Raw genomic sequence first — 55,205 nt, 5'->3', positions numbered from 1 at the left:
GCAACGGGTTGCAGGCGCGCGGGTCAAACACCTCCAGGAACGGGTGGGTTTCATACATCACCAAGGTGCCGCCCGGCTTCAAGGTACTCGCGACATGGCGCATAAACAGCGCCACATCCGGCATCCAGCCCAGTACACCGATGGTGACCAAGGCAACATCGAAACGCCCGTGCAACCGCTCGGGCAGATGATGGATGTCGGCTTCGATGAACTCAGGATTGTGGGGTGAGAACGCGGCCAGTTCCTGCGCCTGCTGCAAGAACGCTCGGGATTGATCGACCCCTACGACTGACTGCGCGCCCAGGCTGAACAACGACAAACTCTCTCGCCCGTTGTTGCAACACAGTTGCACCACATTGCCGGCGACGCCGACATCTTGCAGCAAAGCGGTGATGGTCGGGTCCAGGCACGAAAAGCCTGGATCGGCGACTGAGCGCAGCAGGGTTTTCCAGTTATCCGTGTCTTTGTGCAACTGGGCGGATTCATCCCAGGCGCGCTTGTTGCTGGTGATAGCCTCTTGGGCTGAGGGCATGTCCATTGCGTCTCCAGAACTTCGTAACAATCGGCCTCAGAAAATAAGCCAAGCGCCCGCCCAATAAAACCCTGGCAACACCGCGAAACTTAACGCAAACCCCGCAGGTCATTAACGCAATGGGTGTTCAGCCTTTGAATGCCGCTCCTGAAGCCTGCGCCGTGACCCCACACTCAGACCTGCGTAACACCCTGTCCCTCGACAGCCTGAACTTCTTCCTGGCCGACGTGCGTGACGGCCTCGGCCCCTACCTGGCGATTTACCTGCTGGCGGTTCACCAATGGGACCCGGCCAGTATTGGCGTGGTCATGACCCTGGCCGGTATCGCTGCGCTGATCAGCCAAGGGCCGGCGGGCGCGCTGATCGATCGCACCCGGCGTAAACGCGCGGTGGTCGCGATTGCCGCCGTGCTGGTCACCGCCAGCTGCCTGCTGCTGCCTTTCGTCAGCTCATTCAGTCTGGTGGCCTTGACCCAGGCGGCCAGTGCAGTCGCTGCGTCGGTGTTCGCCCCGGCGATTTCAGCGATTTCCCTGGGCATCACCGGGCCCCGCGCGTTTACCCGGCGCACCGGGCGCAACGAGACCTTCAACCACGCCGGCAACGCCGCCGCTGCGTTGCTGGCCGGCGGCCTGGCGTATCTGTACGGACCGGTGGTGGTGTTCTACCTGATGGCGGCCATGGCGCTGGCCAGTGTGGTGGCGATCAGTTGCGTGTCGGCCAACGCCATCGACCATGACGTCGCCCGCGGCTTCGACCCCGACCACGTCACCGACCATGCGCAACCCTCCGGCATGGGCGTATTGCTCGCTAATCGCCCCCTGCTGGTATTCGCCGTCTGCTGCGCACTGTTCCACCTGGCCAATGCCGCGATGCTGCCGCTGGTCAGCCAGAAACTGGCGCAAATCAACCTGCACCTGGCCACACCGCTGACCTCGGCGTGCATCGTCGCCGCGCAACTGGTGATGGTGCCAGTGGCCTGGCTGGTGGGCATCAAGGCGGATAGCTGGGGGCGCAAACCGCTGTTGCTCGCAGGTTTCATGATCCTGCCGTTGCGTGGCGTGCTGTATACCCTGTCCAACGACCCCTACTGGCTGGTTGCGGTGCAAATGCTCGACGGCATCGGTGCGGGTATCTTCAGCGCACTGTTCCCGGTGATCGTCAAAGACCTGACCCAAGGCACCGGCCGCTTCAATGTCAGCCTGGGCGCCCTCTCCACCGCCTTTGGCCTGGGCGCGGCACTGAGCAGCAGCCTGGCAGGGTTTGTCGTGCAACAGGCTGGATATGACGCGGCGTTCCTGACGTTGGCGGGTGTGGCAGCCGTGGCATTGGCGCTGTTGGCGTTGGCGATGCCGGAGACGCTGGCAAAAGTGCCGCTCGCACGTCAAACAGCGGTGGCCTGATAACTGGCGGAGGCGATTGCAAGCTTGTTCTGATAATTGGAGCGCCTGCTTAACATCGTGCTGGCTTACTAGCGTCATGATTCAGGGATCAAGCTGCGTCTTAGAAACAAATTCGTAGCGTCCTTCAGCGCTGTCTTCAAGTACCGCTTTCAGCGCCCTGGCCCGTCGTTCCAGGCAAGCATTGAAGCCAGGACTTTGAGGAGCGCCGTAATCCAGGCAAGGATCACGGTTATCCAGCGGTTTTCGTGGGCTGGAGCAGCCAATCAGGAGCAACGCCGCCGCTACCGCTGCTATCAAAATTCGCACGTCGTTCCTTCTTTGCTTTGCTGGGGCTATGGCGTGGACGCAAAAAATTATTTCGCAAGTTGGTGCATCCGATTGGGTTCCTGGCCCGTAGATTCAATACCCTCACCTGGAGGGCATAAGAGCCAAGGAGATACATCATGCACGCTTTTTACAGAAAACTTGCTGCAGCAGCCTGCTTCACGATTCTCTCCGTCACCGCCACGCTCAGCTTTGCCGCCGATACAGTGATGGTCGGAGGTGCCGCGATGTACCCCAGCAAAACCATCGTCGAGAACGCGGTCAACTCGAAGGACCACACCACACTCGTAGCAGCAGTCAAAGCTGCCGGGCTGGTTGATACGCTCAATAGCAAAGGCCCTTTCACCGTATTCGCTCCCACCAATGAAGCCTTTGCCAAGTTGCCCGCAGGGACCGTCGATGCTCTGGTCAAGCCTGAGCACAAAGCCGACCTGACTAAAATCCTGACCTACCATGTTGTCCCTGGCACTCACACATCGGCACAACTAATGTCCGACGCCAAAAAGAACGGCGGCACTGTTGTGTTGAAAACAGTTCAAGGTGAGTCGCTGAATATCAAGCTGCATGACGGCAAGCTTTGGGTGGTAGATGCCAAAGGCGGCAAGGCTGGCATCAGCATCGCAGACGTGATGCAGTCCAACGGCGTGATCCACGTTGTAGATTCGGTCTTGATGCCTTAAACGCTCTTTACTCCCGGCAGGCGCAGAGTTTGCCGGGGTGTCACTGCGCCTTTGTCGATTTCCTGATCAGCAAGACGCCAATCAAAATAAACACCGCAGACTTTGCAGCAGAGAAAAGAGCATCTTTTCCAACAATCAACTCGACGGCCGAAATGAGCAGTGCAACCGTGCCAACTACCGCCAAACCATAGCCAACCGGCCGCATAGACCTATGAAACATTTTTTCGCCTCCCTGAAAAAACTGGAATTGTGAATTTTCTCGCCCTGCGACGCTATCAATCTTTCCGTGACCATCCGAGATCACGAAGGGCGAAGCCTATCGTTTTCCATTCGTAACGGGGATGAAGCTGCCTACAAAAAAAACGCTCGCAGGCCCTATAAGCCAACTGACGGATGTTCCTGGGCTGGCAAGTGGCACAGCGAAAGCAATTGCAAACAAGCCTAATCCTGCCCATAGCCGTCTACGCGGCGTGAGCCACTCTTGAATCCCTTCCAACCTCTTGCCCATTAGGTTTTCCCTGTTTTATAAGCGGCAAAGCATATCACTGGGTATTACGAATCACGCCAGCCGGTGAGTCGCGCAGGAGGGCAAAGATTCGAGCCTGCAAAAAGCAAAGAGGCCGTCAGATGCAAAAATCCCAGCGCGGGAATTCGACGACGATAGCTATGTGTTCCCTCCCGGCTAGGTAGACGTGCTCCGCTGCGCCTTGAACACCAAACTCGGCGCTTTACCTGGGACATCATCCAACTGTCCATAGGGTTGCATGCCGATCTTCTCTAACACCCGGATAGAAGCCATATGATCTGGTCTGACTAGCCCGTACACTTCGGACAAGTAAAGCTGTTCAAATGCATATGTAAGCGCATCTCGTCCTAACTGGGTTGCGTAACCCTGACCCCACGCTTCGACCGCGAAGCGATAACCCAGATTGACGCGCTGTTCAGTCAAGTAATCGTGCAGGGAAATGCCGCCGAACCCTATGACGTGCTCCGGCGCATCGCTCCTTGCAATAGCCCACACGCCGTATAGATGCTTGTTCCAATGCTCGATCCAGCGACCCAGCAAATCCTGTGCGCTGACAAGATCAGTCATTGGGCCTGCCGGGTTGAACAGGTTGGTTTGGGGGTCGCTGTAAATAGTGAATAGCCGTTGTACATCAAATGGTTGCGGCGCTCTATAAATCAGGCGATCCATCATGCTGAAACTCTCCAATGCCGACCAAATCTACGCAGCCTTAATCGCCTACTGTGGCGCGGGACTGTAGCACTGAGGGGCCAGATGCAAAAAGCCCAGCGCGGGGCTGGGTGTTTCAACCGCGAACTACACGAGCAGTAACTTCGCCCGCATCCAGATAGGGCTAGAGTGTCGATGTCAGATCGCAAAAAGGCGCCCCGAACTTAGTACCTACCCTCTGGATCAGTTTCGTAAAAAAACGAAAGCATTTGCCAAGGAAACGCTTGGTAAACTTTTCGCCAACCTCCTTTCTCTTCTCTGGGTCGCTCTCAACAGGAATGGTGCTCGCCTCAGAAATCATGTTCGCACGCGCCCGCTTTATGATCCCTCATGCAAAGGCGCAGAGGTTTTCACTGGCCTGTGCGGCCATCCAGCGTGGATGGAATGCCAGTAACCGAGACAGAACTCGGCGTAGTAGCTTTGTGCCTCCTCTATCAGCCACAGGGGGCGACAAAATACGCATCAGCAAAAACAACCCCAACCGCCTAATGCATATCCCACTCACGAAAGCCCATCAAACCAGCCCAACACCCTTATCGTCTTCGCAAACTGTTTTTCATTCGCCAGCAACACCAGCAGCACCAAACCGCTCCCCATCACGATGCAAAGCCCACCTCCCGTTCCATCAATGACAATCAGAAACACCCCCAGCACCAGGAGCGCAACGCCAAACGCCCCTACCCACTTTCGGGCCTGCTTTTGCTCGGGATACTTATCGAACATCCATTTTCTCTCCACCGAGTAACGTCTCGATCAACTGTAGACCAACCGCGGCTACTCATCATCGGAGCCAGGACACCCCATGACGCGCTGGAATGCGGTAAACAAAGCTAAGCAGGCTACCCAGATGTTTCGCGCAGCCCCCCACACCCAAACCACTGAACATCCATCATCGCCTGCCATACAACTGTCGCCTCACATATGCGACAATGCGCGCCAAATTCCAACACACATCCCCCATTTTCTGCTCAGCGACCGGGTTTCGCGCCCTGATGTCGCTGTTGATGCACGCCTGAAGGCTCCTGCCGCCACGCTCGCAACCCATTGATAGGTAAAGTAATTGATCTCCACAGCTAACATCACCATGCGGTCTGAAACGCATTCTGGTGATTAGCTGTGATCAGTGTTTATTGGGCAAAGTCGTCGTGAGTAATCACTCGTAACGTACCGAAATGCACCCGTTGGTCCCAGAAGTGGTCCCAACGGGGAAATTTCAGCCCATGCCGGAAATGCATAACCCTCCCCCTTCGGCGTCCTGCCGACCTATATCAAATCCCAAGCTTCCGCCGGCTGCTAAGCTGTTCACTCATAAGAGGAACAAGCATGCCGAATTCAGACCTTCTACCTTCACTGCTCTCCAAGCTTTATGAGAATCAGCTGGCCCTTGAGGCATCCATCATGGAGTTAACAAACTGGGTGGAGCAGCGCGGCTCCACTGAAGTCGCCGAGAACATCCGGGGCGCTCTGCACACCATCGACCAGAACGAAGAGTTCATCAAGCTGACCCTTGCCGTCCTGATAGTGCCTGACTGATCATCGGGCAAAACTGCATTTTCCAGTGGGCGCTACACTGACAGGCCAAGCTGGCTGATGCGAGTTGCGGAACTACATTTATGCACCTCATTGATTCCCCACCACCTCTAAGATGCATACTCAAGGACAGATCGTTCTGCCTAAAAAAAGACGTGGCCGTCCTACGGACGCGGTCGCATCCGCCGGTTTTCAAGATCGACAGTCAAATTCAGGTGGGGTAGCCTCATAAGCTATCGGCTTTCCACAATTCAGATACAACAGCAGGCCTGCAGCACTCACTCTATAGGGGTTCGGCCTTAGTTATGGTACCGCCCCCCCCCGGAGCTCTGCCGCGCCGAGTGCGATCAACGCGACGGATGCGGTCATCGCAGATACCAATCTAAGAATTGTCTTATTTTCTCAGTAGCACGAGATCGATAGGGTATCCCGCCTACTCACTCGCATCCCGGCTCTCAAAGAAATGTGCATTTCAAAAAAAACATATTGGCAACACTTTTTGATGACTGCGGCAGTAACGATTTCCTTCACCTATTCATCTACTTCATCCGCAGCGATATGCGTGTTCACCACAGGGAAAGAGTTCATAGCTAACTACGCCAGTGCTCCAGTCGCTTTGACGATCCCTCGAGATGCTCCAGTAGGTACAGTGGTCTATGAAGAATCAGTCAGCGTTCCGCCCCAAGGTTTCAGCTGCCCGTCGTCGTCGCCCTTCATCTTCGCATTGAACCCAACGTTAGGTAGCGTTACCACGGGCAACACCTTTCCTCTAGGTAAAACTGGGCTATCCATTAAAGTTAAGAACTCCCTCAACGGTTACTTAACTGCAGAGAGAATGCTAAAAGGCAGCTATTTGGATGTCGCTAGGACCTACACTCTTGAAATCATCAAATCAAGTGAAATTGCATCACAACAAAAGGTTGCTGCGGGCAATTTAGGATCGCACCGATACGGTGATCTTGATCTGGTTAAAATCAACCTAGTCAACCCACTTATCTTGAACGCTTCATCTTGCCAGACCCCGGACGTGTCAGTTCAAATGGGAGATGATTATTATATGTATGAGTTTAGCAACTCTGGTGACGCACCTCGCACTATAAAATTTAATATAGGCCTTCACCAGTGTCAGACAGGCATCCAGAAGGTCACGTATTCCCTTAAAGCCACCTCTCAAGTCATTGATCAGCAGCAGGGCATCGTAGCGTTGAATGCCAGTTCGACCGCCAAAGGCATAGGACTGAAGCTAATGAACGACGCAGGACAACCTATCGTACTGGGCGAAACTTACCAATTTACCGGTTTCAACACCACCAGCACCAATTTTAACATACCGCTATCTGCTGCTTACCAGCGCCTGACCGACAGCACATTAGAGGCGGGCTCCGCTAATGTTTCAGTAACCTTCATAGTCAGTTATCTGTGATAAAACCGAGCTCAAAAACCACATGTGAGTGGTTTGAATCATGGGCCGAAGGTGGTCGCCCGCACAGTGTAAAACAGATCCCCCCTGCTTTTTTGAAATAAGTGCGTATAAATTTTCTCTCCCAGCTTCGTTTTTTCAGGCGGCCAAATTGCATAGCGACACAACGGAGCTGGAGCCTGTTGCGCAATCCGGATTCTCCACAAAGTAACGCGTTGGCTCCATGCTGATGGTGCGCCATTTGGAATACCTTGGTACTACACCCACACAGCAGCCTACGCAGGCCACGCCAACCAACAACTCTAGGCTTCGAAAAAATGAAAAACATAAAAAAACTTATCCCACTAATACTATCCTTAACGACAATTAACTCATGGGCCGAATGCAGGTTCACAGCCGCCCCAGAAAACGGCCAGGGATACATATATATAAATATCGACACTGATCTATCCAACGTCCAAAGCAGGCCAAATTACTCTACCTTATTCGAATCACCCACCCAAACCTATCTAGGACGAAGCAACTATGCATGCACAACCTTTAGTTACTGGGGAATCAAAAATAATGTAGGGACAGACTCACCGAGCTCGGATATTTTCCCTATAGGAGACACTGGATTTGCCTGGCGGTGGACATATAACAGAATTATACGAAAAGGAACTACCGCATACCCAATCGCAGAAGTGAATGGAAGCATCGGCTTTACTCGATCCACACACTCCATGCAGCTACTGAAAATAGGCACCATAAAAAACGGCGCAAAAATACCAGCTGGGATTTTGGGTTATATCCAAGTAGAAGGTTTTGTACAGCCAATGGCGATGGTATTAACCAAAGAGATTTCGATAGCGTCCCCCGCGTGCCAAGCCTCAGCATCACCTGTCCGAATGGGCACCGACTACCGACTAGATGAGTTCGACAAGGCTGGCGCCACCCCTCGGATCATCAAATTCAACATTAATCTCAGTCAGTGCGAAAGCGGGATTAACAAAGTAACCTACTCGCTACAATCCACATCAAGCTCCCAAGCTATCGACTGGCAAAAGGGGATTGTGGGATTAAGCAGCAATCCGAAGTCAGCGAAAGGCGTAGCCTTACAACTAATGAATGAGGTAGGCCAACCCATCGCACTGAACACCACCTATCCATTTAACGGATTCACGCCAAATGGCAAAAGCTTCAACATACCGCTATCAGCTGCATACTACCGCTTGCCCAATGGCAAGCTAGAAGCTGGTATCGCAGACGCGTCAGTAACGTTTATAGTGAATTATTTGTAGCATTGCTCAATACCAATAGCGACTAACGCGATTTTATTTCCGAGTTCAAATATAAAACGCTGATCAACTGCTAACCTGTTCACTCCAATGAGGAACAGCCATGCCAAACTCAGACCTACTACCGTCCCTACTCTCAAAACGCTACGAGAACCAACTGGCCCTTGAAGCATCCATAATGGAGTTATCTGGTTGGATCGAGCAGCGAGACTCTGCTGAGGTAGCTGATAACATCCGTGGCGCCCTACACACGCTCGACGAAAATGAAGAGTTCATCGAGCTATCTTTGGCAGTGCTAATAGCCCCGGACTAAATCCCCTCGGGCTGAAATCAGTGGAGTCGGGGCTTGGACTTGGGCTGAGGCGGTAGCGTTGGTTGCTTATCGCAACTGCTCGTAAAATCTGCGGCTCGATTTTTCATTCGCTGCCCAGTTACTACGTAAAGAACGTCGACGCCGACCTTAGCTATCGATGCTAGATAGTCAGCACGGGGGACTCTAACCCCTGCCTCATATCGACCTTGTGCATTCACTTCCACTCCCCCTACGGCGCCAAGGCTTGTCTGGGTTAAGCCGAGTCGCAGCCTCTCGGATTTCAACCTTGCTCCAATATCCATCGTAACCCTCCGGACTATCTCGCCAGCCAGACATACCCATCGACCATTTTATTACGCATGATGAGTATTTATTCAAGGGGGATGAGAGCAGGGCTAGAATAGCTGTTTCATAAATTCCTGAGTCGTTACATCCAGCCCATGATCCTCACCGAATGCAACTTTAACCCCATCATTTGCCCTTAGCAGCATCTCACTGTGCATACCGAGAGCGGCCGCTTGATGGAAATACTCACGCCGCTCTTGCAGGTACTTATCCTTGTAGGCTTGCAGGCGTTCAGATGCCAGGTTCTTGAGATTCAGATCCGTCTCTTGGGCTAGAGCGCGCTGATCTTTTAGCAGTCGCCGCTCAGTCATACCGACCCGCAAATTTGCTATACGAAAGCGCGTGTAGGTGCGTATGACGTTCAAGGCACGAGATGTGAACTCTATTGCCGCATCTCGTTTCATCTCGGCGCCCGACCAATCGGCAGATTGCATCTCAAGAAGGTCCGCCGCCAGCTCCTTCTCAGCATCCTCACCGCGCGCCAAGTAGCTGGACAGGTCTAGTCTCGGCTCCCGGTTAAAAGCAAGCAGATGCCTAGACACCAGTGATGATGTTTTTGCCACGTTATCCCGGTTATACCAGTCGCTCCATCTATAACCAGCTACTCCAAGTCCGAGAATGAACAGTAAAAGCATGATGATAGTTTTTTTCATGGATCCCTCCAAAATCATCTGTAAAGGCTATCACGGAGGGCACCAGAAGAAGGAATTGAGCCTCCTGGCGTCGTGACAATCTCGTTGAATAATTCCTCTCCAAGCGTCCTGCCAACTAGCACCTCCCCCGTCATTGCCGCATCGAATCAAAGCTCCGCTCACACACAAGTCCAGCTATTCGGGCGCGGTCATACGCATCCCCCGCCAGAAACTGCGCCTGATCGCCTGCAGCAGGCGCAGGAACTATGCCGGATCTGCCGACCGCGCTCGCGGTAGCCCCGAACATGGCGGGCAGTTGCGTGGCGTCCAGCACCGTCTTGCCGGTCGGATAAAGAACTAAGTAATCATCAGCACGGATGTTTTTGCCACTGGAGCGCCTGACCGCGACGGCGCTGGAGGTCCGATCAAACAGCATCATGGCCCAGTGGTATTCGTCGGTGTCGTCGGCGTACCCGATCTTGTACCCAGAAGATCCCGCATCAAATCTGGTGGTAGTGCTACCAAGCTTGTACGGGGAGTTGGCTGTATTTACGCCCGTGGTAAAGCTTTTGCTGATGCCGAGATCCATGGAGTTCAAGTCTGCTGGTGAGGTTTTGAACCCAGGCACTCCCCAGCCGCTAACGGTGTTTTGGGTCTGCAGCTTTCCGATAGCAGTCAGAATTGAATCGGCTACAAGAACAACCGCCGAATTGGTGACCACCATACCAGCAAGGGTGCTCGCAATAGTTCGCGCATTCGTCCACCACCGGTTCGTGGTCCCTTCTGTGATTTTGTCGGTCGTTGGCAGTTGCGCTGTGGGTACGACACCTGCGGCGTCCAATGAAGCGAGGCCGCCAGGCTGCGACTTCTGCCCAACAAGCTGCCACGCCGCGCTGGAGGCTTGTCGAAGCGCGTCCGCACTGTCCTTCACGTAGCCTTGCACCGGCATGATGGCGTAGGCGCCGGCAGCAACCGTTGCCCCCAGGTACCCAGGCGCAATGGAAAGGGTCGTGTTGCTGACGATGTTGTCTACTTCGTACCACGCACCATCGGGACCACGGAAACCATCGCCGACCCGCGCATTCGCGAGGAACGCGGTGCCCGTGCCGACAACGGCGGTCGAGTTCTTCGTAACGGAAACAGTGCCCGTCTTGTACCAGCCCATAGTTTTCTCCAGGCAATAAAAAACCGCACAAGGCGGCTATCGGTTTCTACTCGCGATAAAAACTATGAAGCAGGCTTCGCAAAAACCACTGGGGTGTAAAGTGTCTTTTGTATGTCGATTCCGACCACTTGCATCACTAGCCTGTCATTTTCATACTGCCAAAGTGCGTACATGTTTCCTTGCCTTGAAGTGCTCCCAGCAACATCCATAGCAATATTATTAAGCAACATAAAATCTCCGGTACTTAGAGGAGTATAAGCAGTCCAACTTAGCCTATACACACCCTGACCTGTTTGTTCGCTGCCAATATGCGACCACCCGGAAATCGCTCTTGTGAACTGGGCACAAGCTGTTCCGTTATCGAACAAAAGCCTGGTACTGCCATCCCAAAGCCTTAGGCCGAACTGAGCTTTCTCTTGCGATTGAAACGCGGCACAGAACCAGGTGCCTGATGTGTACGTGCCGACCGTTCCGCGAAATGAAAACCCGGTCCACGCTCCGGGCGCCCCCAATATTTTGCAAAAACAAAACATATTTGACTGTGCGGGCCTTACAAAAACCAAGGGCGGCTCTGCCGACGTGATCGTATTAGGAAAACCAACCCCAACCCCCGACCCATCACCACTCCATCCGCCCTTAAATAAAACAACCAGCCTAGCAAACTCAGAATCCAGGGTAACTACATTGCTGTTATTTCTGAAGGTTAGTCCATAGGCCATTATCTGAACCTCATAACGAGAAGCCTCTGCGCAGTGGGTCCACCCACAGGCCCGGTAGATGTCGTTGGGCAGCCGAAATGAACAATAACTCCACCGGAAGAAACTATAGGGGTGTATTGGATTGCTGAGGTATCTTGCCCATCTGTTCTGTAGTCTTGGATTGGCACACATACAGCAGAGTGCGTACTCGGATCCTTGAACAGGTTCTCCAGGGAATGGATTTTGGTGGCCTGCTGCTCGACCTGGGCGGTGAGCAGCAATCGGGCCTTTTCAGACTCCACGGCAATATTCAGGATTTCGAGGGTGGAGAGTTGCTGAGGTTTGTCTGCTTGCGCTTCAAGTTCCTGCCAGCGGTCCACAAGCGCGGCCGTGAACTCGGGACTGAGCTGGGCGACGACTACGAAGCTATCTCGCTTGCCAATCAGGTAGTGCGTCCCTGGCCGACCGAGGGCTCCAGGGTTTTCCTCAATTTGAGGAAAAGTAATTACCTTGTCAGCCGCCAACGAATCTATGGTTCGCTTAACGTTGTCATGGCGTTTTCCGGTCAGCTCGGCGATTTCCCGAGATGACATTGTGTGCGCCACGTTTTCAGATTGCGTAAAACGTGGCGCGAGATTGGTAGGTAGCGCTATTGATATGTGGCGGGGTTTGCATATAATCGGCCTCACAAAGTGTTATCGAATTAGCCGACCTCGACCGTCGGCTTTTTTGTGCCTGGGTTTCTGGTCCGCTTAATTGATAATGCGAACCCGATGGGCACCGATTTCCGCGCATGCGCGGAAAATTAAGCGATAGATTTCAAATTTGGCCGGTGCGCCGCGAGCAGCTGCTCAGCCTTGCGCCCCAACTCCCCCCGCCTTCGCTTCAACCTGGCGGCACTGCTTGGCGAACGCAGGCAAGTGCGGCAGGTCCTGCTCGCACATCACCTGGTCGTCAAACACCTCACTGCCGGTGTCGATCACGTCGCCCAGGGCACGGATCAACGCACCGAAGCTTTTGTTCGCACATTGGTCGCTGGTCATCTGGCGGGCGCCGGTCAGACCGTGGCGGCTTGCCAGTTCGTTGATGCAGTGGTCGCGAAATTCAGGCTCAAGGGCGTTCACCCACGATTCCTCAAGCCAGGACGGCATTTCCTGATCGCCAGACAGCCAGCGCTGAACGCGCTTGAGCCAACGGCCGGTCGCCTTCACAAAATCGGCCACGTCGTTCTGCGTGGTCAACAAGGTGAAGTCAGGCACCTCTTTGGCGATGGCCTTCTCTGGGCACGACAGATGCAATTCGCGGCTCAGCGCCTGGGCAAAATCGTCCTGGCTCAAGCTGGTGCGTGCGATCTGGTTTGCAGCGTGGGCGACCAGCACCTGATCACGGGTTTGTACGGTGTGTCTGGAACTGGACGTTTGCATGGGGACTGCTCTCTTCTAATCTGGCTTCAATGGAACAGCGGACATGAATATCAAGCGGCCTGGATCTTCTTTGCCGCCTTGAACTTGCCCTTGGAGAGGACCTGAATCTGGTACTGTCGGGATTCAGGGATCGTTTCTCCCCACATGGTCACGGCGCTCGGACGAATGCCCAGAGCCAGTGCCAGCTTTGTCTTACTACCGAAGAATTCGGCGACTTCATCAGTCTTCATTGCGCATCCTCGTTCGATTCTGACGCAATTTCAGCATGCTTAAGTTGTTGCGTCAACGGCGCTTTATGCCTACTGCATGCTTAAATTCAGTTAACTTAATATTGAGTCCATGGAAAGACACGAACGTATTGCCCGCGCTATCAAGCTCAGCGGTAAAAAAAAGGGAGAAATTGCGACGCTTTGCGGCGTAGCGAACTCTGCTGTCACTCAATGGATTTCTGGCGAGAGCAAAAGCCTCCGTCCGGAGAATCTTTACGCGCTCGCTAAGGCGACCGGATTCCGAGCGGAGTGGCTCGGCATTGGCGAAGGCCCGGAACAAGACGCATCGGAGTCCAACGTTTCAATGGCTGCGCAGCCTTCGCAAAGCTTTCGCTACCCGGTGATCAGTTGGGTGTCTGCTGGCTCCTGGGCGGAAGCAGTTGAGCCCTACCCTGCCGGGATCTCGGATCGTTACGAGTTTTCCGAGTACAACTCGAAAGGCCCTGCGTTTTGGCTTGAGGTTAAGGGCGACTCGATGACCTCACCGGTCGGCACGAGCATCGCCCAGGGCTCGCTGATACTGGTAGATACCGAAGTCGAAGCAACGCCGGGTAGGCTTGTCGTGGCCAAGCTGCCAGACAGCAACGAGGCAACCTTTAAGAAGCTAGTCAGTGATGGTGGGAGGCTCTACCTGAAGCCGCTGAACCCGGGATACCCGACTGAAGTTTTTGACGAGAATTGCCGAATCGTTGGCGTTGTTGTGCAGGCCACGCAGAAGTTTCTCTGATGCCATCCGCTCTTGGAAAACCATCGACCTCATGGCGAGAGCAGAGCTTCTGGAGCAAGGTGTGGCTCTGGGCCTGGCTGGCGCTCATGGTGGTTTTCACAGCTGAAGCTGGCATTTGGCCGGACGGCAGCTCATCCAACCGCAAGCGAGTCTTCAGCCCTGGCTTCGTTGTGCTCTGCGCCATCGTAGCGGTGGTTGAGCTGATAGCGCTGAACCACTTCTATGGCGGGCGAATGAGGTGAAGGTAGGAAAGGTTGTGCAGGCGAAGGATGCTAGGGATGCCAAAGGCATACAGCACTTGCGATAGACGGTAGGGAAGTTCAGTATCCTGCAAAACCCGCTACTGTGATAATGGACGATGCGTAAATGAAGACGGAGCTGAAGCGGTGATGTATGCCGGGAATTAACCCAGAGGTGCTCGTATGGGCACGAGAGACGGCCGGCCTTAGCAGAGAAAAGGCGGCGAGATCTCTAGCTATTGGCGGGAGCAAGGTTTCTGGCCCTGAAATGCTCCGGCGCTATGAAGAAGGCGAAAAAGAGATCTCCAGAACACTTATTGTGAAGATGGCTGGAGTCTATCGTCGCCCCCTCCTTGTGTTCTATCTTCCCGGCCCGCCTGCTCAAGCAGAGCGAGGCGAAGATTTTCGCACGCTTCCGGAAGAGCTCCGCATCGAAAGCAAGGGGCCACTTGACGCGCTGGTACGTGACATCTATGTGCGACAAGATCTAGTTAAAAACGTCCTTCAAGATGTTGAGGAAGCCTTCCCTCGTGATTACGTCGGCAGTATTAAAACCGACTTGGAGCCCTCCTCCGTTTCTGAACACATTGGAAAGCTGATTGGATTCGACATAAATGAATTCAGACGTTATGCCAAATCGGAAGATGCCTTTTCTTATCTCAGAAAGTTGATTGAGGAATTGGGAACATTCGTTCTGCTCATTGGAAATCTTGGCAGCCATCACACAAACATTCCCGTTGAGGCTTTCAGGGGGTTTGCACTGTCCGACAAAATTGCCCCATTCATTGTTATTAATGATCAAGATGCCCCACCTGCGCGATCTTTTACTCTGCTACATGAATTTGCACATATCGTTATTGGCGTCACAGGATTGAGTGGTAGTCGTGCAGAGCAGAAGATTGAACGTTACTGCAACGATATAGCAAGCCTTTTACTGCTACCTACGAGCGACTTAAACGGCCAGAACTGGAATGCAGAAAACATCAATGTTCTCACTCAAAAAATTTCCGGATTCGCAAGAAGTATTAACGTTAGCGGGTCTTTGGTAGCATACAGGCTTTTTACGTCCGGAGTGATTCAACAGGACACGTGGAATACACTCTCCCAGAAATTCAGAGAGTTGTGGGCTGCACAGAAAGCTGCTGCAAAAGAAGGCCGGGACGGTTCTAGTGGACCAAGCTATTACGTTGTTCGTAGACACAAGCTCGGTGGTGCCATCGTAAATTTGGTTCAGCGAACTATGCGCGAAGGTGCATTAACAGCGACAAAAGCAGGAAGAGTACTGGGCGTTAAGCCCGCCAATGTCTATAACTTGGTTGGCACATTATAATGGCGCTTGATAGGAAGCTTTACTTGCTGGATGCAAACACGCTTATTACTTCTAATGGCGTTTATTATCCGCAAACCATGGTACCTGAACTGTGGTCATGGCTTTTGCACCAAAGCCAGAATGGCCGCATCAAAATGCCTATTGAAATCTATGAAGAGATTTTGGCCGGAAAAGAAGACGTCTTAACTGGATGGCTAAAAAAGCCCGAAGTCAAAGATAGCCTAATTCTTCAAGAAGGCGCAGATCCTGCCGCTGTCGCTCATGTCACATTCAATGGGTACGCAGTCGATCTCAATGAAAACGAACTTGCCTATATTGGCAGAGATCCTTTTTTGATTTCCTACGCATTATCCAGCCCCGTGGAACGATGCGTGGTATCTCTTGAAACATCTAAACCGTCGGCACAACGGCAGAATAGAAAGGTGCCTGATGTCTGCAAGTCACTAGGAGCGCAGTGCTGCGATGTATTCAGCATGATGCGAGCACTGGACTTCAAAACCGGCTGGGATAAATAGTCCGAAAATATCTGAACACAATGCCCGGCCCCGCGCCGGGCTTCTTGTATCTGGCAAGCGTCCTGCTCTGCTATGGTGGCTCCCTCTGACCGCAATGGAAGCATCGAAGAATGGATTCATGGAAGACGCTGGCAATCGCCCTACTGGCATCGTTCAGCACTCAGGCCGTATCAGGTGACGACGTCAACCCTATCGCTGCCGCGATATTTATCACAATCTCCTCGCCAACCATTTTAATTGGATTAACCACATCTCTCACGACCGATCCGCCAAAAATCTTCAAGTCAGCCAAGACCGACGCCTTGGCGTTCATTGGTTCTGACGGCGAGATTCGCGGTGCTGAGTTTGAGCAGGCGTCCAGGTACTATCGTTCAGCCTACACATCGCCTCATATGTCCGACATGCAACTGGCGCAGGTGATAGCGACCTCGTTTTGATGCCCGCTTAAGACGGACCTTCTCCTTGTTCCAGAAGGAACGCACTCTGCTATGGTAGCGGCCCTCTCTGATCGCAATGGAAGCATCGCAGCATGGACTCATGGAAGATTGTAGCCGCAGCCCTCATGGTATCGATCAACGCTCACGCCTCTGAGGGGTCCGATGACTCCTATAACAACTCGATGCTGTCTGTACTGATGGCTCCAAGCTACACCGTTGCAGGAACTACCGGGCTCACCATGTTGGCCAGTAATAACTTCAAGCCTGCAAAGGCTGACGCGCTCGCCTTTATTGGTTCAAACGGTGACATACGCGGCGCCCAATTTGAACAGGCGGTGCGCTTCTACCGTACGACCTATGCACCACCGTTGATGAATGATCAGCAGCTTGCCCAGGCAATCGTAAGTTCGTTTTGAGATCGGCGCCGACTGCCTACCCCATAGCGCTAGACCAGATCAGAAAAACAGCCACTACACAAAACAAATGGAGCGTGGTATCAATTAGCTATCGCGAAGTTTCACGGGGAGGCTGCGATGAAGGTCTTTGGATTAGCACTGCTTGCGCCAACCTGCTTGGTGAGCTACTTCATAAGCAGCGGAGACAATGGAGTCGCAATTGCAGCTGATCTCATATTTCACGTTAGCGCCATAGCCCTTTACCTATTCCCCTCAATTTGTACCGCCCTAATCGAACCAGTTCCGCCCCGTCGAATTTTTCTAATCAACCTACTGACCGGATGGACACTGATCGGCTGGTGTGTGGCTTACTACTTAGCTTTGTGCGATCCACAGAACCAGCAAGTCGAGGATAGTCGACACGAAAAGGTGTAAGCGCAGAAGGATCATCAGATCACTCCCGAATATTATTAACGGCCAGCCAATGAGCAAGCCTTTTCTACCTGGCCTTTCACGACCTTTTCACAGTCGGGCGCCTATGGTTATCCCAGCTCCTAATGAAACCCTTTAAGCCCGCCAATCCCCATCGCGGGCTTTTCTTTGCCTGCGATTTGGAGGGCTGACACTCGCCCTCCCCGACTTACCCGACGACCGCTATACACGCCCACCGTCAAAATGACACGATAACGCCTCGCCTCCGTGAGTAGGAATACAGGATGTTCAGTCACGTAACCGTTGGGACAAACGATCTTGATAAGGCCGCTACCTTCTATGACGCGGTTCTGATCCCTCTGGGGCTCTGCCGTCGACCTGTAACGCCCGATGGCGGACCACCTTCGGCATGCTGGGTGAACCCCGACAGCCCTCTGCCCCGCTTCTATGTTTACCGCCCTTACGATCTCAAAGATGCCCTCGCTGGAAATGGCGGCATGGTGGCTTTCTCCGCACCACATCCAGATTCTGTCGATGCCGCCTATGCCGCAGGCCTTATTGCTGGCGGTATAGATGCTGGTGAACCAGGGCCGCGCCAGCATTATGGGGACGGCTATTATGGCGCGTACCTACGGGACCCGGATGGCAATAAAGTGCACATAGTCCATCGTGGCGATTTGCGCTTGCCTGCTTAAGCTCGACTTTCAGTGCTCGCTTAAAGCCCGCCAAGCGCGGGCTTTTTTGTGCCCGCGAGAAGGTAACCTTCTCAGCTTCTATGCATTTGCGCATGAAAAAGCAAATCCGAGCTTGCCAATATATAGCAACATAAATACTGTATATGCATCCAGCTAAGGTAAGGAGTACCACATGCACAGCCCAGCGTTTACCACGTCTAAACCGCCCTCTTCCTACGAAGCTGCAGGTCGACGCCTGCAAGCCCTGATTGCCTCACCAGGTGTTCAGAAGGTCCAGGCGGTCACGGTGTGTAGGCTGGAGCATGAAAATCCCGAGGACTGGAAGCGGCTGCTGGATGAGATCGGCGAAACGGCCGGCGTCCGAGTCGAGACCTTGGAGGGCGGTACCGTCAGGATCGGCTGGCGAGAATACTGCGACGCCTAAATGAGCCCGCCATTGAGCGGGCTTTTTATCGCTCAATAATTTCAGCAATCTGAATTTATATATTCAGCATGCTTGACATGATTATTTCAGCTTGCTTAAATTCTCCTCAAGCCAGCAGCAACAACCGCCGGCCAGCAGCGAAAGCCGCGCCGCTCTTTAGCGACACCCCCTGCCGGATCCTCCAGGTCCTGCGCTACCGGGTTCAACAGCAAAGCAGCAGCAGAGCTGATTAGCCTTTGCCCTTGTTCTTGTTCTTCGCACTGCCCTGCCGCGCCTTAAATTTCGGATTGGATTTACAAATCACGTAGATCCGGCCCCGGCGCATAACGATCTGGCAGTCGCGGTGACGGTTTTTCGCTTCTTTCAGTGAGGACAGCACTTTCATCGGTGAGGCTCCTGCGTTTCATTGATATGTTATTACGTATCTTAAATGCGAATAAGAACGTTTATCAACCCTTATTTGCACTCCCCCTTCAACGCTGCGAGCATCGCGGCAAGGATTTCCCATGTCCGCACAACAGCAAGTCATCACCATCGACGACATCAGCGCCGACAACGCTCCGGCCATTTACGTAGCCGGCGGCCTGGGCCAGTTCTTCGAAGCGGTAAAGGCAGAAGTCACCGGAGAGGTGCCCGACCTGACAACTGTGAAAGGTCGCGCTCGCATCGCTTCCTTGGCTGCAACAGTGAGCAAGTCCAAAAAGGCAGTCGAAACCCCTGGTCGCGACTACCTGAAACGCCTCAAGGAAATGCCGAAGGTGGTCGAGGCTGAGCTGCGCGAGTTCGTAACCAAGATGGACAACCTGCGCGACGCCACCCGCCAACCCCTGACGGATTGGGAAACCGCCGATCAGGCTCGCAAAGACAAGCATGTCGATGGCATTCAGGCCATCAAAGACCTGGCCGTTTTCGAGGCAAGCCCAGCCGCCGCCCACGTCGCCCAGATCATTGCCGACCTCGAGCTGGTAGAAATCAACGATGCCTGGGAAGAGTTCCTGGCCGAAGCCGCCCAGGTGAAAGACCAGACCCTTGCAAAGCTGCGCACCCTGCACGTCGAGCGTACCCAGTACGAAGCCGAACAGGCCGAACTGACCCGTCTGCGCCTGGAGAAGGAAGCCCGCGACAAGAAGGACAACGAAGAGCGCATTGCCCGCGAAGCCGCCGAACAAGCCACACGCGAAGCCGAAGCCAGCGCCCAGCGTGACCGCGATACCGAAGCGCAACGCGTCCGTGATGAGCAGGTCGCCGCCGAGAAGCGAGAGAACGACCTGAAATTGCAGGCCGCCGAGTCTGATCGCCGCGCCGAGCAGGCAAAGCGCGAGCAGATCGAGGCCGAACAGCGCGCTGAGCGCGAGCAAGCTGCCGCCGCCGAACGTCAAGCGGCAGCAGTTGAACAGGCTCGCCAAGACGAGATTTCCCGCGCCAACGCGGCAGCGGACGAAATCCTGCGCCAGCAGCAGGAACGCCAGGCCGACGTAGCGCACAAGTCGAAAATCCTGGGCGAAGCCAAGCAGGCCTTGATCGGCATGAACATCGGCGAAGAGCTGGCCAAGGCCATCGTCCTGAAGATCGCCCGCGGCGAAGTGCCGAACGTCACCATCAATTTCTGAGGTTGCCATGACTAACTCAGCCCTTGCCGAGCGCACCGAAGCTCGGCAGGCCGCCAGCCCGGCGGCCACCAACGAATCAACCGCGATGCTGACAATGATCCAGCGGGCCGCGACCGATCCGGCATTCGATGCAGACAAAATGCAGAAGATGATGGAGATGTACGAACGGCACACGGATCGCACCGCCGCAGCGGCGTTCAATGCCGCAATGGTGAGGGCTCAAGCAGAAATTGGCCCGGTTTTTCGTGACAAGTTCAACGCCCAAACGAACAGCGCTTATGCCGCGCTTGAGTCGATTGATCGCAAGATTTCACCGGTCTACACCTTGCACGGCTTCTCACTGTCGTTCGGCACCGGCGATAGTCCTCTGGTGAGCCATATCCGCACAGTCTGCGACTGCATGCATGAGGTTGGGCACACAAAGACATACCACGTCGACCTACCTATCGACGCGGCAGGCATCAAAGGCAGCGTAAACAAGACCGGCGTGTAAGCATGACTACCCAGGCCATATCAGTTCCCCTTGTCGGGCCGAATGTCCGAATACATCAATACCCCCTTTAAACGAATCACGCCAGCCGCCCGGCCCTATCGCTTTGCGTTCGTGTCGGGAATAAAGCTACCCAAGAAAAAGACAGTCGCAGGCCCTATGAGCCAAGCGGCGGTCGCTCCCGGACTGACGATAGGCACGGCGATAGCAATTGCGAACAGGCCTATTCCTGCCCACAGCCTCTTACGCGGCGTGAACCACTCGCGGAACGCTTCAAGCTTTTTACCGGGCATTACCACCTCCTTGTTTGATCAACAGCAAAGCATATCACCCACTCAAACGAATCACGCCAGCCGGCGAGGCAGGCGCACGCTTGGAGATAACCCATGAGCACCTTTGCAGTGTTTGGAATGACCCTCGATGTCGCCAAGACCGAGGCCCGCAAGAAAACGGCCGGCACCCGGAAGAACCCAAAGGCACCGGGCGGCGTCGAACCGATACCGGAAGCTGAATGGCTGGAGCTGGTCGCCAAGCGCACCGAGAAGATAATGGGGGGGGGTACGGTCCGCCAGCTCTCCCCGCTCTTCGACGCTCCGCAGTACGCCGAGCAGTTCATTGAGCTGGCCCGCAAGACCCTGAGGTGTCGCGACATGCGAATACGGGCCAAGGCAGTGCTGGTGGATGCCAAGGGCAAGCCGATCATCAACCCGAAGACGAAGGCACCCCGTGTTGGGTTTTCGGAGTGGCCTCCGAAGCAAGAAGATCAAGCGGCATGAATCCATGAGAATTGCCGATTAGCTCACTCATATCTCAGTAGCGGCTGTTCGGCTGCGGGCTGTATCCCGGCTCGAAGGTTTGGGCATAGGCGATGATCTGCTCCAGCGCCTCTTTACGACTACTCACTGGAGCCATCTGAGCTTTTTTTACTCGAGAAAAACCGCCCCCATGATGGCTGATATCCCAGATAAAGCCTTCCGAACCATCAACATCCTTTGTAATTCGGGCATGCACAGTGTGACCAGAAACATCCAAAACAAAGCTGGAAACGACTTCTCGAATTTCTACTGACATTCTTCGATCTCCTTATGTAACACCGAATTTTACCTCATTTTTCATTGCCTGTTTTTGAGCCAGGAGAGCAACTAAATGCCTATCACCTATGGAAGCGTGTGCAGCGGCATCGAAGCTGCGACCCAGGCCTGGCACCCGCTGGGCATGCGCGCCGCCTGGTTCGCTGAGATTGAGCCGTTCCCCTCGGCGGTTCTGGCCCACCACTACGCCAACGTGCCGAACCACGGCGACATGACGAAGCTGGCCGCCCTGGTGCTGGCCGACAAGATCCCGGCGCCTGAAGTGCTGGTTGGCGGCACCCCGTGCCAGGCCTTCTCGGTTGCCGGTATGCGCGAAGGCCTCACCGACCCCCGCGGAGCACTCACCATCAAATACGTGGAGCTTGCAGATGCAGTTGACTATGTTCGCGCCGGCCAGCGAAAGCCCGCCAGCGTCATCGTCTGGGAAAACGTCCCCGGCGTCCTCAGCGACAAAGGGAACGCCTTCGGATGCTTTCTTGGCGCGCTTGCTGGGGAAGACTGCGAGCTGCAGCCTCCAGGGAAAAAATGGCAGGACGCTGGTTGTGTGTATGGACCCAAAAGAACAATCGCGTGGAGGGTCCTGGACGCCCAATATTTCGGCCTGGCCCAACGGCGCCGTCGTGTATTCGTTGTCGCAAGTGCTCGAAACGGGTTCGATCCCGCCGAGGTACTTTTTGAGCGCGAAGGCACTCGCCGGGATAGCCCGCCGGGATGGCCGGCGAAGCTTGCACTTCACCCTACTCTCACGGCACAAGGGGGGGGCTCTCTCGATGATAGAGAGGCATATGTGCTGGAGCCCGAAGGCGTCCGCCGGACCAGCGTGATCGAATGGGAGCGCTGCCAAGGCTTCCCCGATAACTACACGCAGATCCCTTGGCGCGGTAAGCCTGCCAGCGAATGCCCGGACGGCCCCCGCTACAAGGCGATCGGCAACAGCAAGGCCGTCACCGTGGTTCGCTGGATCGGCCGGCGCCTTCTGCGACAATTAGACATCAAGTAGAAAACAGCTGGTGGTAGGCGATTTCAGCTTTGGAAATTACGGCAGGCAGACCTGCGGCAATGAAGCCATTTATGCAAGCCCTGGTGGCCGGGATGTTGAAGCGGCGCTCTCTCTTCCTCATGTCGTCCAGCACCGTTAGCGAGATCAGGTACTTGCCGCAGTCCGGACATTCGACATCCCTGAATTCACCCAACGAATATCTTTCCTTGCCCTTCCCGCCACAGATTATGCAGACGTAATTATCCATCACCACCTCCGTTTGGCTGATTGCTGAACTGTAGCTGATCCCCTTTCAAACTCCACCGCCCGGGCATGGCCCGGCAAGGACTCCACATGCCTACAGAAAAACCAAACTGATCTATCTATTTTCTTCAGAAGATCGTCCGATTTCCTCTCGTGTAGGCATGGTCCAGTCTGAAGGGCGCCTGTCATGGACAGACTCTTTTTTCGGATAGCCATCAAAGCCAAAGCCGATTAGGTAAATGGCAAATGCAACTCCGGCCAATAGTGCCCTGGATGTCGGACTGGCGTCTTTAGGAAGACCTCCAGGCCCGATCGCAACCCACCCACCACGAAGGTAAGCGAACACAGCCTGACCGAACCAAGCTTGCAGCATTAGCACAGTCCAGAAATCACTCCACTCTCCGACGAATCTTACCGTTGCACTCACCAGCGAGGTAGCGACCATCAGCAGCAATATCAAGAAGCGGTAACGCTTTAATGAATCCAGAACGCCATTTTCCATTCCCAATCAACTAACTCCCTAACCTTTTAGCCGGCGGCATGAACTTACATTGCTCGAACCATTGAGCCAAGGAGAGCTGAGTTTACGCCACAGAAAAAAACGGAAACGCAACCATCGGCATGACGGTTGTGAATGCCCATGATCTGGTAACGAGGGAGGCTCTGGAGTAAATCAGAAAAGATGATCGACAGGCCTAGACGTTGAGTTAGTAGCCCAGAGGAAGGGAGTTGTTTAACTCGCGGCTAAATGCGACAGCCTACCGATCAATGCCCACAGCTGGAGGGCCCGCTCCAACGGAGTAATAGAGCGTCTGCCGCGCAGCACCCCAACAACGAATATCTGAAATGCATGCGCGACATGTCATTTCTAGCACAGCTTTCGATCTCTTCCAGGATCGTTTTCAAATAAAACCCCTCCCCCTTCAAAGTCAGCCGCTATAGCGGCAAGGAGAGGTTCTACGGCGCGAACTCACCCAAGCTTTCGCGAGCGGTTGGGATGGCGTACTCAAGCAACTCTAAAGGGACATCCTGCTCGAACAGGGTCACCTCAAAAAGCAGAGTTTCGTCATTCCTGAATATCTCAAACACCATATCGTTGCCGCGCCAGCACTCAACCCCCAAGCCGTCATGCCCCTTTGTAACGTGTGAAGCTGTAAAAAACTCGTATTCAACTCCGTGTACGACCACATCGCACCTCCTTATCTGAGGTGGCAACCATACCTCTCCCTTCTATGAATTTGGTAGCCGCTATAGCGGCAAGGACGACCCGTGGCCAGAAAAAACCACCTGATCGTTGACTCAGGTTGCACCCAGGATAACGAGCGCTGGGCACTCTCCGCCTGCGGGCTTAACGAAGATTCAGAGGTGCCGTGGGATGGCACCCACAAGCGCGAATTTGTCAGCTGCAGACGGTGCCAGGCGAAGATGGCCAAGCCGCGGCCGGCGCCGGAACCTTTCCATAAAGAGCGGCCCATTCTTTTCAGCGGTGCAATGGTTCGCGCGATTCTTTCCGGACAAAAGACCGTCACGCGCCGCCTGGTCAAAGGCAATCAGATCCCGAGCCGTAGCAAATCCGATTCCCCGGAACATCAGTGGATTGCCGTTGTTCAAGACCATCCGCGCTGGGGATTCGCTGCGTTTGGCGCGACCGAGCAGGAATGCGCCGCCGAACTCGCCATGTACGGTGGGTGCCCATATGGGCGCCGCGGCGACCGGTTGTGGGTTCGCGAGGCCTGGGCGGAGATCAACGTAGCCCAGGCGCCTGGCGAAAGCTGGGTTGTCTACCGCGAATGCGACAACCGCACCGACTACGGCGGCCCATGGAAGCCCAGCATCCACATGCGCCACCGTGACAGCCGCATCCTGCTGGAGATAACCGGCGTGCGCGTAGAGCGGCTGCAGGACATCAGCGAGGAGCAGGCCCAGGCCGAAGGCATAGGCGTCCAAGCAACTGAATCCTTCCGCGCTGCTGGCGTAGAGCGCTCTGCCGGATTCGCGTTTCGTGACCTTTGGGCATCAACAGGCGGCGACTGGGACGCCAACCCCTGGGTCTGGGTGGTCGAGTTCAAGCGGGTGACGCCATGAGCCCAGCAGCCCCCTCCTATCATGGCCTAGTATGCCTGCACCTTAGCTCTTGAGCTCCGCTGTGATAACTGGAATTGACTCAGCGCTATTCTGTCCTGCTTACATGCCCGCTGTGGGACGCGGGCATGTACCCTGCTCCAAGCAATATAGAAATGGGGCTACTATCTCGACTCCACCGTCCTTAAGTATTGAAGGTGGAGGCGCAGGTACGGGGGATGCTACCGAAATCATTGCCTGTACAGCAGGAACAAAGAGTTCCGACCCAGAATAGCTGATGATTTTCTGACGTGAGACGTTGCCTCGAGCGTCGACGAAGAATTCGGCTCTAACCAAGCCCGTCGCCCCTTGAAGTCGAGCTTGTTCGGGGTAGTACTTGTACAAGGACAGATGGGTGAGCAACTGTTGCTCCCATAAGCGCTGCTCTGCCAATTGCTGAGGGGTTGGGCCACTAGCACAAGCACAAAGCAGTAAAACAATCACCATCCAGCTGTACTTCATGGACGTATTTCCTTTGACGTTTGCATTCGCTAGGCGAGGCTTTAGATAGGCGCATCGCGATGCTGTATCTCATGATTGAGCTTGCTCGAGAATGTTCGCGGTAACGGGATCTCCACCACTAAACGCCTTAACCATCTCGCGCCACCTTTAAGAATCCTTCTCATTAAACCATAAACTCCTGCCGGTGAGCGGCGGGTGAGGTATGCGCGTGAATATTTATCGACACACCTTCGCAGCCGTCTGCCCGTCCGACGGCGAAACGATCGTCTACCGCCTTGAACTGCGAGCGGCCACCATGATTCAAGTCGAGCAAATCAAGGCAGCGACAGCACTGATCAAAAAGGGCTGGCATGAGCAGATCGCAGACCGCCTGGCAGAATCATTGGGCGGCGATCAAACCATCATCGCCACGCACCAGGGCGTTGAGATCGAAACAGTGAGGCTTAGCGGATGATCCATTACCACGGCTTGCCGATTACGCCAGAGACAGCCGCCGCTGCTGCGATTGGTGGCGGTCACGCCTTCGTAAGCTTCAGCGATCCACGGCAACTCGCACTGGCAGCGCAAGTCTGCCAGTCGTTTGCAATCGACAACGGAGCGTTTTCCGCATGGAAGCAAGGGAAGCCGGTTATAGATTGGCAACCGTTCTATCGCTGGGCAGCCGACGCAAAGCTGATCCCCGCCTGCGACTTCGCCGTGATCCCTGATGTGATTGACGGAGACGAGGCGGCAAATGATGCACTAATCGAGGAATGGCCGCTGCCACGCTGGTTCGGCGCGCCTGTCTGGCACATGCACGAAAGCCTTGAACGGTTGGAGCGCCTGGCAGGTAGTTGGCCAAGGGTGTGCATCGGCAGCTCAGGCGACTACTCGAAACCAGGCAGCGCCGCCTGGTGGGGGCAGATGGGAAAGGCGATGCGGGTTGTTTGCGACGATGATGGCAGGCCGATGTGCAAGCTTCACGGCCTGCGCATGCTTGACCCGGCGATATTTGGCCACCTGCCTCTATCAAGCGCAGACAGCACGAACATCGGCCGGAACATCGGGATCGATCAAGCCTGGCGCGGAACATACTCGCCGCCTACCAAGGAGGCGCGCGCATCAGTAATGCGCAGCCGCATCGAGTCGCACAACTCGCCGCCCCGCTGGACTTACCAAACCCCTGAGCCGACGCCGAAACAAGGCACCCTGCTCTAACCCCAGTCCCCCTACAAGCCTGCCGGTGAGCGGCAGGCGAGGTGCCCACCCAGCAGAATTAGCCTCGCCATCCATAGACCGGTAAAGAGCCTCTACTGCTGGGTGGGCACGGAAAAGACTACTCAGACAAGAAACATTTTCAATAGCCATTTATCGATTGGATAAAAGCATAGAAATGAAAAGTGTTCGCCCAAACCAGATGCAAGTCCCCCGGTAAGGCTGCAATTAAGTTCTGGCAGGGCGAACACTAAAAAACTATCACAAGTGGAGCCCCGCTCCTACTTCGTACCTCAAAACTGGTGAAGGGGGCCAGCAAGTTCGGCAGCACGCCTCCCTACCGCCAATCCCTTAGACGCCAGCCAGTGAGCGATAGGCGAGGCCTTCCACTCAGGAAAGCCCATCAAACCAGCCCAACACCCGTATCGTCTTCGCAAACTGTTTTTCATTCGCCAGCAACACCAGCAGCACCAAACCGGCACCCATAACGACACAAAGCCCACCCCCCGTTCCATCGATGACAATCAAAAAAACGCCCAACACCAAGAGCGCAACACCAAACGCCCCTACCCACTTTCGGGCCTGCTTTTGCTCGGGATATTTGTCGAACATCCATTTTCTCCTCACCGAGTAACGCCTCGATCAACTGTAGACCAAACGCAACTACTCATTACCCACCATCCGCCGCCCCGCGCGGCTAGGACACCCCATGTCAGCAGCCGAACAGCAAAACGACGGCATCACCGGCGACAAAGTCCCCGAAGCCCAAATGGCCCAAATCCTCGGCACCACCCTCGCCGCCCTGCGCTCCAAACGCGCCCGCAACCAAATCCCCCTCGGCGTCTGGAACAAACAAGGCAGCCGTGTTTTATACAGCATCAGGAGATACTACGAATGGCTCGAAAGCCAATGGGTTTGCCCGCAGGAATGGACCTCCACCACGGATCGATCCGCATCCGATTTATGTGGAACGGCAGCCGGCGCAGTGAAACGCTCCCCTATCCCCCGACACAGAAAGGAATCAAGTCTGCCGCCCAGGTTGTTGATCAGGTAAAAGGACTGATCAAGCTAGGGCTGCTCGACGACGACAAGTACGCCGAGCTGTTCCCCAGTTCCAGCAACGTCGCCGGCGGCAAGATCAACTTCGGCGAGTATGCCCAGCTCTGGCTGGACAGCCGGGAGGTGGTCGCCGGCACGAAGGGGAACTACAAGGGCGCGCTGAACCGCTACTGGATGCCCGGCCTGGCCCTGGTGCGGATCGATCTGATCACCACCACCCTGCTCCGCCGGGTAATGGCCGCCAGTGAGTGGAAGTCGCCCGGGGTGAAGCGCAATGCGATCTCGAAGCTGTCGACCATCCTGAATTCGGCCGTCAATGAAGAGCTGATCCCGAAGAACCCGGCGGCGATTCTGGAGTTGCCCAAGCGCAGCAAAAAGGAGATCGATCCGTTCACCTTGGACGAGGCGAACCAGATCATCGCCAAGATGTACGAGCACGATCACTGGCCCAGCACGATCTATGCGGCGTTTTTTGAGTTTGTGTTTTTTACGGGGATGCGTCTGTCCGAAGCCCTGGCGATGCGCTGGGATGCGGTAGACGAAGAGAAAAGGACGGCCCACGTGTGTCGCGGGATCGCCCTGGGGGAAGTGGTGGAGCGTACGAAAACGGGCAGTGACCGCTTTGTTTTGTTGAATGACCGCGCCCTGCACGCCCTGGCCTTCGCCAAGGAATATGCAGAACGTCGGAAAAAGGGCAAAGGGAAGGTGCTGGAAACGCCTTTCATCTTCCCCCCGTCGAAGAACGCAGCGTACGTCCGGCAGACGTCCGACCTGCACAAGCAATGGGTTCCTACACTGAAAGCGTTGAATATCCGTCGTCGCCCGCCATACAACTGTCGTCACACCTATGCGACAATATGCATTATGTCTGGCATGAACCCCGCCTTCATCTCCCAGCAGCTCGGCCATAGTGTGCAGATGCTGCTCTCGACTTATGCGCGTTGGATCAACTCAAGCTCGGACTGGAGCGAAATGCAAAAGCTCCAGATTGGTCCCAAATTGGTCCCAGTTCAAATAAGCGCACCCTAAGCTATTGATAGGTAAAGTAATTGATCTCCACAGCTAACATCACCATGCAGTTCGGCGCCAAGCCGCTCTTCGAGAACGTCTCGGTCAAGTTCGGCGCTGGCAACCGTTATGGTTTGATCGGTGCCAACGGTTGCGGCAAGTCGACCTTCATGAAAATCCTCGGCGGCGACCTGGATCCGTCTGGCGGCCAGGTCATGCTGGAGCCGAATGTGCGTCTGGGCAAGCTGCGCCAGGACCAGTTCGCCTATGAAGAATTCACTGTGCTCGACACCGTGATCATGGGTCACGAGGAGCTGTGGAAGGTCAAGGCCGAGCGTGATCGTATCTACTCGCTGCCGGAAATGAGCGAAGAAGACGGCATGGCCGTGGCCGAGCTGGAAACCGAGTTCGCCGAGATGGACGGCTACACCGCCGAATCCCGTGCCGGTGAGCTGCTGCTGGGTCTGGGTATTCCGCTGGAGCAGCACTTCGGTCCGATGAGCGAAGTGTCCCCGGGCTGGAAGCTGCGTGTATTGCTGGCCCAGGCGCTGTTTTCCGATCCTGAAGTGCTGTTGCTCGACGAACCGACCAACCACTTGGACATCAACACCATCCGCTGGCTGGAAAATATCCTGACCCAGCGTTCCAGCCTGATGATCATCATCTCTCACGACCGTCACTTCCTGAACAGCGTGTGTACCCACATGGCTGACCTGGACTACGGCGAGCTGCGCCTGTTCCCGGGCAACTACGACGAGTACATGACCGTGGCGACCCAGTCCCGCGAGCAACTGCTGTCGGACAACGCCAAGAAGAAGGCGCAGATCACCGAGCTGCAATCCTTCGTCAGCCGTTTCTCGGCGAACGCCTCGAAAGCCAAGCAGGCCACTTCCCGTGCCAAGGCGATCGACAAGATCCAGCTGGCCGAGGTCAAGCCTTCGAGCCGTGTGAGCCCGTTCATCCGGTTCGAGCAGACCAAAAAGCTGCACCGTCAGGCAGTCATGGTCGAAAAAATGGCCAAAGGCTTCGACGGCAAGCCGCTGTTCAAGGACTTCAGCTTCCAGGTTGAAGCCGGCGAGCGCGTGGCGATCATCGGTCCGAACGGTATCGGCAAGACCACCCTGCTGCGCACCCTGGTCAGCGAGCTGACGCCGGACGCCGGTAGCATCAAGTGGACCGACGCCGCGGAACTGGGTTACTACGCCCAGGACCACGCCCACGACTTCGAAGACGACGTGACCCTGTTCGACTGGATGGGCCAATGGACCCAAGGCGAGCAGATGATCCGTGGCACCCTGGGTCGCATGCTGTTCTCCAACGACGATATCCAGAAGTCGGTCAAGGTGATCTCCGGTGGTGAGCAAGGCCGTATGCTGTTCGGCAAGCTGATCCTGCAAAAGCCGAACGTGCTGATCATGGACGAACCGACCAACCACTTGGACATGGAATCCATCGAGGCGCTGAACCTGGCGCTGGAAAACTACCCGGGCACGCTGATCTTTGTCAGCCACGACCGTGAGTTCGTATCGTCCCTGGCCACCCGCATCATCGAGTTGAGCGCCGACGGCGTGATCGACTTCAGCGGCACCTATGACGACTACCTGCGTAGCCAAGGTGTGGTGTTTTAAGAGCAGCCATTAGTTTTTAGCTGCAAGCGGCAAGATAGAGCCCCGTCCACTGTGACGGGGCTTTTTGCATCTGGTGATTAATAGATAGCCTGCTTTCTTTTCCCCCACGCCCTTGCCATGATGGCCGCACCGCCCGCCCGCGAACGAGTGCCCATGTCTGCCGCCGCCCCCAGCTCCCTGTCGATCACCTTGCAGATCGTCTCTATCGTTTTTTATACCTTTATTGCCTTTATCTGCATCGGCCTGCCGATTGCGGTGATCCCAGGCTACGTGCACGAACAGTTGGGGTTCAGCGCGGTGGTCGCCGGTATCACCATTGGTTCGCAATACCTGGCCACCCTGCTCAGTCGTCCGATGGCCGGGCGCATGTCGGACAACGTCGGCACCAAGCGTGCGATTGTGCTGGGGCTGGCGGGGATTTTGCTCAGTGGCGTGTTGACTTTGCTGGCGACGCTGATGGAGAGCCTGCCCGCCGTCAGCCTCGGCATTCTGATCGCGGGGCGCCTATTGCTGGGCGTGGCCCAGGGCCTGATCGGCGTGGGCACCATCAGCTGGTGCATGGGCCAGGTCGGCGCCGAGCACACGGCGCGTTCGATCTCCTGGAATGGCATCGCGTCCTACGGCGCCATCGCCATCGGCGCGCCCTTGGGCGTAGTGATGGTCGCCGAATACGGCTACAGCAGCCTGGGGATTGCGCTGTCGGTGCTGGCGGCGTTGGGTTTGCTGCTGATCCGCAATAAACCGTCGGTGCCGGTGGTGCGTGGCGAGCGTTTGCCGTTCTGGGCGGTGTTCGGACGTATCGCACCGTTTGGGGCCAGTTTGTGCCTGGCCTCGATCGGCTACGGCACCCTGACGACCTTTATCACCCTGTATTACCTCAACCGTGGCTGGGCGGGTGCGGCGTATTGCCTGACGGTGTTCGGCGTGTGCTTTATCGTGTCGCGCCTGATCTTTATCTCCGCCATCAGCCGCTTTGGCGGCTTTCGTGCGGCGATTGCCTGCATGACCATCGAGACCCTGGGCCTGACGCTGCTGTGGCTGGCGCCAAGCACCGGCGTGGCCCTGATCGGCGCGGGGTTGACCGGTTTTGGCCTGTCGTTGGTGTACCCGGCGCTGGGCGTGGAGGCGATCAAACAGGTGCCCAACAGCAGCCGTGGCGCCGGGCTGAGTGCCTATGCGGTGTTTTTTGACCTGGCCCTGGCGATTGCCGGGCCGTTGATGGGGTTTGTCGCCTTGAACCTGGGCTACGGCTGGATCTTCTTTTGCGCCGCCCTGCTGTCGGTCGGCGCGCTGGGCCTGACCCTGCTGCTCAAGCGCCGCGCCTACTGATCAGCGGTCTGCAAGCCGGCGCGGGTGGATTGCCCCAGGGTGTGGCTGAAGAACCGCCCCGCCTCGGAGATCAGGTTGCGATGGATGCCTTCGCGGTCGACACCGTCCGCATCGGTACAGATGGCCGGCATGGCCAGCAATTGATCGCTGTCGCAGGGTGCCATGAATACAAAGTGCCCCGCCCCAGCCAGCAGCTTGAAGTCCGGCGGTTCCGGCAGCTTGCGCGCCAGGGCGGCGGCGTTCTTGTCCACGGCCACCAGCTTGTCGCCGTCGCCGCTGTAGAGCAGCACCGGCACGTGCACATCGGCGAGGGTCTGGCGGCCAAACATCAGGCTGAGCGGTGCCATCAGCATCAGTGCGTGAATGCGTGGGTCAGCTTGCGGTTGCAGGTCGTCGCGGTCGACCACCAACTCGCCTTTGGTGGTGCAGGCGTCGCGGTCTTCAGGACGTTCCTGGCAATAGCGGCGCAGGCGGTCGAAATCCGGCTTCGCGCCCGCGAGGATCAGCGCCGTCTCGCCACCGGCCGAGTAGCCGATCACGCCGACTTGATCGACGTTGACGAAGGGCGACAGCATCGGGTCGCCGAGAGTGGCAGTAATCGCTTCGGAAATCTGGATCGGCCGCCCGTACAGATTGCTCAGCGTGCCCAGGCGGCTGTGGTCCTTGTAGTTGTCGCCGGGGTGCAGCACGGCCACCACCACAAAACCCTTGCGCGCCAGCGAGGTGGCCAAGTCATTGCAGGGCCAGCGGTGTGCCGGTATTGCCGTGGGACAACATCAGCATCGGGAAGCGGCCGATGGCAACCTTGGCGTCTTCACCGGCGCCCACGCGGTAAGCGCCCAGCTGCGTGCTGTGCTCGACATCGGTGGACGGGTAGAACGCGATGGCCTTCATCGGCTGCAAATCCAGCGGATCGAGAAAGGTCATGCGATGAAAGCCCACACTCCAATGCGGGTGTGGCGCAGGCGCGGCATGCACTGAAACCAGGCCGCCGAGCAGGGAAAGAACCAAAACAGCACAAAGACGCATCATGGGGATGTCCACCTTTGTTGCGTGAGAACCGACATGTCGAATTAAACGTCCAGGGTGTTGAACCCGAGCTTGCATAACCTGGGCCATATTAAAAAGACAGCGGACAAACGAAAAAACTCCGTACTCCGATCGCTTTCAAGGCGAGCAGAATACAGAGTTTAGGCGCCCGTTTTCAGAATGAAACGGGGAATAGCGAACTTTTACTCAACCCTTACGCGGCAGCGAACAATTGTTCGTTGATCACTACGTTGGCGTCGCTCAGGGACTTGTTGCGCACTTCATCACCGTAGGCCAGGCCCTGGGCGCGGACGAACTCGATATCGGTGATGCCAAGGAAGCCGAATACCAGCTTCAGGTAGTCTTCGTGGCCAACGTTGCTGGCCTGGCCAGCGTGCAGGCCGCCGGCAGTGGAGACGATGATCAGCTTCTTGCCACCGCACAGGCCTTCAGGGCCGGCCTCGGTGTAGCGGAAGGTCTGGCCGGCGACAGCGATGCGGTCGATCCAGGCCTTGAGTTGGGACGGCACCGAGAAGTTGTACATCGGCGCGCCGATCACCACCGCGTCCGCCGCGATGAATTCGGCCAACGACGAAGCACTCAGTTGCGCCTCGTGCTGTTGCACCGCGTCACGCAATTCGGCAGCGGTGCCCAGCGCGCCCAGGGTCAGGCCGGAAAAGTGGCTGATGCCTTCGCTCGCCAGGTCGCGGTAGGTCACTTCCACACCCGGCTCAGCCGCTTGCCAGGCCTTGACCACGCCAGCGGTGAGCTGACGGGAGGCCGAGTTGTCGCCGAGGATGCTGGAATCGATGTGCAACAGTTTCATGTGAGTGCTCCGAGTAGGATCGTCAGTGGCGATCAGATGGTGGTGATGCTACGCATGAAACCAATAGCCGATAAGCCAGCTGAAATGCGATAGTTTGTCCCACTGACAGGACAATAGGCCGACCATGCAAGACCTCAACGACCTCTACTATTTCGCCAAAGTCGTCGAAGCCGGCGGTTTCGCGGCCGCTGGCCGGCTGCTGGGCATCCCCAAGTCACGGCTGTCACGGCGCATTGCCGAGCTGGAAGACCGCCTCGGTGCCCGCTTGCTGCAACGCACCACGCGGCAATTGACCCTCACCGCCGTCGGCGAACGCTACCTGCGCCACTGCCAGGCCATGCTGCTGGAGGCCGAGATGGCCGACGAGGCCGTGGCCAGCATGTCCAGCGAAGCCCGTGGACGGCTGCGGGTCAGTTGCCCGGTGGGCATGGCCCAGCACATCCTGCCGGAACTGGTGGCCGGGTTTCTCGCCGCCCATCCCCATGTGCAACTGGAAATGACCCTGGTCAACCGCCGCGTCGACCTGGTGGCCGAAGGCATCGACGTGGCCCTGCGCGTGCGAGAGTTGGGGGATGAAGATCCGCTGCTGGTGACCAAACGCCTGCGCCAGGCCCAGACGGTGCTGGTGGCCAGCCCGGCGTTTATGCACGGCAAGCAGATCCACAGCCTCGACGACCTCAAGCAACTGCCCATGCTCGGCGCGCTGGAGCCGGACCGCATGGTCCACCAACGCATCCTCGACCCCGAGGGCAACCCCCACGAACTGGTGATGGAGGCGCGCCTGGGCATCGACGACTTCATCGTGCGCAAGGCCAGCGCAATCATGGGCCTGGGCTTTACGGTACTGCCGATGATGTATTGCGAAGAGGAACTGGCCAGCGGCCGCCTGGTGCAACTGCTGCCACAATGGTCGTTGCCGGGCGGTTGGCTGCAAGCCGTATACCCCCATCGGCGTGGCGTATTGCCGGCCATCCGGGCCTGGATCGACTATCTGGAAGAAGGCTTCAAGGGTTGCGGAGACCGTCTGCTATGAAGATCACCGAAGAACAAGTCGCGCGTTTCTGCCTGAGCCTGCCCGGCGCGCGCGAGGACTACAAATGGGGCGGCGTACGCGTATTTTCGATTGCCGGCAACAAGATGTTCGCCCTGCAAAACCTGCGCGGTGAGTCGCTGGCGTTCAAGGTCGACAAGGACCTGTTCCTCGGCCACGTCGACCGCCCCGGCATCCACCCGGCGCCGTACCTGGCGCGTGCGCAGTGGATCATCATGAACACGCCCTACCCGCTGGGCGCCGAGGAACTGCGTGGCTTGTTGCAGCGCTCCCACCAACTGGTGGTGAGCAAACTGCCCAAGCGCACGCAGATCGGCTTGCTGCTAGAGGATTGACAGCAAGGTGCCGCCGAGGAACAGCTGGTCCAGCCAGAACACCTGATGCAGCAGCACAATCGCCCAGAACAGCACCTGATAAGACACCTTGCGCGTCTTGTGCCGGAACACTTGCTGCGCAATCAACGCCCCCGGCCAACCGCCTGCCAGCTCGACGGCGTGCAGGATGTTTTCCGGGGTGCGCCGGCCTTCGGTCTGCGCCTGGCGCTTGTCGCGCCAGTACAAAAAGAACGCCAACACGCTGACCACGCCGTACGCCGCCAGCGGCAGCACGGTCTCGCCGCGATGCCACAGCAACACCGAGCCCAGCAGCGGCGCGGCGCACAACAGCAGAAAAACCGCGGCCTTCAGGCGCGGGTGCTGGATGTTCATGGCTTGACCGCCGACCAGTCGATCCAGCCGAACTGCCAGGTCGCCAGGATCACCAGGCCAAACGCGATGCGGTACCAGGCAAACGCTGCGTAGCTGTGGCTGGCGATGAACTTGAGCAAGGCCTTGACCGCAATCATCGCGAAGATGAACGAAGTCACAAAGCCGATGGCAAACACCGGCAGGTCGGCGGGCTGGAACAGGTCGCGGTATTTGTAGCCCGAGTACAGCGCCGCACCGACCATGGTCGGCATGGCCAGGAAGAACGAGAACTCGGTGGCGGTCTTGCGTGACAGGCCAAACAACAGGCCGCCGATAATCGTCGCGCCGGAACGGGAAGTGCCCGGGATCATCGCCAGGCACTGGGCCAGGCCGACCTTGAGCGCGTCTTTCCAGGTGATGTCATCGACCGTCTCGGCGTGCACCGCATGTTGCCGCCGCTCCGCCCACAACATGATCACGCCACCCACCACCAACGCGGCCGCCACGGTGATCGGGTTGAACAGATAGTGTTTGATCAGGTCGGCAAAAATCACCCCCAGCACCACCGCCGGCAACACCGCGATGATCAGGTTCACCGTGAAACGCTGGGCCTTGCGCTGCGTCGGCAGGCCGATGACCACGTCGAGGATCTTGCGCCGGAACTCCCAGACCACGGCAAGAATTGCGCCCAGTTGAATAATGATGTTGAACGCTTCAAAACGCTCGCCGCCGAAGCCGATCAGGTCGGCGACAATAATCTGGTGACCGGTGCTGGAAATCGGCAGGAACTCCGTCAACCCCTCCACTACGCCAAGAATCAATGCCTGTATGGCGGTCCAAAAATCCATGCATCCCCCAAAAGGTCCTGCGCGGGGCAGGCCTCGATAGTCTTTTTTAAGTGGTTCACTGACGCCGGGTGTATAAAAAACCCGTGAAAAATCAGGCAGTACTCAGGTTTTCCGATTACAGGCCGAAAGCCTATCAGACAAGGCGTAAAAGTCGATGCAGCGCCCACAATTATAAAAAGCACGGAGTGACAGGACGATGAACAGTTTGCGCAGCATGTCGATCAGCCGCCGGCTCTGGCTGATCCTGATAGTCGCCGTGTTGATGTTGTTGACCTTGGGCCTGTTGATGCTCAAGCAGATCCATGGCGACCTCTACCAGGCCAAGCGCCAGCAGACCCAACACGTGGTGCAGACCGCCAGCGGTGTGCTGGCCTACTACCAGAACCTCGAGAAAACCGGCGCCCTCACCCGCGACGCCGCGCAGAAGCAGGCCTTGAGCGTGGTGCGTGGCCTGCGCTACGACCATGACGACTACTTCTGGATCAACGACCTCACGCCGGTGATGATCATGCACCCGGCCAACCCCAAGCTGGACGGCCAGAACCTCTCGGCCATCCGCGACCCGGATGGCTTTGCGGTGTTCAACGAATTTGTGATCCTGGCCAAGGCCAAGGGCGCCGGCATCGTCAACTACCGTTGGCCAAAGCCGGGGGCAGATGCGCCCGTGGCGAAAACCTCCTACATCCAACTGTTCGAACCCTGGGGCTGGATCATCGGCTCCGGCGTGTATGTGGATGATGTGCAGGCCGAGTTCACCGGCCAGGTGTGGAAAGCCTCGGTGATCGGCCTGATCATTGCGGTGGTGATGGCCTTGCTGGTGGCGCTGATCGCCCGCAGCATCGTGCGCCCGTTGCAAGCGGCGGTGAACGCCATGGGCAACATCGCCAGCGGCGAAAGCGACCTGACCCGCAGCCTCGACACCCACGGCCACGACGAAGTGACCCAGCTGTCGCACCACTTCAACAGCTTCACCGCCAAGTTGCGCCAGGTGGTCAGCCAGTTGCAGGTGTGCGCCAACGCCCTGGGCCAGTCATCCACCGAGCTGGGCAACAACGCCACCCAGGCCCATGACCGCAGCCAGCAGCAGTCCCAACAGATGGAACTGGTGGCCACGGCGATCAACGAGGTCACCTACGGCGTGCAGGACGTGGCCAAGAACGCCGAACACGCCGCCAGTGAAATGCGCGACGCCCAGGCCCAGGCGCAGCAAGGCCAGGTCAACATCGACGGCAGCTTGCAGCAGATCGACCAACTCTCCGGCACTATCAGCCAGGCGGTCGAGGTGATGCGCACACTGTCCGCGGAAAGCACCCAGATCGGCAGCGTGCTCGAAGTGATCCGCTCCATCGCCGACCAGACCAACCTGCTGGCCCTCAACGCCGCCATCGAAGCCGCCCGTGCCGGTGAACAAGGCCGTGGGTTTGCCGTGGTGGCCGATGAAGTGCGATTGCTGGCCCAGCGCACACAAAAATCCACCGCCGAGATCCAGGGCATGATCGAGCGCCTGCAAGGGCACTCGGAAGCGGCGGTCAAAGTGATCAGCGACAGCCACAGCGCCTCGCAGCTGACCATCGAACAAGCCGGCCAGGCCGGCGCCAGCCTCACGGCCATCGGCCAGGCGTTGCGTAATCTCAATGGCTTGAATGCGTCGATTGCCAGCGCCACGCTGCAACAGGCCCATGTGGTGGAAGACATCAACCAGAACGTCACCCAGGCGGCGGGGTTGTCCCACAGCACGGCGTTGGCGGCGCAGCAGTCGAGTGTGGCCAGTACCCACTTGCGCACGCTGAGCGAACAACTCAACGACCTGCTCCGCCAATTCAAGGTCTAACACTGCTTCAAGTGTGGGAGCTGGCTTGCCTGCGATGCAGGCACCTCGGTCTTTCAGCCAGACCAGGGTGATGCCATCGCAGGCAAGCCAGCTCCCACATAAGAGCAGGTCCCACAGACAGTGCTCAGTGTTTTGTAGATTGCACGCCTCTGGTTACAATCCCCGCCCTCTCCCACTCCTCCAAGGAACCGCCATGTCCGGGCTTGAACTGTTCGCCGCCGCCCTGGGGGTGATCGCTGTCTGGCTGACGGTCAAACAAAACCCTTGGTGCTGGCCCATCGGCCTGATCATGGTGCTGCTCTACACCTGGGTGTTCTACGACGTCAAACTCTATTCCGACATGCTCCTGCAAGTGGTCTACGCCGTGTTGCAGCTGTACGGCTGGTGGCAGTGGACCCGCGCCGGCGAGGTCAAGCAAGGCCGTCAGGTCACGAGCCTGGGGGTGCCGGCCATCATCGCCAGCCTTGGCGTAGGCGCCGTGGGCAGCCTGCTGCTGGGCGCCGCCATGGCCCACTGGACCGACGCCGCACAACCCTGGCTCGACGCCGCCCTCACCGGCTTCAGCCTGGTGGCGCAACTGTGGATGGCACAAAAACGCGTGCAATGCTGGCCGCTGTGGATAGCCGTGGATGTGATCTTCGTCGGCCTGTTCCTCTATAAAGGCCTCTACCTCACCGCCGCCCTCTACGCCTTGTTCACCGTGATCGCCGTACAAGGCTGGCGTGAATGGCGCGCCGACCCGGCGTTGCAATCATGAAGGTGGTGGTACTGGCCGGTCCCGAATCCAGCGGTAAAAGCTGGCTCGCCGCTGAATTGCACGCGCATTTCGGCGGACTGATGGTCGGCGAATACGTGCGTCACTTCATCGACCACCATCAACGCGACACCACCCTGGCCGACATCCCGGCCATCGCCGACGGCCAATTGGCCTGGGAAGATGCCGCCCGCGCGCAACAGCCGCGCCTGCTGATCCTCGATACGCATTTGCTCACCAACAAGCTCTGGAGCCAGGTCCTGTTCGGCGACTACCCGGCATGGCTCGACAGCGAACTGCTGGCCCGTCACTACGACCTGCACTTGCTGCTGTCACCGGAGGATGTGGAGTGGACCGCGGATGGGCAGCGTTGCCAGCCGCAATTGGCGGATCGCCAGGCGTTTTTCCAGGGTAGCCTGGAGTGGATGCGGGCGCATCGACAGCCTGTGCGGGTGATTCGCGGGGATTGGGAAGAACGCCGGCGGGCGGCGTTTTCAGCAGTCGAACACCTACTCCAGCCATAACACGGAGCTTCAATGTGGGAGCGGGCTTGCCCGCGATTGCGGAGGTCCAGTGAATACATCTGTGGCTGACACACCGCCATCGCGGGCAAGCCCGCTCCCACAGGTTTTTTTAGTAGCCCAGTGACAGGCCGGTGTTACGACGCGGATCATTCGCCCCGTAGAAGCGATTGTTCCCCACCGGTTTGCCCCCCAGCGACGGCGCACCCACGAGAATCGCCGCCAAGTGGTTGGCATCCTGCGGCCCGGCAAACTTATGGCCCCAGCTTTCGAGGATCTTCTGCGTATCCGGGCTCACCGCAAAGGTCTCAAGGTTGGTGGTTTCCGGCATCCACTGCTGGTGGAAGCGCGGCGCGTCGACAGCTTCCTGGATGTTCATCTTGTAGTCGATGACGTTCAGGATCGTCAGCAACGTCGCGGTAATGATGCGACTGCCACCCGGCGTGCCCACCACCATCACCGCCTTGCCATCCTTGGTCACGATGGTCGGGCTCATCGACGACAGCGGCGCCTTGCCCGGAGCAATGGCGTTGGCTTCACCCTGCACCAGCCCGTACATGTTCGGCACGCCGACCTTGACGGTGAAGTCGTCCATTTCATCGTTGAGGATCACCCCGGTCTTGCTCGCCATCACGCCCGCACCGAACCAGTCGTTGAGGGTGTAGGTGACCGAGACCGCGTTGCCCCACTTGTCGACGATGGAATAGTGGGTGGTGTTGTTGCCTTCATGGGGCGAGACGCCCGGCTTGATCGCCTGGGAATCCCCGGCCTTTTGCGGTTCGATGGCGGCGCGCAGCTTGGCGGCGTAGTCCTTGTCCAGCAGGTGGGCGATGGGGTTCTTCACGAAATCCGGGTCGCCAAGGTAGCTGTTGCGGTCCACGTAGGCGTGGCGCATGGCTTCGATCTGGTAGTGCAGGCCCTGGGCCGAGTGATAGCCAAGGTCGGCCATCGGGTAGCCTTCGAGGATGTTCATGATCTGGCAGATCACCACGCCACCGGAGCTCGGCGGCGGTGCCGAGACCACGTGGTAGCCACGGTAGTCGCACTCGATGGGCGCCAGTTCGCGGGTCTTGTACTTGTCCAGGTCGGCCTGGGTGATGATGCCTTTGCCCGCCTGGCTGGAGTCCACCAGCGCCTTGGCTACCCAGCCTTTATAGAAACCGTCGCTGCCCTTGGCCGAGATTTCCTTGAGGGTCTTGGCCAGGTCTTTCTGCACCAACTTCTGGCCGACCTGCATCGGCTGGCCGTTGTGCAGGAAGATCCCGCGCAGGTCTTTATCTTTTTGAAACTCGCCGGTGGCGGTGTGCAACAGATCGATATCGCCCTGCTCCAGGGCAAAGCCGTTTTCCGCGAGCTTGATCGCCGGGGCAATCACCTGGGCGCGCTTGAGGGTGCCGTACTTGCTCAGGGCCAGTTCCATGCCCGAAACGGTGCCCGGCACGCCGACGGCCAGGTGGCCCTTGGCGCTGAGGCCTTCGATGACGTTGCCGTCTTTATCCAGGTACATATTGGCCGTAGCGGCCAGCGGGGCTTTTTCGCGGAAGTCGAGGAAGGTCTTGCGCCCGTCCGCCAGTTGCACGGTCATGAAACCGCCGCCGCCGAGGTTGCCTGCTGCCGGGTACACCACCGCCAATGCGTAACCCACGGCCACGGCCGCGTCCACTGCGTTGCCGCCGGCCTTGAGCACATCCACGCCCACATGGGTGGCCAAATGCTGGGCGGTGACCACCATGCCATTTTCGCCCGCCACTGGGGCTTGCGACGCGGCTTGCACACCGCTGACCGTCAACACCAGCGCAGTGGCGATCAGGGTACGGCTGAAGGGTTGGTATTTCATCCATGGCTACTCTGGTTATTGAGATGCACCAAAATAGCCCGCCGTAGCTTTAATCCCCAGTGCAATGGCGTTTTTATTACAGAACCTGTCGGTCACAGACACCCCGAATGGGGAGCGTTGGCTTGCCGGAAAATACCTACCCCCGATTGCGTGCAATGCCCAAGCCCCGATGCCTGGGAAGCCGCAATAGCGATGGAACGTTTCCGAGCACTGCGCCAATAGCAAGATATCCAATCAACCGAGAGAGGTATCTGCCATGAGTCATTACGGAATAAGCAACCAAAGTCGCCCGACCGCGACCTCACATATACCCACCGTCAATATTGCCGATGTCTGGGACTTGACGCCGACGCCGACGCCGACGCCGCCTCCGACCAATAGTCCCGCCCCTTCCGATCCGCCCGCCGATAACAGGATGCACATCGCCTTTGGCGGCCGCGTCATTACATTGAAAGAAACCATTCTCAATCAGCAGCCCTTGGGGGAAGGTCAAAGTGCTCGCCCCAACAAACTGGTGCACAGCGAAGTTGAAGGGCAGAAGCACCTGGTGGGGCAAAAAGGTGCAAACAATGTGATCCTCGGGCTTTCCGGCCAACAATATATGTACAGCGGCACCACCGAAGCCGAAGGCGGCAAGAGCATTTTCGGCTTCAGCAGCGCGGCGGATTCTTCACCCGACAATCCCGACTCAATCAACAATTTCGTGGTCGGCAAAGACAAGATTGATGTGTCCAATTTGACGCCCGCCGGTAAGTCCAAACTGGACTTCGTCCAGGAGTTTTCCGGCCAGCCGGGACAGGCAATGATCATTCACCGGCCAGGCGAGATGTCGCCACACCTGGGGACCAGCTATTTGCTGGTCGATACCGATGGCGATGGAAATGCAGACTTCAAACTTAAAATCCAACACGCCAGAATCACAGAGGCCGACGTCACCAGTTGACCCATCGGGCATGGGTTACCTTTGGGTCGGTGGCACACCGCTGCGCCCGGATCTTGCCGTCAATCAATAAGCTGTGGCCTATAAAAATAATGACGCTAGAATCAGCCCCATTCTAGCGCCCCCAGCCACGAGCCCCCCCATGAGCTTTGATTTCGACACGATCCACCCCCGCCTCGGCACCGGCAGTACCAAATGGAACCGTTACCCGGCCGACGTCCTGCCAATGTGGATCGCCGACATGGACATCGCCGCCCCGCCCGCCGTGTTGCAGGCCCTGCGCGAGCGCCTCGACCAGCAGATCCTCGGCTACAGCGTGGCCGGCCCGGATGTGCGTGAAGCCATCGTCGCCGACCTGTGGGCCAAGTATGCCTGGCGCGTGCAGCCCGAAGACCTGCTGTTCCTGCCGGGCGTCGAGCCGGGTTTCAATATGGCCCTGCATGCCTTTGTGCAACCGGGCCAGCCAGTGGTGCTGCAAACCCCCAACTACCGGCCGATCCGCCTGGCGCCGGGGCATTGGAACCTGCCGAAAATCGAAGTGCCGTTTGAACTGAAAAACGGCGAATACCTGACCCCGCTGCCCGCACTGCGCGACGCCCTGGCCGGCGCTGGCGCGCTGCTGCTGAGCAACCCGCACAACCCGATGGGCAAGGTATTCCCCCGCGAAGAATTGCTGGCCGTGGCCAACGCCTGCCTGGAGCAGGGCGCGTTGATCATCAGCGACGAAATCCACGCCGAGCTATGCTTCGACGGCCGCCGCCACATCCCTACCGCCAGCCTCAGCCCGCAAATCGCCGAGCGCACCATCACGCTGATGTCGGCGAGCAAGGCCTATAACGTTGCCGGCTTGAAGACCTGCTTTGCCGTGATCCAGAACGTCGAGATCCGCGAGCGCTTCAACAACGCCCGTTGCGGCATGGTCGACAGCGTCAGCCCCCTTGGCCTGGAAGCCACCCGCGCCGCCTACAGCCAGTGCGGCGAATGGCTGGAAGCGCTGAAGCAGTATCTGCAAGCCAACCGCGACTACCTGCTCGATGCCGTGCAAACCCGCTTGCCCGGCGTGGTCATGCACGCGCCCCAAGGCACCTTCCTCGCCTGGCTGGATTGCACTGCCCTGGGCCTGGAAAACCCGCAACAGTTCTTCCTCGAACAGGCCAAGGTCGGATTGAGCGCCGGGATCGAGTTCGGCGATGACAGCCAGCAATTCGTGCGCCTGAATTTCGGTTGCCCGCGGGCCATGCTGGAGGAAGGCCTGCAACGCATCGAGCGCAGCTTGAAAGCCCGCTGAAACAGACTGGCACCCACCCATTGCCAGCCCGTCGATGGCATTGCCTCACCCTTGGCATTACTTAAGCCAAGGGTTTATCGGCTTGAACCTTCAGACTGCTCACCTTCGGTACACGAATGGATGAATCCGCCTGGAATGGGGCGGTGATCGTCATCATCACGCCGTCGTTGGTGATGAATTTAGGTCGTGCCTTTTCACCCCCCGCCTCGTCGGAAAAAGCATTTTGGAAAGTCAGCTTACGCTCCTCTCCAGGCTTATCACCCTTCAGGTTTACGGTTAATTCACCCGAGGGTGAAACGCTCCAACCCGAGACTTGAGAGGCGCTGTAATCCAGCCGGACAACACTGTCATTCGGGTCTTTGATGACCACTTCCTTATCGCCCTTGTTAATATAATAAGTATTGGAACCGCCCTCTCCGACAACCGTAGCGCCACCATTGACTATAACGACATTGTTACCCTGACCGGTCAGAACCACATCCTTCTTACCATTTAGAGTAAATGTATTACTCTGTTCATCGCCCACGATATAACTCTTTCCATCCTCAACCGTGATGGCGTTGGAAAATGAGTGAAACCGCGCAATGGGCGTGGCACCGTCTGCTTGCGGGTCTTCAGCACTTACTGCAATAGTTCCCGTCTTGAAGTTAATGACATGCCCGGAATAACGATAACTTCTCGTCACATTACGTTCAGTATGGTCGGTATTCAGTTCACCATTGAACATCAGCGTATTGCTGCCACCTTCCCCCCAGAGTTCGGTTGAACGTTTGCCGAACCCAGCCGTTCTGTCATCCCAGACCTCTCCGACTCTTCCTTCACTTGCTGGAGTGTCTGTCGGGCATCAGCACCGAAGATGAACGTATCGTCGGCATCACCACCGCTGATCAATTTCTTGCCCCCGCCCATCAAGAAATAGTTGGGCTTCGTCTGCGCGCCCTTCACCCCGTCATCACCGTCGCCGATGTCCCATAGCGTGGCTTTGTTTGGCCCTGGCTCTCCTTCCACGGCGTAACGCTTGCCCGCCCATGATTGTTCAGGGGCTCTAATATTGTCGTTGCCATGGTGCTGATCAACGACCGTCTCGTAGCCAGGCATTCCGTCAGTGATGGCATTCACTACGCCGTGACCCGGAATGAACGCAAAAAAAGTCGGGTAAGGCACCCTTACCGATTTTGATTTGACGTCTACATCCAACGAACCATAGACAACCCGTTCAAACAACTCTTTCCCCCCCCCTTCCAAAAACTTCTTGTGCTTGGCCTCTTGAGTGGTCTCATAGGCCTTGCGGTACTTAACCTCCAGATACGGTTTTAATATCTTAAATGGTATTTGGAGGCCCAGGAACGAACCCAACCCAACCGTAAACTTTTGCCCCCCTGTCAACGGCGTTAGTTCATCAATGTCCTCCACGACACGTACAGCCGAATAAACCGCCTGGGCCACCATCAGCACGGCTGCCACAACGAGCCCCGCAGGGCCGGCAGAACTGGCTCCCGCCATGAATGCCGCGGTCAATGCGATAGACGTTGCGGCGCTAGCCACGGAAAATGCACCGTTGACGTAATGGTCTTGAGCGTCTTTACCCGTACTATTGGCAGCCTTGTTAAACGAGTCCACAGCGTTGTAGATATCAAACGGCACACTGAATATCGCCCCGACACCTCCAGCGGCTTTACCCAGCAACTTGCCGATGGTGCTTGCCTGGAACCCCAGGATGGGCGCCGACACTTTATTGATCGTATGTTTCGCAAGCTTGTTAATGCCGGCTTCCGCCGACATACCCACGTAGTCCGACGCCACGGCGCCCAAACCGATGGCCCCCGCCGTCGTATCCCCGCGTTGAAGCGCATCGATGGACGCGCGCAGCCCCTGGGACGTGCTGAACGCCTGGAACCCAAGCCCCGCGGTTTGAGTCTTCCCGCCAGGGTTGCCCGATTTTGGCGGGGAGAAAAAGTCGGCAGGCGGTGGTTTACCGCTGCGCTCCAATTCACGTATGGCAGCAGCCTGCCGCGACGTGGCATCGACATGTTTTTGCAGCTGCTCAGGTATAAGGCCACCATCCTTGCGGGTAAACACAGCTGTCGTGTCAGGCTTGCGCCTGGCCGCTACTTCACTGACAACACGCGATGCGCTCGCACCGATCTCAGGCGGTTGTCCTTCCACATAAGCCAAAAAGCGCACGTAGTCGATTTCCACGTCTGCGCTGATATGACCCTGTGCATCCGTGGTCAACGCGCTCTCAATCGGCTTGCCCTGAGCATGGACCCCCATTTTGTAGAGATCGACCCGACTGACGTCCACCTCCCCGACTCGAATCGGCGGGAGACTGCTGTCAAGGGCTTGCAGACGTTTTATTTCAGACGCTTCAATGGCCCTTACTGTAGAGGGCGATGTGCTCGGCGCATCCGGCAGCGGCGTGTTCGGCGTCTCCGGTGGCGTGGGCGGCAACGGATTGCTGGGGGACCCGGTACTGGTGGACGGCGAGGCCGTTGTGGCTGGAGAGAACAGACGCTTGAGTGAGGCATCGGTGGTGCTGTCGAGCGTTCCATCGTAGAGGCGTGCGGTGAAAGACTCCTCCATAAAGTCCCCAGCGCTTCGGGTCGCGCGTGGGCTTACTTTGTCGCCACCATCGCGAAAGGTCTCTTTGTTATTGACGACCTCCAAAAACCCTGTGGAGTCCGCTTTGTAATAACCGAGCATCCCCAGCTTGCCCGCAACCAGTGCCCCTTGCCTCTGTGCTTGAGCATCGCCTCCACGCGCTTGAGCCTGACCACCTATTCGATCGGCAACAGTGGTGTCATCTGCAGACGGCGTGGTAAAAAAATCATCCCCAATGACCAAGGCCGGCGGGGTGTCAAACAACAGCCGTGTTTCTGCTTGATCGCCTGGGTTGGCGATAATCACCCTGAGTTTATTGCCAACGGCCTGGGCGGTGGCCGGGTCGCTTTGCGAGAGTTTCTGCAATGCTTCTTTTACGGCATCGCCCACACGAGTTACCCGGCCGGGATCGCCCCCTCCATTGCTCTTTAGATCAACGGTCTTGCCCTCAATAGTGTCACTCTGAAAATGCTTCGGCTTACCGACCTTGTCCTCGACCAGAAGCACCCTATCGCGCTCCATACGCTCAAAGACATAGGGATACTCCGCGGGCGCTGCCGCCTCATTGATAACCCTCTCCAAGCGCTGCCCAAGTGCCTGCATGGGTGGCACGAGGCTCGAGCCAGGGTGTGTGGCAATGAAGAGCTTGACTGAGTCCAGCGCGGCCATCGCGTCATGGTATTGCGGTACCCCGCGGCTGGTCTGCATTTTATCCAGCTTCTGCAGCACAAGATCGTAGTCCCCTACAGCGCCTTGCTCAGGGGTATAGGTTTTAAGGCGAGAATCATCTACCGTCGGTAACCGGACCCCCTTCAGCACATTGATATCGCTCAGCCCACCCAAGGGACGTTCGTACATGAACTTGATGTCGTTGGTGCTGCCGTTTATACCCGCAACATAGTCACGATTAAACACACTAATGAGGTATTGCTGATGACTCGGAAAACCTTTCAAAGGTTTAATGAACCCGTTCAACCCGGGATCGGTAAACACTTTTTTCATTACGTCTTCAAATAAAGCATTGGTCGTAGTTACATCACCAGTATCAATCTCCGTATAACTATGGTTGGGGTCCACAAAGTAATACTTTCGTTTCCCATCCGGGTCAACAATCACGCCAGCGGTCAGACGATGTTCATCACTGCTGATCAGGATCGTCTTAGAGGTTGGCGAATTGATAAGCTGGGGGGCGATGTCCGTATGAGTACCGAGCTTCACGGTGGCCGGATCATGGGAAAATCCAGGATATTTCAACCGGGCTTGCACCTCGGCGATTTTCATAAAGAACGCCTGGGAATCCGGCGTATCCGGGTTGGTAACGGCGTAGTAGATATTGCTCAGAAAAGTCTGTTGCTTACCCTCCGCCACCGCCAGAGACATCAGATGTGACAGCCCTGCACATTCCCCTCCCGCCAGCCGGTTCACCATGGACAGGTAATAGCTTTGCGACAAAGGCGTTACCTTTATGCCTCTGCCTGAGATGACTTTCGTGAACGTTCGCACATTGTTTTGAGAGCCGTTGATAACACGCTGCTCTGCCATGCGTTGCAAAGCCCCGGTTTGCTTCGCCGTTAGGTTTTGGTCCAGCGCTATCCGCATGAGCGCCGTGTCATTCATTGACGGGAAGTAACCAGGCAGCGCTACTGAATTGTGCGCGTTATAGCCTTGCATGAACTCACTGCGGGTGGATTCCAGTTTGGCCACGTTGACTTTCGCTAGAAATAGCGGGGGAACTTCGGCATCCGGAATACCGGCGGAGAGGGGGGGCTGAACCTGCCCCGAAACTTGCCGGGGCGTGCGACGAGCCGCTGGCGCATGCGCTTGTTCAGGAGTGTGTACGCCAGTGTCACCCACGGGCGAGGTGGAAAATACCGGCGACGGCACGCTAACAGAGGAAGATATTTGCATAAATGACCGCTCTGGCAGAGTTATGAAACCTATCGTCCCTGTAGCTGACAGTCCTGGTTCGGACCAACCTACCAAGCGCGCATTCAGGGCGACTATCGGACTTTTCCGCGCCGAGCCTCACCAGCCCGCTCAGTTAGAAAGCCCTTCCCCGCACACCGCCTCAGCACACGGCGCAAAGCTTACAAAACCGCTAAAACAGGCCGGAACCGCTCAACCGGTTTGCGAGACATACAGGGAACCCCTCTATTTTTCGCAAACCCTCGCGGAGTCAGTTATCCCATGTCGTTTCCGGTCCGCAACATCGCGCCACCTACGCAGTACGTCATCGAGTCCTATACCGGTGACGTGCCGGCCAACCTCCCCCGCTATACCCCCCATGACGATCCGAGGGCCGCGGCCGACCAGCAACTGGCGCACAGCATCGGCCCTGCGCCGTTCCACTACCCGTTGTCCGGCCCGGACTCGCTGTTCAACCTACCGCCGGATTCCACCCTGGGCGTGTGGCTGCACCAACTCGACAACGCCCTGCGCCACCCAGACTTCCAGCGCTGGATGAAAGACCACAACATTTCACCCTCGACGGTACGTTTCGACCCCGTCAACAACATCCTGCATGTGTTCATCGACAGCCAGCCCCGGCAGTTTTCTCTGACCGACGACTCCGGCTTCGCTGCCGTGGCAGGACCGTTGATCCAGGCCGTGCGAACACTGGGTTTTTGGCCACCGTCCAGCGGGCGGTTTCTCAACTACCCGCACAAGCCTTACAACACTGTGCATTTCTATGACGTGTTGCGCTTCTACGGGATCAACCCCTCCGCACCGCCAGACGGCCTCCAGGACTTGACCACGATCCCCCGCGATGACGCCTTGCGGGGAGATGCGGCCCTGGCCGAACAACAACGGCTCGTCGGCGACATCCACGACCGCCACACCCTGCTCGATCACCTCACGCGGCTGATGGCCAAGCTACCGACCCCGGCCGTGACGCCAGAGGTCCTCGCGCGCGACCTGAGGGCCCTGCAAGTCCGCGTTCACCCGGGGTCCACGTTTGCCCAGGCACACCCGGGCGCAACCAACGCCACGGTGAACGCCGCGCACTTCATCACCGCCTCCGGCGCGGCGCTGCCCAAAACCCTGGAAGCCTTGAAGGGCTTGATCGAGACGCTACGTGACAGCCCCCTGGAACAGGCCCGCGCGCAACGTGAAAAAAACCGCTACAGCCAGCTGATGCGCGCCACCCACGCCGCACTCCCCAGGGTGCGCGAAGAAGCCAAGAAATGGGCCGAGGCGATTATCTTCAAACTCACCGGCACCCACGTGGATGCCGACACGGTCTATCTCAATCGCTTCCAGGGCGGCGGCCATTCCGCCGACACCCTCAATGGCTGGGAGTGGACGATGCAAGAACCGTGGCGCTCGCAGAAGTTGCCGGATGCGCTGCTCAGCAACTTCAGCGAGGACGACTGGTTGCCAGGCAACATGGATGCATATTCCGGCCTGTACACCGTTGGCGCGGGGCAAAGCACCAAAGGCGGTTATGGCGCGCACAATCAATTCCCGCTGCTGGCGTCGGCGGTCATGCACCAGAGCTGGAAAACCGATTTCCAAGGCGTGTTCACCCGCCAGCAGGAAACGTTCTGGAGCAAGCACGGTGACGACTACCGCGCCACATTGAAAGGCGAGTTTGTCAGCCAGGCACGCCAACAACTCGACGCAGGCCAAGCGAGCTTCACCCGCGACGACTATCACCTGGTGATGAACGCCGTGGCCAACCTGCCGCAGGATGAAACGCAACCGCTGACCCTTGAACAACTGCAAGCCACCGCGCCGGTCAAGGGCGTTGTCAGGACCCATCTGCTTGATATCAACGGCCGCCCCTCCACCGACATCCTGCGATTCAGCGCAGCGGACCACACCACGCAGATCCTCTACATACCCGGGCATGTGCCGGCGTTGCTGCGGTTCAAGTCCATCGCCGAGCTGGATGAATGGGTGAAGGAACAAGGCAACGATCCCGACAAACGCAAGGCGCTGGCATCGCACTTTTCCCTGCGTGATCGCCAGGATGACGACGTGGGTTTCTGGAGCGACTTCGCCTCCCTCATCAGCGGCGACCGCCAGTCGCGCAAAGGCGTGGACAGCGCGCTCAAGTACCTGGGCAACGACTATTGGAGCCACCAGGAAGGTGTGGTCATCGACAGCGGCCGACTGCGGGTCGAGGGCGATGTATTCAACGTGCTCAAGGACAACACCCAACGACGCATGGCCAGCGATGCCGATGTCGCAATCAAGTCCAACAGCGAAGTCACCCGCGACACCTGGCTCAACGACCTGACGGCCGCGGCCGGGCTGATGGCCAAGTTTGCCGTGATCGGCGAGCCGCTTGTCGTCGGTACCGCCGTGGCCATCGGAGTGGCGCAGACCACACTGGGGACCGAAAAAGCCATTTCCGGCGACACCCAGGCAGAACGCCAACAAGGCACCTCGAGCGCCCTCGACGGTGCACTCAACAGCCTGTTCTCCCTGGGCGGCGGCATCGCCGAGGAAGAGGCGTTTGAAGCCCCCGTCACGCAACCGTTGCGCCGGGAAGTGTTCGCCGATGGCCGCCAGGCCCAGGTCATGGACCACCCCATCAGTGACAACGCCTACACCCTGCCCCGCAGCAACGGCTATGACGTGGTGGACGGCGACAAGGTCTATCGCTATCAAAACGCCAGGCCCGGTGAGTTGACCGAACTGGAATCGGGCCATAGCGCCGCGCCCCTTGAGGAGGTCGAGGCAGTTTGCCCGGCGCCCGCCACAGGTGGCCGCAACCGGCGCGGCGCGAACACCGAATGCTTCGCCAAACTCATCGCCGACCTGCCCGGCGACGCGGCGCAGCTTCAGGCACTAGAACATGTGCGGCTGTTTCCGTCCAAGGTCGGCCTGTTCAACAAGGCACGCCAGGTGGTCTACGAAAAACGCCTGTACAAGATGATCGATGGCGAAACCGGCCCGCAACTGATACCGGTGGCCAACACCGAACGCATCACCTACAAGAGCCGTATCCGCGGCACGCTGGTCAAGGAGCCGGGGTTTGGCTTCAACGCCGGCGAACCCGTGGGGCCGTTTGCGCAACAGACGCGCGTGGTCAAGCTGAACAAGATCAGCAACATCAGCGATGATCAGCGTCAGCTGCGAGGTGTGGTGGTGACACAGGGCACGCGGCAATACCTGGTGATCGAGGCCGATACTGCCGAGTTCTATTACGCGCCACTGGGTAAAGGAAACAGCACTGAGCTGAACTTCAAAAAATGCAGCACCCTCGACTTGCCCCTGGTGCAGGACTATCGCGCATTCATGAGCCTGTTCAAGGGCGCGCACAGCCTGGATGCAGATCTGGTGGCATTGCCCAGGCTCAAAGACGCCTACACCCAACTGGAAAACGCCGGCTATACCCAGGCCGACCTCGATCAATTGAAGCAAGCCTGCAAAGGTTTGACCGAGGAGCAACAGCGTGAAGTCGTCTACCAACTGCAACGCGCCAGTGCCATCCGTGCACCGGATATCGCCTTGCGCCCCAACAAGGTCACGCCCCTGGAAAAACCGCCGGGGTTCGCCAACTGGCCGGTCAAGCAGCAGAATCAGTTCTATGCCGAAAAAGCCAAGGCTGCAGTGGACCACGCCCTCACCGCCACCGGCCTTGGGCCGGGCAACCAGGTGCGTTCCGCCGCGGACCTGGCCAGAGCCGACGCGGCCCACATGACCCGCGAATGGTTGCTGCGCACCGCCGACCTGCGCGCGCCCAATGCGGGAGACCTGATCATCAAGACCGGCGCCGGCAACTGCGGCGAGATGGCCCTGCTGGCCCGGGACATCATCAGCAAAAGTGGCGGCAGGGCCTACGAATGGGGCGCCGGCGACGCCCATTCGTTCACCGTGGTTGGCGGCCCAAGTACGACGGTCAATGGCACGCTGGATTTCTCTGAAGCCATCTGGGCCGATGCCTGGATTGTCGACCCCTGGGCCGGCATCACCTGCCCCGCTGCCGACTATACGCAGCGGCTCAGATCCACCCTGGCAGAGTGGGACAAGGCTGGCTGGAGGATCCGCTCCGGCGCCAAACCCGATATGCGCCCACTGGACCCGGAGTGGGTGGACACCCTCGTCAACAAGCCGAAGCGGCCCTACGACTTGCCACGTCCACCGGCCACGACGGCCCCTCAGTCTGTCGCCATGGGCGAGTCAATGACCCTGAGCGAAGGCGATGCCCCCTTGATTACCCGAAGTCTCAGCGACTGCTCGGCCCTGGCAGTACTGACCGACTGGAACGGCAGCACCTATCAGACGCGGACACTGATGCACCTGACCGGCAGCAACCTGGAATTTGGTTTGTTGGATGGCAGCACCCGGCACGTGCTGGATAAGCTGCAAGACTCATTGAAAAACGGTGGGAAGGTGATCCTGGTGGGCGGTGTCGATACCCAGTCCACCCAAGGCATGGCCACGGTGATCGGGCAGACTTTTCACGGTCAACAGCCGCTGAAGGCGCTGCTTGAGGAACGCCCCGGCGTCTCGGTGAGCATTGCCGGTTCATCAGGGGTGCAGGTCAACGCCGATGGCACGTTCACCCTGGTCGAAGGCACCGGCAAAGGCGTATTCAGCCCGGAGATGATCAAGCAGATCTTTGAACGTATCGACTGATCACCGCCGGCCAGCCGGCCCCCGCCTGTGCACGGGGGCCATCATTTACAGCTTGGCGATGGACACTTCGGTGGACTTCACAAAGGCAATCACTTCGCTGCCCACTTTCAACTCCAGGTCCCGTACCGAGCGCGTGGTGATCACCGAAGTGACAATGCCGGACGCGGTTTGCACGTCGATTTCGGACACTACTTCGCCCAGCAGGATTTCCTTGATCACGCCCTTGAACTGGTTGCGCACGTTGATCGCTTTGATGGTCATGTCGGCTTTCCTTTTGGCTGTTGGGTCAATCCGCACGAATGCGCAGGCCCTCAAGATGCCGCAGCGGGCAAAAACTTAAAAGGAATATATAACTCTTTATTTATACCTAATAGGAATATAGAGATTGCACGTGACCCCAGCACAGGACTCAACTGAGGGTGACCCAATACCGCGTGCGCGCCTGCACCTTGAAGCCCAGCGTCGATGCCAGCAGGCTGAGGATGCGGTCCGTGTCGTCCAGGCGAAAACTGCCGGTCACCCGCATCGCTTCCAGGCGCGGCTCCCAGCGCAACACCCCGGGACGATAGCGTTCCAGCTCCCGCAGGAAATACCCCAGCCCTTGGTCCTGTGCAGTCAGCACGCCGTCGCGCCAGCCCAGTTGCAGCACATCGAACGGCAGCCAGGCGCCAAGCCCGCGGGCGTTCAACGGCGCCTGCTGACCGGCGTGCAATGTCGCCAACTGCCCATTGAGATCGCGCACCTGCACCGCGCCCTTGAGCACCGACACCCGGCACCCCGAGGCCAGTTGCCGCACACACACCTCGGCCTGGCTCAGCGTGAGCTCGCCGTAGCGTGTGTGCACGGTCAGCGCCGCGCTACCCGGCACGTTCAACGCCAGTTCGCCGTCCACCAAGGTGATGCGCCGCTGCGCCAGGTCCACATCCACCGCCGTGGCGGTATTGAGTTGCAGGCTGCTGCCATCGGCCAGCGGCAGGCGTCTGCGTTCGCCGGTGGCGGTATGTACGTCGGCACGCCATGCCTCGATGGGCAACTGGCGGCTGATCAGCCACGCGGTCGGCAGCAACGCCGCCACGCCCAGCGCACGCTTGAGCACGGCACGCCGGCCCGGTTGCGGACGGTCGAGGCTGGCCATCGCCAGCGCCTGGGGCAAGCCGCCGAAGCGCTGGCGCAAGGTCTGGGCTTTTTGCCAGGTCTGTTCGTGCTGCGGGTGGCTGTCGCGCCAGTGTTGCAACGCAGCGTGATCACCCTCGGTGGCGGTGCCCGACTCCAGCAGCGCCAGCCATTGAGCTGCCGCACGGGCAACGTCGCGGCTCACAGCTCCACCAGCAGGCAGTGCTCGTAGGCTTGCGCCATGTAGCGTTTCACGGTGCGCTCGGACACGTCCAGGCGCTCGGCGATCTCGCGATAACCCAGGCCTTCCAGTTGGCTCCACAAAAACGCGCGACGCACCAACACCGGCAAGCCATCGAGCAATTCATCCAGGGCTTGCAGGGTTTCCAGCAGCAGCCAGCGTTGCTCGGGGGACGGCACGCAGGCCTCAGGCAAGCTGGCGAGCGCATTCAGATAGGCCTGTTCCAGGCTGCGGCGCTGATGAAAGTTGACCAGCAGGCGCTTGCCCACCGTCACCAGATACGCCCGTGGCTCCTGCATTTGCGCGATCGGCTGGGCGCTGGCGAGCACCCGCAGAAACGTATCCTGGCTCAGGTCCGCCGCATCCCAGGCATTGCCCAGGCGCCGGCGCAGCCAGCTTTCCAGCCAACTGCGGTGGTCGCGGTACAGGCTCGACAGCGTCAGTTCGGGGGCGACAACATCATTCATGGCAAGCAAACCTGCGCGGCGCGATCATGTCTCAAATGAGATTCATTCTATTTAATATCGCCACGCCACACCACGATCTTTTCAACTGATCGTTCCCACGCTTTGCGTGGGAATGCCGCCCAGGACGCTCCGCGTCCTACAACAACGCCGCCTTCTGCCGCAGCAAGTCGATAAACAACGCCAACTCACGCCCCACCCCTTCGCCCTTGCGCAACAACAGGCCAAACGGCGCCAGGCGCACATCCAGCGCAACCGGCAGGGCCACCACCAGGCCCATTTTCAGATAGTCGCGCAGGGCACTTTCCGACAGCACCATCACCGCGTCCGTCAGCTGGATCAGCTGCTGCATGGAATACACCGAGCTGCATTCAATGATGTCCGCCGGGCTCGGCAACGCCAGGTCTTGCAGCGCCTGATCGAAACCGATCCGCGCCGGGCTGCTTTGCGGTTGCAGGATCCACGGCCAGTCGCGCACCAGCTCCGCCAGCGGCACGTGCTCGCGCTGGGCCAGCGGGTGGCCGGCGTGCACCACCACCAGCATGCGTTCGTTGCCCAGGGGTTCGAAATTGTAGTGCTCGCTGTCGGTGGCAGCGTTGCGGCGGGTGATGGCCAGGTCGATGCGACCCTGTTCCAGGAGTTGGATCACCTGGTCGCTGGTGTCCCCCATGATGCGGATGCGCAGTTGCGGGTTGAGCGCCTTGATCTGCGCGATGCAGTCCATCACCAGGTCCGGCGCGGCGCCCATGATGGTGCCGATGGACAGGTAGCCATAACCGCCCTGCTGGCGCGCCATCAGGTCTTCGGCGCAACGGTCGAGGCCGCTCAGGGCCGATTCGGCAAAGCGGATCAGTTCCTGGCCCAGGGCCGTGGGGCGCATGCCCCGTGGCAAACGCTCGAACAGGTCGCAGC

General features: G+C 57.7%; 58 protein-coding genes and 5 pseudogenes (2 of these 63 cut by a window edge). 34 read left to right on the top strand and 29 right to left on the bottom strand.

Annotated elements, in window-relative coordinates; translation table 11 throughout:
• Positions 1-538 (bottom strand): annotated as a pseudogene (locus tag PSH87_RS13065) (class I SAM-dependent methyltransferase) (it extends 266 nt beyond the left edge of the window).
• Positions 539-693: 155 nt separating this feature from the next.
• Here PSH87_RS13065 and PSH87_RS13060 point away from each other — a divergent pair.
• A complete protein-coding gene (locus PSH87_RS13060) occupies positions 694-1,932 on the top strand; it encodes an MFS transporter (protein WP_305434008.1) in 1,239 nt (412 codons plus the stop codon).
• Positions 1,933-2,375: 443 nt separating this feature from the next.
• Positions 2,376-2,936 (top strand): fasciclin domain-containing protein, encoded by a 561-nt coding sequence (locus tag PSH87_RS13055; protein WP_017739389.1) that lies wholly within the window; start codon positions 2,376-2,378, stop codon positions 2,934-2,936.
• A 40-nt stretch (positions 2,937-2,976) separates the two neighbouring features.
• Here the strand turns inward: PSH87_RS13055 and PSH87_RS13050 are convergent, their stop codons facing one another.
• The 3 genes from PSH87_RS13050 to PSH87_RS13040 all read right to left on the bottom strand — a co-directional run bounded on the left by PSH87_RS13050 (position 2,977) and on the right by PSH87_RS13040 (position 4,893).
• Positions 2,977-3,240, bottom strand: a complete 264-nt coding sequence (locus tag PSH87_RS13050) for a hypothetical protein (protein WP_256204513.1) — start codon at positions 3,238-3,240, stop codon at positions 2,977-2,979.
• Between the two features lie 378 nt (positions 3,241-3,618).
• Positions 3,619-4,134, bottom strand: coding sequence for a GNAT family N-acetyltransferase (locus PSH87_RS13045; RefSeq protein ID WP_017739391.1), 516 nt, complete (start codon positions 4,132-4,134; stop codon positions 3,619-3,621).
• 537 nt (positions 4,135-4,671) lie between these two features.
• Positions 4,672-4,893 (bottom strand): hypothetical protein, encoded by a 222-nt coding sequence (locus tag PSH87_RS13040; RefSeq protein ID WP_017739393.1) that lies wholly within the window; start codon positions 4,891-4,893, stop codon positions 4,672-4,674.
• A 600-nt stretch (positions 4,894-5,493) separates the two neighbouring features.
• Between PSH87_RS13040 and PSH87_RS13035 the strand changes: the two genes are divergently transcribed.
• The 4 genes from PSH87_RS13035 to PSH87_RS13020 all read left to right on the top strand — a co-directional run bounded on the left by PSH87_RS13035 (position 5,494) and on the right by PSH87_RS13020 (position 8,710).
• On the top strand, positions 5,494-5,703 hold the full coding sequence (locus tag PSH87_RS13035) for a hypothetical protein (protein WP_305434005.1): 210 nt from the start codon (positions 5,494-5,496) through the stop codon (positions 5,701-5,703).
• A gap of 499 nt (positions 5,704-6,202) precedes the next feature.
• Positions 6,203-7,123 carry a fimbrial protein gene (locus PSH87_RS13030; RefSeq protein ID WP_305434004.1) on the top strand — a complete coding sequence of 307 codons (921 nt, stop codon included), beginning with the start codon at positions 6,203-6,205 and terminating at the stop codon, positions 7,121-7,123.
• A gap of 719 nt (positions 7,124-7,842) precedes the next feature.
• On the top strand, positions 7,843-8,400 hold the full coding sequence (locus tag PSH87_RS13025) for a fimbrial protein (RefSeq protein ID WP_305434002.1): 558 nt from the start codon (positions 7,843-7,845) through the stop codon (positions 8,398-8,400).
• Between the two features lie 100 nt (positions 8,401-8,500).
• The gene (locus PSH87_RS13020) at positions 8,501-8,710 is read left to right on the top strand and encodes a hypothetical protein (RefSeq protein WP_305434000.1); all 210 of its coding nucleotides are present in this window, start codon (positions 8,501-8,503) and stop codon (positions 8,708-8,710) included.
• A gap of 113 nt (positions 8,711-8,823) precedes the next feature.
• Here PSH87_RS13020 and PSH87_RS13015 read toward each other — a convergent pair.
• From PSH87_RS13015 to PSH87_RS12985, 7 genes and pseudogenes are all read right to left on the bottom strand, one after another.
• Positions 8,824-9,012: pseudogene (locus PSH87_RS13015) on the bottom strand (helix-turn-helix domain-containing protein); the annotation flags it as partial.
• 93 nt (positions 9,013-9,105) lie between these two features.
• Positions 9,106-9,708 (bottom strand): hypothetical protein, encoded by a 603-nt coding sequence (locus tag PSH87_RS13010; RefSeq protein WP_305433998.1) that lies wholly within the window; start codon positions 9,706-9,708, stop codon positions 9,106-9,108.
• A 130-nt stretch (positions 9,709-9,838) separates the two neighbouring features.
• Positions 9,839-10,852, bottom strand: a complete 1,014-nt coding sequence (locus PSH87_RS13005) for a hypothetical protein (protein ID WP_305433997.1) — start codon at positions 10,850-10,852, stop codon at positions 9,839-9,841.
• Between the two features lie 62 nt (positions 10,853-10,914).
• Positions 10,915-11,571, bottom strand: coding sequence for a hypothetical protein (locus PSH87_RS13000; protein ID WP_305433995.1), 657 nt, complete (start codon positions 11,569-11,571; stop codon positions 10,915-10,917).
• Positions 11,571-12,143 carry a Rha family transcriptional regulator gene (locus PSH87_RS12995; RefSeq protein ID WP_305433994.1) on the bottom strand — a complete coding sequence of 191 codons (573 nt, stop codon included), beginning with the start codon at positions 12,141-12,143 and terminating at the stop codon, positions 11,571-11,573. The genes PSH87_RS13000 and PSH87_RS12995 overlap by 1 nt, the downstream gene beginning before the upstream one ends.
• 258 nt (positions 12,144-12,401) lie before the next feature.
• Positions 12,402-12,974 carry a hypothetical protein gene (locus PSH87_RS12990; protein ID WP_305433992.1) on the bottom strand — a complete coding sequence of 191 codons (573 nt, stop codon included), beginning with the start codon at positions 12,972-12,974 and terminating at the stop codon, positions 12,402-12,404.
• 50 nt (positions 12,975-13,024) lie between these two features.
• Positions 13,025-13,204, bottom strand: coding sequence for a Cro/CI family transcriptional regulator (locus PSH87_RS12985; RefSeq protein ID WP_124524579.1), 180 nt, complete (start codon positions 13,202-13,204; stop codon positions 13,025-13,027).
• A gap of 109 nt (positions 13,205-13,313) precedes the next feature.
• On the opposite strand from PSH87_RS12985, the gene PSH87_RS12980 reads away from it, so the two are divergent.
• From PSH87_RS12980 to PSH87_RS12940, 10 genes and pseudogenes are all read left to right on the top strand, one after another.
• Positions 13,314-13,970 (top strand): LexA family transcriptional regulator, encoded by a 657-nt coding sequence (locus PSH87_RS12980; RefSeq protein ID WP_305433990.1) that lies wholly within the window; start codon positions 13,314-13,316, stop codon positions 13,968-13,970.
• Positions 13,970-14,212 (top strand): hypothetical protein, encoded by a 243-nt coding sequence (locus PSH87_RS12975; protein ID WP_305433989.1) that lies wholly within the window; start codon positions 13,970-13,972, stop codon positions 14,210-14,212. Before PSH87_RS12980 ends, PSH87_RS12975 begins: the two co-directional genes overlap by 1 nt.
• 151 nt (positions 14,213-14,363) lie before the next feature.
• Positions 14,364-15,209, top strand: a pseudogene (locus PSH87_RS12970) (ImmA/IrrE family metallo-endopeptidase); the annotation flags it as partial.
• Positions 15,188-15,238 (top strand): annotated as a pseudogene (locus tag PSH87_RS28840) (hypothetical protein); the annotation flags it as partial. The pseudogenes PSH87_RS12970 and PSH87_RS28840, both read left to right, overlap by 22 nt.
• A gap of 324 nt (positions 15,239-15,562) precedes the next feature.
• On the top strand, positions 15,563-16,054 hold the full coding sequence (locus PSH87_RS12965) for a DUF4411 family protein (RefSeq protein WP_305433985.1): 492 nt from the start codon (positions 15,563-15,565) through the stop codon (positions 16,052-16,054).
• 110 nt (positions 16,055-16,164) lie between these two features.
• The gene (locus PSH87_RS12960) at positions 16,165-16,491 is read left to right on the top strand and encodes a DUF2388 domain-containing protein (protein WP_305433984.1); all 327 of its coding nucleotides are present in this window, start codon (positions 16,165-16,167) and stop codon (positions 16,489-16,491) included.
• A gap of 92 nt (positions 16,492-16,583) precedes the next feature.
• Positions 16,584-16,907, top strand: coding sequence for a DUF2388 domain-containing protein (locus PSH87_RS12955; RefSeq protein WP_305433983.1), 324 nt, complete (start codon positions 16,584-16,586; stop codon positions 16,905-16,907).
• A 117-nt stretch (positions 16,908-17,024) separates the two neighbouring features.
• Entirely contained in the window at positions 17,025-17,321 is a 297-nt protein-coding gene (locus tag PSH87_RS12950; RefSeq protein WP_305433981.1) for a superinfection immunity protein, read from the top strand.
• A 281-nt stretch (positions 17,322-17,602) separates the two neighbouring features.
• A complete protein-coding gene (locus tag PSH87_RS12945; RefSeq protein WP_305433979.1) occupies positions 17,603-18,013 on the top strand; it encodes a VOC family protein in 411 nt (136 codons plus the stop codon).
• 172 nt (positions 18,014-18,185) lie between these two features.
• Entirely contained in the window at positions 18,186-18,437 is a 252-nt protein-coding gene (locus PSH87_RS12940) for a DUF1654 domain-containing protein (RefSeq protein ID WP_305433977.1), read from the top strand.
• A gap of 229 nt (positions 18,438-18,666) precedes the next feature.
• Here the strand turns inward: PSH87_RS12940 and ykgO are convergent, their stop codons facing one another.
• The gene (ykgO, locus tag PSH87_RS12935) at positions 18,667-18,822 is read right to left on the bottom strand and encodes a type B 50S ribosomal protein L36 (protein WP_019816741.1); all 156 of its coding nucleotides are present in this window, start codon (positions 18,820-18,822) and stop codon (positions 18,667-18,669) included.
• Positions 18,823-18,943: 121 nt separating this feature from the next.
• On the opposite strand from ykgO, the gene PSH87_RS12930 reads away from it, so the two are divergent.
• From PSH87_RS12930 to PSH87_RS12920, 3 genes are all read left to right on the top strand, one after another.
• Positions 18,944-20,047: a hypothetical protein gene (locus PSH87_RS12930; RefSeq protein ID WP_305433975.1), complete on the top strand. Its 1,104-nt coding sequence runs from the start codon at positions 18,944-18,946 to the stop codon at positions 20,045-20,047.
• Between the two features lie 7 nt (positions 20,048-20,054).
• On the top strand, positions 20,055-20,540 hold the full coding sequence (locus tag PSH87_RS12925) for a hypothetical protein (protein ID WP_305433973.1): 486 nt from the start codon (positions 20,055-20,057) through the stop codon (positions 20,538-20,540).
• 383 nt (positions 20,541-20,923) lie between these two features.
• Positions 20,924-21,313, top strand: a complete 390-nt coding sequence (locus PSH87_RS12920; protein WP_305433971.1) for a hypothetical protein — start codon at positions 20,924-20,926, stop codon at positions 21,311-21,313.
• A 34-nt stretch (positions 21,314-21,347) separates the two neighbouring features.
• On the opposite strand, the gene PSH87_RS12915 is transcribed toward PSH87_RS12920, so the two are convergent.
• A complete protein-coding gene (locus PSH87_RS12915) occupies positions 21,348-21,608 on the bottom strand; it encodes a hypothetical protein (RefSeq protein ID WP_305433969.1) in 261 nt (86 codons plus the stop codon).
• Between the two features lie 75 nt (positions 21,609-21,683).
• On the opposite strand from PSH87_RS12915, the gene PSH87_RS12910 reads away from it, so the two are divergent.
• Complete coding sequence (locus PSH87_RS12910) at positions 21,684-22,628, top strand: DNA cytosine methyltransferase (RefSeq protein WP_305433968.1); 945 nt, start codon at positions 21,684-21,686, stop codon at positions 22,626-22,628.
• Here the strand turns inward: PSH87_RS12910 and PSH87_RS12905 are convergent.
• The 3 genes from PSH87_RS12905 to PSH87_RS12895 all read right to left on the bottom strand — a co-directional run bounded on the left by PSH87_RS12905 (position 22,621) and on the right by PSH87_RS12895 (position 24,059).
• On the bottom strand, positions 22,621-22,875 hold the full coding sequence (locus PSH87_RS12905) for a hypothetical protein (protein ID WP_305433966.1): 255 nt from the start codon (positions 22,873-22,875) through the stop codon (positions 22,621-22,623). The two genes, PSH87_RS12910 and PSH87_RS12905, sit on opposite strands and share 8 nt — an antisense overlap.
• Before the next feature lie 111 nt (positions 22,876-22,986).
• Positions 22,987-23,373 (bottom strand): hypothetical protein, encoded by a 387-nt coding sequence (locus tag PSH87_RS12900; RefSeq protein WP_305433964.1) that lies wholly within the window; start codon positions 23,371-23,373, stop codon positions 22,987-22,989.
• A 455-nt stretch (positions 23,374-23,828) separates the two neighbouring features.
• Positions 23,829-24,059, bottom strand: a complete 231-nt coding sequence (locus tag PSH87_RS12895; protein ID WP_305433962.1) for a hypothetical protein — start codon at positions 24,057-24,059, stop codon at positions 23,829-23,831.
• Positions 24,060-24,140: 81 nt separating this feature from the next.
• Between PSH87_RS12895 and PSH87_RS12890 the strand changes: the two genes are divergently transcribed.
• A complete protein-coding gene (locus PSH87_RS12890; protein WP_305433960.1) occupies positions 24,141-24,956 on the top strand; it encodes a hypothetical protein in 816 nt (271 codons plus the stop codon).
• Between the two features lie 99 nt (positions 24,957-25,055).
• Here the strand turns inward: PSH87_RS12890 and PSH87_RS12885 are convergent, their stop codons facing one another.
• Complete coding sequence (locus PSH87_RS12885) at positions 25,056-25,439, bottom strand: TonB family protein (protein WP_305434305.1); 384 nt, start codon at positions 25,437-25,439, stop codon at positions 25,056-25,058.
• Between the two features lie 217 nt (positions 25,440-25,656).
• On the opposite strand from PSH87_RS12885, the gene PSH87_RS12880 reads away from it, so the two are divergent.
• The gene (locus PSH87_RS12880) at positions 25,657-25,908 is read left to right on the top strand and encodes a hypothetical protein (RefSeq protein WP_305433959.1); all 252 of its coding nucleotides are present in this window, start codon (positions 25,657-25,659) and stop codon (positions 25,906-25,908) included.
• Positions 25,905-26,651, top strand: a complete 747-nt coding sequence (locus PSH87_RS12875) for a hypothetical protein (protein WP_305433958.1) — start codon at positions 25,905-25,907, stop codon at positions 26,649-26,651. Before PSH87_RS12880 ends, PSH87_RS12875 begins: the two co-directional genes overlap by 4 nt.
• A gap of 387 nt (positions 26,652-27,038) precedes the next feature.
• On the opposite strand, the gene PSH87_RS12870 is transcribed toward PSH87_RS12875, so the two are convergent.
• Positions 27,039-27,260 carry a hypothetical protein gene (locus tag PSH87_RS12870; RefSeq protein WP_305433956.1) on the bottom strand — a complete coding sequence of 74 codons (222 nt, stop codon included), beginning with the start codon at positions 27,258-27,260 and terminating at the stop codon, positions 27,039-27,041.
• Between the two features lie 282 nt (positions 27,261-27,542).
• Between PSH87_RS12870 and PSH87_RS12865 the strand changes: the two genes are divergently transcribed.
• The 3 genes from PSH87_RS12865 to PSH87_RS12855 all read left to right on the top strand — a co-directional run bounded on the left by PSH87_RS12865 (position 27,543) and on the right by PSH87_RS12855 (position 31,672).
• Positions 27,543-28,736, top strand: a complete 1,194-nt coding sequence (locus PSH87_RS12865) for a tyrosine-type recombinase/integrase (protein ID WP_124524610.1) — start codon at positions 27,543-27,545, stop codon at positions 28,734-28,736.
• Positions 28,737-28,756: 20 nt separating this feature from the next.
• Positions 28,757-30,343: an ABC-F family ATPase gene (locus PSH87_RS12860; RefSeq protein ID WP_026137136.1), complete on the top strand. Its 1,587-nt coding sequence runs from the start codon at positions 28,757-28,759 to the stop codon at positions 30,341-30,343.
• Between the two features lie 153 nt (positions 30,344-30,496).
• Complete coding sequence (locus PSH87_RS12855; RefSeq protein WP_305433953.1) at positions 30,497-31,672, top strand: MFS transporter; 1,176 nt, start codon at positions 30,497-30,499, stop codon at positions 31,670-31,672.
• On the opposite strand, the pseudogene PSH87_RS12850 reads toward PSH87_RS12855, so the two are convergent.
• Together PSH87_RS12850 and PSH87_RS12845 are read right to left on the bottom strand one after the other, a co-directional pair.
• Positions 31,666-32,704 (bottom strand): annotated as a pseudogene (locus PSH87_RS12850) (alpha/beta hydrolase family protein). The gene PSH87_RS12855 and the pseudogene PSH87_RS12850 overlap by 7 nt on opposite strands.
• A gap of 211 nt (positions 32,705-32,915) precedes the next feature.
• The gene (locus tag PSH87_RS12845; RefSeq protein ID WP_017739397.1) at positions 32,916-33,527 is read right to left on the bottom strand and encodes an FMN-dependent NADH-azoreductase; all 612 of its coding nucleotides are present in this window, start codon (positions 33,525-33,527) and stop codon (positions 32,916-32,918) included.
• A gap of 124 nt (positions 33,528-33,651) precedes the next feature.
• Between PSH87_RS12845 and PSH87_RS12840 the strand changes: the two genes are divergently transcribed.
• Positions 33,652-34,560: a LysR substrate-binding domain-containing protein gene (locus tag PSH87_RS12840; protein WP_017739398.1), complete on the top strand. Its 909-nt coding sequence runs from the start codon at positions 33,652-33,654 to the stop codon at positions 34,558-34,560.
• The gene (locus PSH87_RS12835) at positions 34,557-34,913 is read left to right on the top strand and encodes an MmcQ/YjbR family DNA-binding protein (RefSeq protein ID WP_305433950.1); all 357 of its coding nucleotides are present in this window, start codon (positions 34,557-34,559) and stop codon (positions 34,911-34,913) included. The genes PSH87_RS12840 and PSH87_RS12835 overlap by 4 nt, the downstream gene beginning before the upstream one ends.
• Here PSH87_RS12835 and PSH87_RS12830 read toward each other — a convergent pair.
• Both PSH87_RS12830 and PSH87_RS12825 read right to left on the bottom strand, forming a co-directional pair.
• Positions 34,902-35,285 (bottom strand): DUF1294 domain-containing protein, encoded by a 384-nt coding sequence (locus tag PSH87_RS12830; RefSeq protein WP_305433948.1) that lies wholly within the window; start codon positions 35,283-35,285, stop codon positions 34,902-34,904. The genes PSH87_RS12835 and PSH87_RS12830 overlap by 12 nt on opposite strands.
• A complete protein-coding gene (locus tag PSH87_RS12825) occupies positions 35,282-36,112 on the bottom strand; it encodes an undecaprenyl-diphosphate phosphatase (RefSeq protein WP_017739401.1) in 831 nt (276 codons plus the stop codon). The genes PSH87_RS12830 and PSH87_RS12825 overlap by 4 nt, the downstream gene beginning before the upstream one ends.
• Positions 36,113-36,308: 196 nt before the next feature.
• Here PSH87_RS12825 and PSH87_RS12820 point away from each other — a divergent pair, with 196 nt between their 5' ends.
• The 3 genes from PSH87_RS12820 to PSH87_RS12810 all read left to right on the top strand — a co-directional run bounded on the left by PSH87_RS12820 (position 36,309) and on the right by PSH87_RS12810 (position 39,221).
• On the top strand, positions 36,309-37,943 hold the full coding sequence (locus PSH87_RS12820; RefSeq protein ID WP_305433947.1) for a methyl-accepting chemotaxis protein: 1,635 nt from the start codon (positions 36,309-36,311) through the stop codon (positions 37,941-37,943).
• A gap of 193 nt (positions 37,944-38,136) precedes the next feature.
• A complete protein-coding gene (gene pnuC / locus PSH87_RS12815) occupies positions 38,137-38,700 on the top strand; it encodes a nicotinamide riboside transporter PnuC (protein ID WP_305433945.1) in 564 nt (187 codons plus the stop codon).
• Positions 38,697-39,221, top strand: a complete 525-nt coding sequence (locus tag PSH87_RS12810) for an AAA family ATPase (RefSeq protein ID WP_305434304.1) — start codon at positions 38,697-38,699, stop codon at positions 39,219-39,221. The genes pnuC and PSH87_RS12810 overlap by 4 nt, the downstream gene beginning before the upstream one ends.
• Before the next feature lie 109 nt (positions 39,222-39,330).
• Here PSH87_RS12810 and ggt read toward each other — a convergent pair whose 3' ends face one another.
• A complete protein-coding gene (gene ggt / locus PSH87_RS12805) occupies positions 39,331-41,055 on the bottom strand; it encodes a gamma-glutamyltransferase (RefSeq protein WP_305433944.1) in 1,725 nt (574 codons plus the stop codon).
• 256 nt (positions 41,056-41,311) lie between these two features.
• Between ggt and PSH87_RS12800 the strand changes: the two genes are divergently transcribed.
• Entirely contained in the window at positions 41,312-41,998 is a 687-nt protein-coding gene (locus tag PSH87_RS12800; RefSeq protein ID WP_305433942.1) for a M10 family metallopeptidase C-terminal domain-containing protein, read from the top strand.
• A gap of 139 nt (positions 41,999-42,137) precedes the next feature.
• The gene (locus PSH87_RS12795; protein WP_017739407.1) at positions 42,138-43,283 is read left to right on the top strand and encodes a MalY/PatB family protein; all 1,146 of its coding nucleotides are present in this window, start codon (positions 42,138-42,140) and stop codon (positions 43,281-43,283) included.
• A 61-nt stretch (positions 43,284-43,344) separates the two neighbouring features.
• On the opposite strand, the gene PSH87_RS12790 is transcribed toward PSH87_RS12795, so the two are convergent.
• A complete protein-coding gene (locus PSH87_RS12790) occupies positions 43,345-44,010 on the bottom strand; it encodes a hypothetical protein (protein ID WP_305433940.1) in 666 nt (221 codons plus the stop codon).
• Positions 44,010-47,792, bottom strand: a complete 3,783-nt coding sequence (locus PSH87_RS12785) for a hypothetical protein (RefSeq protein ID WP_305433938.1) — start codon at positions 47,790-47,792, stop codon at positions 44,010-44,012. Before PSH87_RS12785 ends, PSH87_RS12790 begins: the two co-directional genes overlap by 1 nt.
• Positions 47,793-48,071: 279 nt before the next feature.
• Between PSH87_RS12785 and PSH87_RS12780 the strand changes: the two genes are divergently transcribed.
• Entirely contained in the window at positions 48,072-52,475 is a 4,404-nt protein-coding gene (locus PSH87_RS12780; protein WP_305433937.1) for a dermonecrotic toxin domain-containing protein, read from the top strand.
• Positions 52,476-52,520: 45 nt separating this feature from the next.
• Here the strand turns inward: PSH87_RS12780 and PSH87_RS12775 are convergent, their stop codons facing one another.
• The 4 genes from PSH87_RS12775 to PSH87_RS12760 all read right to left on the bottom strand — a co-directional run.
• Complete coding sequence (locus PSH87_RS12775) at positions 52,521-52,736, bottom strand: molybdopterin-binding protein (protein WP_003173733.1); 216 nt, start codon at positions 52,734-52,736, stop codon at positions 52,521-52,523.
• Positions 52,737-52,884: 148 nt separating this feature from the next.
• Positions 52,885-53,793, bottom strand: a complete 909-nt coding sequence (locus PSH87_RS12770; RefSeq protein ID WP_305433935.1) for a FecR domain-containing protein — start codon at positions 53,791-53,793, stop codon at positions 52,885-52,887.
• Positions 53,790-54,296, bottom strand: coding sequence for a sigma-70 family RNA polymerase sigma factor (locus tag PSH87_RS12765; RefSeq protein WP_026137138.1), 507 nt, complete (start codon positions 54,294-54,296; stop codon positions 53,790-53,792). The genes PSH87_RS12770 and PSH87_RS12765 overlap by 4 nt, the downstream gene beginning before the upstream one ends.
• Before the next feature lie 136 nt (positions 54,297-54,432).
• Positions 54,433-55,205 carry the 3' portion of a LysR family transcriptional regulator gene (locus tag PSH87_RS12760; RefSeq protein ID WP_305433932.1) on the bottom strand. The gene runs 157 nt beyond the window's last position, so only the last 773 of its 930 coding nucleotides appear in the window; its start codon lies beyond the right edge, outside the window; it ends in the stop codon at positions 54,433-54,435.

It is taken from the genome of Pseudomonas sp. FP453, from assembly GCF_030687495.1.
Classification (GTDB): domain Bacteria; phylum Pseudomonadota; class Gammaproteobacteria; order Pseudomonadales; family Pseudomonadaceae; genus Aquipseudomonas.
Note: the sequence above shows the minus strand (reverse complement) of the source record. Positions and strands in the feature narration are given on the sequence as shown.

Excerpts from the sequence above, each read along its gene's own strand:
- PSH87_RS12880 (WP_305433959.1), top strand. The coding sequence starts at position 25,657 with ATGCGCGTGAATATTTATCGACACACCTTCGCAGCCGTCTGCCCGTCC.
- PSH87_RS13000 (WP_305433995.1), bottom strand. The coding sequence starts at position 11,571 with ATGGCCTATGGACTAACCTTCAGAAATAACAGCAATGTAGTTACCCTG.
- PSH87_RS13035 (WP_305434005.1), top strand. The coding sequence starts at position 5,494 with ATGCCGAATTCAGACCTTCTACCTTCACTGCTCTCCAAGCTTTATGAG.
- PSH87_RS12945 (WP_305433979.1), top strand. The coding sequence starts at position 17,603 with ATGTTCAGTCACGTAACCGTTGGGACAAACGATCTTGATAAGGCCGCT.
- PSH87_RS12905 (WP_305433966.1), bottom strand. The coding sequence starts at position 22,875 with ATGGATAATTACGTCTGCATAATCTGTGGCGGGAAGGGCAAGGAAAGA.
- PSH87_RS12845 (WP_017739397.1), bottom strand. The coding sequence starts at position 33,527 with ATGAAACTGTTGCACATCGATTCCAGCATCCTCGGCGACAACTCGGCC.
- PSH87_RS13045 (WP_017739391.1), bottom strand. The coding sequence starts at position 4,134 with ATGATGGATCGCCTGATTTATAGAGCGCCGCAACCATTTGATGTACAA.
- PSH87_RS12995 (WP_305433994.1), bottom strand. The coding sequence starts at position 12,143 with ATGTCATCTCGGGAAATCGCCGAGCTGACCGGAAAACGCCATGACAAC.
- PSH87_RS12765 (WP_026137138.1), bottom strand. The coding sequence starts at position 54,296 with ATGAATGATGTTGTCGCCCCCGAACTGACGCTGTCGAGCCTGTACCGC.
- PSH87_RS12955 (WP_305433983.1), top strand. The coding sequence starts at position 16,584 with ATGGACTCATGGAAGATTGTAGCCGCAGCCCTCATGGTATCGATCAAC.
- PSH87_RS12960 (WP_305433984.1), top strand. The coding sequence starts at position 16,165 with ATGGATTCATGGAAGACGCTGGCAATCGCCCTACTGGCATCGTTCAGC.
- PSH87_RS12835 (WP_305433950.1), top strand. The coding sequence starts at position 34,557 with ATGAAGATCACCGAAGAACAAGTCGCGCGTTTCTGCCTGAGCCTGCCC.
- PSH87_RS12950 (WP_305433981.1), top strand. The coding sequence starts at position 17,025 with ATGAAGGTCTTTGGATTAGCACTGCTTGCGCCAACCTGCTTGGTGAGC.
- PSH87_RS13005 (WP_305433997.1), bottom strand. The coding sequence starts at position 10,852 with ATGGGCTGGTACAAGACGGGCACTGTTTCCGTTACGAAGAACTCGACC.
- PSH87_RS12795 (WP_017739407.1), top strand. The coding sequence starts at position 42,138 with ATGAGCTTTGATTTCGACACGATCCACCCCCGCCTCGGCACCGGCAGT.
- PSH87_RS12830 (WP_305433948.1), bottom strand. The coding sequence starts at position 35,285 with ATGAACATCCAGCACCCGCGCCTGAAGGCCGCGGTTTTTCTGCTGTTG.
- PSH87_RS12925 (WP_305433973.1), top strand. The coding sequence starts at position 20,055 with ATGACTAACTCAGCCCTTGCCGAGCGCACCGAAGCTCGGCAGGCCGCC.
- PSH87_RS12910 (WP_305433968.1), top strand. The coding sequence starts at position 21,684 with ATGCCTATCACCTATGGAAGCGTGTGCAGCGGCATCGAAGCTGCGACC.
- PSH87_RS12775 (WP_003173733.1), bottom strand. The coding sequence starts at position 52,736 with ATGACCATCAAAGCGATCAACGTGCGCAACCAGTTCAAGGGCGTGATC.
- PSH87_RS13055 (WP_017739389.1), top strand. The coding sequence starts at position 2,376 with ATGCACGCTTTTTACAGAAAACTTGCTGCAGCAGCCTGCTTCACGATT.
- PSH87_RS12940 (WP_305433977.1), top strand. The coding sequence starts at position 18,186 with ATGCACAGCCCAGCGTTTACCACGTCTAAACCGCCCTCTTCCTACGAA.
- PSH87_RS12920 (WP_305433971.1), top strand. The coding sequence starts at position 20,924 with ATGAGCACCTTTGCAGTGTTTGGAATGACCCTCGATGTCGCCAAGACC.
- PSH87_RS13040 (WP_017739393.1), bottom strand. The coding sequence starts at position 4,893 with ATGTTCGATAAGTATCCCGAGCAAAAGCAGGCCCGAAAGTGGGTAGGG.
- PSH87_RS13025 (WP_305434002.1), top strand. The coding sequence starts at position 7,843 with ATGCAGCTACTGAAAATAGGCACCATAAAAAACGGCGCAAAAATACCA.
- PSH87_RS12875 (WP_305433958.1), top strand. The coding sequence starts at position 25,905 with ATGATCCATTACCACGGCTTGCCGATTACGCCAGAGACAGCCGCCGCT.
- PSH87_RS12885 (WP_305434305.1), bottom strand. The coding sequence starts at position 25,439 with ATGGTGATTGTTTTACTGCTTTGTGCTTGTGCTAGTGGCCCAACCCCT.
- ggt (WP_305433944.1), bottom strand. The coding sequence starts at position 41,055 with ATGAAATACCAACCCTTCAGCCGTACCCTGATCGCCACTGCGCTGGTG.
- PSH87_RS12820 (WP_305433947.1), top strand. The coding sequence starts at position 36,309 with ATGAACAGTTTGCGCAGCATGTCGATCAGCCGCCGGCTCTGGCTGATC.
- PSH87_RS12865 (WP_124524610.1), top strand. The coding sequence starts at position 27,543 with ATGGCTCGAAAGCCAATGGGTTTGCCCGCAGGAATGGACCTCCACCAC.
- ykgO (WP_019816741.1), bottom strand. The coding sequence starts at position 18,822 with ATGAAAGTGCTGTCCTCACTGAAAGAAGCGAAAAACCGTCACCGCGAC.
- PSH87_RS12785 (WP_305433938.1), bottom strand. The coding sequence starts at position 47,792 with ATGCAAATATCTTCCTCTGTTAGCGTGCCGTCGCCGGTATTTTCCACC.
- PSH87_RS12810 (WP_305434304.1), top strand. The coding sequence starts at position 38,697 with ATGAAGGTGGTGGTACTGGCCGGTCCCGAATCCAGCGGTAAAAGCTGG.
- pnuC (WP_305433945.1), top strand. The coding sequence starts at position 38,137 with ATGTCCGGGCTTGAACTGTTCGCCGCCGCCCTGGGGGTGATCGCTGTC.
- PSH87_RS12840 (WP_017739398.1), top strand. The coding sequence starts at position 33,652 with ATGCAAGACCTCAACGACCTCTACTATTTCGCCAAAGTCGTCGAAGCC.
- PSH87_RS12915 (WP_305433969.1), bottom strand. The coding sequence starts at position 21,608 with ATGTCAGTAGAAATTCGAGAAGTCGTTTCCAGCTTTGTTTTGGATGTT.
- PSH87_RS12870 (WP_305433956.1), bottom strand. The coding sequence starts at position 27,260 with ATGTTCGACAAATATCCCGAGCAAAAGCAGGCCCGAAAGTGGGTAGGG.
- PSH87_RS12790 (WP_305433940.1), bottom strand. The coding sequence starts at position 44,010 with ATGTTCAATGGTGAACTGAATACCGACCATACTGAACGTAATGTGACG.
- PSH87_RS12825 (WP_017739401.1), bottom strand. The coding sequence starts at position 36,112 with ATGGATTTTTGGACCGCCATACAGGCATTGATTCTTGGCGTAGTGGAG.
- PSH87_RS12985 (WP_124524579.1), bottom strand. The coding sequence starts at position 13,204 with ATGAAGACTGATGAAGTCGCCGAATTCTTCGGTAGTAAGACAAAGCTG.
- PSH87_RS12930 (WP_305433975.1), top strand. The coding sequence starts at position 18,944 with ATGTCCGCACAACAGCAAGTCATCACCATCGACGACATCAGCGCCGAC.
- PSH87_RS13030 (WP_305434004.1), top strand. The coding sequence starts at position 6,203 with ATGACTGCGGCAGTAACGATTTCCTTCACCTATTCATCTACTTCATCC.
- PSH87_RS12975 (WP_305433989.1), top strand. The coding sequence starts at position 13,970 with ATGCCATCCGCTCTTGGAAAACCATCGACCTCATGGCGAGAGCAGAGC.
- PSH87_RS12900 (WP_305433964.1), bottom strand. The coding sequence starts at position 23,373 with ATGGAAAATGGCGTTCTGGATTCATTAAAGCGTTACCGCTTCTTGATA.
- PSH87_RS12980 (WP_305433990.1), top strand. The coding sequence starts at position 13,314 with ATGGAAAGACACGAACGTATTGCCCGCGCTATCAAGCTCAGCGGTAAA.
- PSH87_RS12990 (WP_305433992.1), bottom strand. The coding sequence starts at position 12,974 with ATGCAAACGTCCAGTTCCAGACACACCGTACAAACCCGTGATCAGGTG.
- PSH87_RS12855 (WP_305433953.1), top strand. The coding sequence starts at position 30,497 with ATGTCTGCCGCCGCCCCCAGCTCCCTGTCGATCACCTTGCAGATCGTC.
- PSH87_RS13020 (WP_305434000.1), top strand. The coding sequence starts at position 8,501 with ATGCCAAACTCAGACCTACTACCGTCCCTACTCTCAAAACGCTACGAG.
- PSH87_RS12780 (WP_305433937.1), top strand. The coding sequence starts at position 48,072 with ATGTCGTTTCCGGTCCGCAACATCGCGCCACCTACGCAGTACGTCATC.
- PSH87_RS12800 (WP_305433942.1), top strand. The coding sequence starts at position 41,312 with ATGAGTCATTACGGAATAAGCAACCAAAGTCGCCCGACCGCGACCTCA.
- PSH87_RS13010 (WP_305433998.1), bottom strand. The coding sequence starts at position 9,708 with ATGAAAAAAACTATCATCATGCTTTTACTGTTCATTCTCGGACTTGGA.